General features: G+C 70.5%; 54 protein-coding genes and 4 pseudogenes (2 of these 58 running past the window's edge). 29 read left to right on the top strand and 29 right to left on the bottom strand.

Going from position 1 to position 54610, the window contains the following annotated elements; translation table 11 throughout:
* The 3 genes from ACFYXC_RS19265 to ACFYXC_RS19275 all read left to right on the top strand — a co-directional run.
* A protein-coding gene (locus ACFYXC_RS19265; protein WP_389553082.1) for an RNA polymerase sigma factor crosses the window boundary here: on the top strand, positions 1-281 show its end. 484 nt of this gene lie to the left of the window's left edge; 281 of the gene's 765 nt are visible here — the last part of the coding sequence; its start codon lies off the left edge, out of view; its stop codon occupies positions 279-281.
* Complete coding sequence (locus ACFYXC_RS19270) at positions 269-1144, top strand: NlpC/P60 family protein (RefSeq protein WP_389553084.1); 876 nt, start codon at positions 269-271, stop codon at positions 1142-1144. The genes ACFYXC_RS19265 and ACFYXC_RS19270 overlap by 13 nt, the downstream gene beginning before the upstream one ends.
* 80 nt (positions 1145-1224) lie before the next feature.
* Positions 1225-1989: a peptidoglycan DD-metalloendopeptidase family protein gene (locus tag ACFYXC_RS19275; RefSeq protein WP_389553086.1), complete on the top strand. Its 765-nt coding sequence runs from the start codon at positions 1225-1227 to the stop codon at positions 1987-1989.
* 193 nt (positions 1990-2182) lie between these two features.
* Here ACFYXC_RS19275 and ACFYXC_RS19280 read toward each other — a convergent pair whose 3' ends face one another.
* The gene (locus tag ACFYXC_RS19280) at positions 2183-2563 is read right to left on the bottom strand and encodes a hypothetical protein (RefSeq protein WP_388909358.1); all 381 of its coding nucleotides are present in this window, start codon (positions 2561-2563) and stop codon (positions 2183-2185) included.
* A gap of 239 nt (positions 2564-2802) precedes the next feature.
* Between ACFYXC_RS19280 and ACFYXC_RS19285 the strand changes: the two genes are divergently transcribed.
* Together ACFYXC_RS19285 and ACFYXC_RS19290 are read left to right on the top strand one after the other, a co-directional pair.
* Positions 2803-3327 (top strand): hypothetical protein, encoded by a 525-nt coding sequence (locus ACFYXC_RS19285; RefSeq protein WP_389553089.1) that lies wholly within the window; start codon positions 2803-2805, stop codon positions 3325-3327.
* An 80-nt stretch (positions 3328-3407) separates the two neighbouring features.
* Positions 3408-4709: a hypothetical protein gene (locus ACFYXC_RS19290; protein ID WP_389553091.1), complete on the top strand. Its 1302-nt coding sequence runs from the start codon at positions 3408-3410 to the stop codon at positions 4707-4709.
* Positions 4710-4848: 139 nt separating this feature from the next.
* Here the strand turns inward: ACFYXC_RS19290 and ACFYXC_RS19295 are convergent, their stop codons facing one another.
* Positions 4849-5397, bottom strand: coding sequence for a dihydrofolate reductase family protein (locus ACFYXC_RS19295; RefSeq protein WP_389553093.1), 549 nt, complete (start codon positions 5395-5397; stop codon positions 4849-4851).
* 282 nt (positions 5398-5679) lie between these two features.
* Between ACFYXC_RS19295 and ACFYXC_RS19300 the strand changes: the two genes are divergently transcribed.
* Positions 5680-6249, top strand: a complete 570-nt coding sequence (locus tag ACFYXC_RS19300; RefSeq protein ID WP_389553095.1) for a hypothetical protein — start codon at positions 5680-5682, stop codon at positions 6247-6249.
* On the opposite strand, the gene ACFYXC_RS19305 is transcribed toward ACFYXC_RS19300, so the two are convergent.
* Positions 6239-6709 carry a hypothetical protein gene (locus ACFYXC_RS19305; protein WP_389553097.1) on the bottom strand — a complete coding sequence of 157 codons (471 nt, stop codon included), beginning with the start codon at positions 6707-6709 and terminating at the stop codon, positions 6239-6241. The two genes, ACFYXC_RS19300 and ACFYXC_RS19305, sit on opposite strands and share 11 nt — an antisense overlap.
* Before the next feature lie 163 nt (positions 6710-6872).
* Positions 6873-7037, bottom strand: a pseudogene (locus ACFYXC_RS19310) (alcohol dehydrogenase); the annotation flags it as partial.
* A 332-nt stretch (positions 7038-7369) separates the two neighbouring features.
* On the opposite strand from ACFYXC_RS19310, the gene ACFYXC_RS19315 reads away from it, so the two are divergent.
* The 3 genes from ACFYXC_RS19315 (at position 7370) to ACFYXC_RS19325 (ending at position 9038) form a co-directional block, all read left to right on the top strand.
* The gene (locus tag ACFYXC_RS19315) at positions 7370-7819 is read left to right on the top strand and encodes a spore-associated protein (RefSeq protein ID WP_388909373.1); all 450 of its coding nucleotides are present in this window, start codon (positions 7370-7372) and stop codon (positions 7817-7819) included.
* 5 nt (positions 7820-7824) lie between these two features.
* Complete coding sequence (locus ACFYXC_RS19320) at positions 7825-8559, top strand: class I SAM-dependent methyltransferase (protein WP_389553099.1); 735 nt, start codon at positions 7825-7827, stop codon at positions 8557-8559.
* Between the two features lie 122 nt (positions 8560-8681).
* Positions 8682-9038, top strand: coding sequence for a hypothetical protein (locus tag ACFYXC_RS19325; protein ID WP_389553101.1), 357 nt, complete (start codon positions 8682-8684; stop codon positions 9036-9038).
* A 126-nt stretch (positions 9039-9164) separates the two neighbouring features.
* Here the strand turns inward: ACFYXC_RS19325 and ACFYXC_RS19330 are convergent, their stop codons facing one another.
* Both ACFYXC_RS19330 and ACFYXC_RS19335 read right to left on the bottom strand, forming a co-directional pair.
* On the bottom strand, positions 9165-9548 hold the full coding sequence (locus ACFYXC_RS19330; RefSeq protein ID WP_389553103.1) for a hypothetical protein: 384 nt from the start codon (positions 9546-9548) through the stop codon (positions 9165-9167).
* Positions 9545-9751, bottom strand: coding sequence for a hypothetical protein (locus tag ACFYXC_RS19335; RefSeq protein ID WP_388909384.1), 207 nt, complete (start codon positions 9749-9751; stop codon positions 9545-9547). Before ACFYXC_RS19335 ends, ACFYXC_RS19330 begins: the two co-directional genes overlap by 4 nt.
* A gap of 192 nt (positions 9752-9943) precedes the next feature.
* Here ACFYXC_RS19335 and ACFYXC_RS19340 point away from each other — a divergent pair, with 192 nt between their 5' ends.
* Both ACFYXC_RS19340 and ACFYXC_RS19345 read left to right on the top strand, forming a co-directional pair.
* Positions 9944-10318, top strand: coding sequence for a VOC family protein (locus ACFYXC_RS19340; RefSeq protein WP_389553105.1), 375 nt, complete (start codon positions 9944-9946; stop codon positions 10316-10318).
* A 295-nt stretch (positions 10319-10613) separates the two neighbouring features.
* Positions 10614-12116 (top strand): family 43 glycosylhydrolase, encoded by a 1503-nt coding sequence (locus ACFYXC_RS19345; protein WP_389553107.1) that lies wholly within the window; start codon positions 10614-10616, stop codon positions 12114-12116.
* A 115-nt stretch (positions 12117-12231) separates the two neighbouring features.
* Here the strand turns inward: ACFYXC_RS19345 and ACFYXC_RS19350 are convergent, their stop codons facing one another.
* Both ACFYXC_RS19350 and ACFYXC_RS19355 read right to left on the bottom strand, forming a co-directional pair.
* Entirely contained in the window at positions 12232-13917 is a 1686-nt protein-coding gene (locus tag ACFYXC_RS19350; protein ID WP_389553109.1) for a TlrC/CarA/OleB/SrmB family ABC-F type ribosomal protection protein, read from the bottom strand.
* A 326-nt stretch (positions 13918-14243) separates the two neighbouring features.
* Positions 14244-14696, bottom strand: coding sequence for an NUDIX hydrolase (locus ACFYXC_RS19355; RefSeq protein ID WP_389553111.1), 453 nt, complete (start codon positions 14694-14696; stop codon positions 14244-14246).
* 354 nt (positions 14697-15050) lie between these two features.
* On the opposite strand from ACFYXC_RS19355, the gene ACFYXC_RS19360 reads away from it, so the two are divergent.
* The gene (locus ACFYXC_RS19360) at positions 15051-16430 is read left to right on the top strand and encodes a serine/threonine-protein kinase (RefSeq protein ID WP_389553484.1); all 1380 of its coding nucleotides are present in this window, start codon (positions 15051-15053) and stop codon (positions 16428-16430) included.
* A gap of 61 nt (positions 16431-16491) precedes the next feature.
* Here ACFYXC_RS19360 and ACFYXC_RS19365 read toward each other — a convergent pair whose 3' ends face one another.
* The 10 genes from ACFYXC_RS19365 to ACFYXC_RS19410 form a co-directional block, all read right to left on the bottom strand.
* Positions 16492-17100: a DJ-1/PfpI family protein gene (locus ACFYXC_RS19365; protein WP_388909402.1), complete on the bottom strand. Its 609-nt coding sequence runs from the start codon at positions 17098-17100 to the stop codon at positions 16492-16494.
* A gap of 133 nt (positions 17101-17233) precedes the next feature.
* Complete coding sequence (locus ACFYXC_RS19370) at positions 17234-17953, bottom strand: S1 family peptidase (protein ID WP_389553114.1); 720 nt, start codon at positions 17951-17953, stop codon at positions 17234-17236.
* A gap of 200 nt (positions 17954-18153) precedes the next feature.
* The gene (locus tag ACFYXC_RS19375; protein WP_389553116.1) at positions 18154-18906 is read right to left on the bottom strand and encodes a hypothetical protein; all 753 of its coding nucleotides are present in this window, start codon (positions 18904-18906) and stop codon (positions 18154-18156) included.
* A gap of 16 nt (positions 18907-18922) precedes the next feature.
* Entirely contained in the window at positions 18923-21142 is a 2220-nt protein-coding gene (locus ACFYXC_RS19380; RefSeq protein ID WP_389553118.1) for a glycoside hydrolase domain-containing protein, read from the bottom strand.
* 643 nt (positions 21143-21785) lie between these two features.
* Complete coding sequence (locus ACFYXC_RS19385) at positions 21786-22121, bottom strand: DUF4190 domain-containing protein (protein ID WP_388909418.1); 336 nt, start codon at positions 22119-22121, stop codon at positions 21786-21788.
* 237 nt (positions 22122-22358) lie between these two features.
* Positions 22359-23438, bottom strand: a complete 1080-nt coding sequence (locus tag ACFYXC_RS19390) for a lytic polysaccharide monooxygenase (RefSeq protein WP_389553486.1) — start codon at positions 23436-23438, stop codon at positions 22359-22361.
* 100 nt (positions 23439-23538) lie between these two features.
* A complete protein-coding gene (locus ACFYXC_RS19395; RefSeq protein WP_388909421.1) occupies positions 23539-24681 on the bottom strand; it encodes a cellulose binding domain-containing protein in 1143 nt (380 codons plus the stop codon).
* A 229-nt stretch (positions 24682-24910) separates the two neighbouring features.
* Positions 24911-25933 (bottom strand): LacI family DNA-binding transcriptional regulator, encoded by a 1023-nt coding sequence (locus tag ACFYXC_RS19400; RefSeq protein ID WP_389553121.1) that lies wholly within the window; start codon positions 25931-25933, stop codon positions 24911-24913.
* Between the two features lie 291 nt (positions 25934-26224).
* Positions 26225-26911, bottom strand: a complete 687-nt coding sequence (locus tag ACFYXC_RS19405) for an SDR family NAD(P)-dependent oxidoreductase (RefSeq protein ID WP_389553123.1) — start codon at positions 26909-26911, stop codon at positions 26225-26227.
* Positions 26912-27015: 104 nt separating this feature from the next.
* Positions 27016-27408: an ester cyclase gene (locus ACFYXC_RS19410; RefSeq protein ID WP_389553125.1), complete on the bottom strand. Its 393-nt coding sequence runs from the start codon at positions 27406-27408 to the stop codon at positions 27016-27018.
* A gap of 84 nt (positions 27409-27492) precedes the next feature.
* On the opposite strand from ACFYXC_RS19410, the gene ACFYXC_RS19415 reads away from it, so the two are divergent.
* The gene (locus ACFYXC_RS19415; protein ID WP_389553127.1) at positions 27493-28101 is read left to right on the top strand and encodes a TetR/AcrR family transcriptional regulator; all 609 of its coding nucleotides are present in this window, start codon (positions 27493-27495) and stop codon (positions 28099-28101) included.
* 64 nt (positions 28102-28165) lie between these two features.
* Here the strand turns inward: ACFYXC_RS19415 and ACFYXC_RS19420 are convergent, their stop codons facing one another.
* Positions 28166-29416 (bottom strand): MFS transporter, encoded by a 1251-nt coding sequence (locus tag ACFYXC_RS19420; protein WP_389553129.1) that lies wholly within the window; start codon positions 29414-29416, stop codon positions 28166-28168.
* Positions 29417-29745: 329 nt separating this feature from the next.
* Between ACFYXC_RS19420 and ACFYXC_RS19425 the strand changes: the two genes are divergently transcribed.
* The gene (locus tag ACFYXC_RS19425; RefSeq protein ID WP_389553131.1) at positions 29746-30825 is read left to right on the top strand and encodes a MerR family transcriptional regulator; all 1080 of its coding nucleotides are present in this window, start codon (positions 29746-29748) and stop codon (positions 30823-30825) included.
* Positions 30826-30901: 76 nt separating this feature from the next.
* Here the strand turns inward: ACFYXC_RS19425 and ACFYXC_RS19430 are convergent.
* Positions 30902-31452 (bottom strand): annotated as a pseudogene (locus tag ACFYXC_RS19430) (LuxR C-terminal-related transcriptional regulator); the annotation flags it as partial.
* Here ACFYXC_RS19430 and ACFYXC_RS19435 point away from each other — a divergent pair.
* Positions 31415-31495, top strand: a pseudogene (locus ACFYXC_RS19435) (PPOX class F420-dependent oxidoreductase); the annotation flags it as partial. The pseudogenes ACFYXC_RS19430 and ACFYXC_RS19435 sit on opposite strands and share 38 nt — an antisense overlap.
* Positions 31496-31755: 260 nt before the next feature.
* Here the strand turns inward: ACFYXC_RS19435 and ACFYXC_RS19440 are convergent.
* Positions 31756-32565 carry an SDR family oxidoreductase gene (locus ACFYXC_RS19440; RefSeq protein ID WP_389553133.1) on the bottom strand — a complete coding sequence of 270 codons (810 nt, stop codon included), beginning with the start codon at positions 32563-32565 and terminating at the stop codon, positions 31756-31758.
* A 101-nt stretch (positions 32566-32666) separates the two neighbouring features.
* On the opposite strand from ACFYXC_RS19440, the gene ACFYXC_RS19445 reads away from it, so the two are divergent.
* Both ACFYXC_RS19445 and ACFYXC_RS19450 read left to right on the top strand, forming a co-directional pair.
* On the top strand, positions 32667-33539 hold the full coding sequence (locus ACFYXC_RS19445; RefSeq protein WP_389553135.1) for a helix-turn-helix transcriptional regulator: 873 nt from the start codon (positions 32667-32669) through the stop codon (positions 33537-33539).
* A 73-nt stretch (positions 33540-33612) separates the two neighbouring features.
* On the top strand, positions 33613-34077 hold the full coding sequence (locus ACFYXC_RS19450) for a YybH family protein (RefSeq protein ID WP_389553137.1): 465 nt from the start codon (positions 33613-33615) through the stop codon (positions 34075-34077).
* Between the two features lie 845 nt (positions 34078-34922).
* On the opposite strand, the gene ACFYXC_RS19455 is transcribed toward ACFYXC_RS19450, so the two are convergent.
* On the bottom strand, positions 34923-35375 hold the full coding sequence (locus ACFYXC_RS19455) for a peptidoglycan-binding protein (protein WP_389553139.1): 453 nt from the start codon (positions 35373-35375) through the stop codon (positions 34923-34925).
* Positions 35376-35612: 237 nt separating this feature from the next.
* Between ACFYXC_RS19455 and ACFYXC_RS19460 the strand changes: the two genes are divergently transcribed.
* Positions 35613-36047 carry a VOC family protein gene (locus ACFYXC_RS19460; RefSeq protein WP_389553141.1) on the top strand — a complete coding sequence of 145 codons (435 nt, stop codon included), beginning with the start codon at positions 35613-35615 and terminating at the stop codon, positions 36045-36047.
* Between the two features lie 196 nt (positions 36048-36243).
* On the opposite strand, the gene ACFYXC_RS19465 is transcribed toward ACFYXC_RS19460, so the two are convergent.
* From ACFYXC_RS19465 to ACFYXC_RS19475, 3 genes are all read right to left on the bottom strand, one after another.
* Positions 36244-36990, bottom strand: a complete 747-nt coding sequence (locus tag ACFYXC_RS19465) for an SAM-dependent methyltransferase (RefSeq protein ID WP_389553143.1) — start codon at positions 36988-36990, stop codon at positions 36244-36246.
* Positions 36991-37208: 218 nt separating this feature from the next.
* Positions 37209-37682, bottom strand: a complete 474-nt coding sequence (locus ACFYXC_RS19470) for a hypothetical protein (protein ID WP_388909465.1) — start codon at positions 37680-37682, stop codon at positions 37209-37211.
* A 252-nt stretch (positions 37683-37934) separates the two neighbouring features.
* Positions 37935-38786 carry a helix-turn-helix transcriptional regulator gene (locus tag ACFYXC_RS19475; RefSeq protein ID WP_389553145.1) on the bottom strand — a complete coding sequence of 284 codons (852 nt, stop codon included), beginning with the start codon at positions 38784-38786 and terminating at the stop codon, positions 37935-37937.
* Positions 38787-38979: 193 nt separating this feature from the next.
* On the opposite strand from ACFYXC_RS19475, the gene ACFYXC_RS19480 reads away from it, so the two are divergent.
* On the top strand, positions 38980-39978 hold the full coding sequence (locus tag ACFYXC_RS19480; RefSeq protein ID WP_389553147.1) for an SDR family oxidoreductase: 999 nt from the start codon (positions 38980-38982) through the stop codon (positions 39976-39978).
* Between the two features lie 149 nt (positions 39979-40127).
* On the top strand, positions 40128-40511 hold the full coding sequence (locus ACFYXC_RS19485) for a winged helix-turn-helix transcriptional regulator (protein WP_389553149.1): 384 nt from the start codon (positions 40128-40130) through the stop codon (positions 40509-40511).
* Positions 40512-40699: 188 nt separating this feature from the next.
* On the opposite strand, the pseudogene ACFYXC_RS19490 reads toward ACFYXC_RS19485, so the two are convergent.
* Positions 40700-41167 (bottom strand): annotated as a pseudogene (locus tag ACFYXC_RS19490) (FAD-dependent oxidoreductase); the annotation flags it as partial.
* A 285-nt stretch (positions 41168-41452) separates the two neighbouring features.
* Here ACFYXC_RS19490 and ACFYXC_RS19495 point away from each other — a divergent pair.
* The 4 genes from ACFYXC_RS19495 to ACFYXC_RS19510 all read left to right on the top strand — a co-directional run bounded on the left by ACFYXC_RS19495 (position 41453) and on the right by ACFYXC_RS19510 (position 46077).
* On the top strand, positions 41453-42232 hold the full coding sequence (locus ACFYXC_RS19495) for a dienelactone hydrolase family protein (RefSeq protein WP_389553151.1): 780 nt from the start codon (positions 41453-41455) through the stop codon (positions 42230-42232).
* Between the two features lie 157 nt (positions 42233-42389).
* Positions 42390-43769 (top strand): MFS transporter, encoded by a 1380-nt coding sequence (locus ACFYXC_RS19500; protein ID WP_389553153.1) that lies wholly within the window; start codon positions 42390-42392, stop codon positions 43767-43769.
* The gene (locus ACFYXC_RS19505; RefSeq protein WP_389553155.1) at positions 43766-45031 is read left to right on the top strand and encodes an FAD-dependent monooxygenase; all 1266 of its coding nucleotides are present in this window, start codon (positions 43766-43768) and stop codon (positions 45029-45031) included. Before ACFYXC_RS19500 ends, ACFYXC_RS19505 begins: the two co-directional genes overlap by 4 nt.
* A gap of 47 nt (positions 45032-45078) precedes the next feature.
* Positions 45079-46077: a hypothetical protein gene (locus ACFYXC_RS19510; protein ID WP_389553157.1), complete on the top strand. Its 999-nt coding sequence runs from the start codon at positions 45079-45081 to the stop codon at positions 46075-46077.
* 109 nt (positions 46078-46186) lie between these two features.
* On the opposite strand, the gene ACFYXC_RS19515 is transcribed toward ACFYXC_RS19510, so the two are convergent.
* From ACFYXC_RS19515 to ACFYXC_RS19525, 3 genes are all read right to left on the bottom strand, one after another.
* Positions 46187-47110, bottom strand: coding sequence for a 5-dehydro-4-deoxyglucarate dehydratase (locus ACFYXC_RS19515; protein WP_389553159.1), 924 nt, complete (start codon positions 47108-47110; stop codon positions 46187-46189).
* 144 nt (positions 47111-47254) lie between these two features.
* Complete coding sequence (locus ACFYXC_RS19520) at positions 47255-48232, bottom strand: 2-hydroxyacid dehydrogenase (RefSeq protein WP_389553161.1); 978 nt, start codon at positions 48230-48232, stop codon at positions 47255-47257.
* 16 nt (positions 48233-48248) lie between these two features.
* Entirely contained in the window at positions 48249-49523 is a 1275-nt protein-coding gene (locus ACFYXC_RS19525; protein ID WP_389553163.1) for a glucarate dehydratase family protein, read from the bottom strand.
* 524 nt (positions 49524-50047) lie between these two features.
* Between ACFYXC_RS19525 and ACFYXC_RS19530 the strand changes: the two genes are divergently transcribed.
* The 5 genes in view from ACFYXC_RS19530 to ACFYXC_RS19550 are tightly spaced (at most 14 nt apart) and all read left to right on the top strand, a layout consistent with a single transcriptional unit that may run on beyond the window.
* On the top strand, positions 50048-51583 hold the full coding sequence (locus ACFYXC_RS19530; protein WP_389553165.1) for an ABC transporter substrate-binding protein: 1536 nt from the start codon (positions 50048-50050) through the stop codon (positions 51581-51583).
* Position 51584: 1 nt separating this feature from the next.
* The gene (locus ACFYXC_RS19535; RefSeq protein ID WP_389553167.1) at positions 51585-52514 is read left to right on the top strand and encodes an ABC transporter permease; all 930 of its coding nucleotides are present in this window, start codon (positions 51585-51587) and stop codon (positions 52512-52514) included.
* Between the two features lie 14 nt (positions 52515-52528).
* The gene (locus ACFYXC_RS19540) at positions 52529-53530 is read left to right on the top strand and encodes an ABC transporter permease (RefSeq protein WP_389553169.1); all 1002 of its coding nucleotides are present in this window, start codon (positions 52529-52531) and stop codon (positions 53528-53530) included.
* Positions 53527-54540, top strand: a complete 1014-nt coding sequence (locus ACFYXC_RS19545; protein ID WP_388909513.1) for an ABC transporter ATP-binding protein — start codon at positions 53527-53529, stop codon at positions 54538-54540. Before ACFYXC_RS19540 ends, ACFYXC_RS19545 begins: the two co-directional genes overlap by 4 nt.
* Positions 54533-54610: the 5' portion of an ABC transporter ATP-binding protein gene (locus tag ACFYXC_RS19550; protein ID WP_389553172.1), read on the top strand. Its footprint extends 975 nt past the window's final position; 78 of the gene's 1053 nt are visible here — the first part of the coding sequence; it begins with the start codon at positions 54533-54535; the stop codon falls past the right edge of the window. The genes ACFYXC_RS19545 and ACFYXC_RS19550 overlap by 8 nt, the downstream gene beginning before the upstream one ends.

Consider the following 54610-nt stretch of genomic DNA (forward strand, 5'->3'; position numbering starts at 1 on the left):
TGGACATCGAAGGACTGAGCCACGACCTGGCCGGCGAGCGGCTCGGTGCCCACCGCGGAACCGTGCAGCGCAACCGGATGCGCGGTCTCGCCAAGATCCGTGCGGCGATCGACGCATACGAGACGCCCTCCGGACCCGTCTCCATGACGAAGGACGACGGGCCGGCGCACCACACGCCGACGGGGTCCGGGACGACCGACCGCCATCCTGTCGGCCGAGCAGTCCAGCACGAGCGCACGAACCACGACCGAACCCAGGGGGACACCACATGCGCCGCATGAACCGCAGGCTGGCGACGACCGCCGGCATGCTGCTCGCCGCCTCGATCTGTTGTGCCGGAACGGCGACGGCCCACTCGCCACGGCCGACCGGGGCACCGGCCGCGGCCGCCGACTGCCGTGCCCTGGCGAGCGCCTCCGCCCAGGCGCAGGCCGTCGTCGACGCCGCCTGCTCGCAGATCGGCGTGCCGTACTCCTGGGGCGGGGGCTCCATCAACGGCCCGACGTACGGACAGGACTACCCCGGCGGCGGGCCCGGCGCGCACGACAGCCAGGTGAGGGGATTCGACTGCTCGCACCTGGTGCAGTACGCGGCATGGCAGGGCGCCGGCATCGCGCTGCCCGAGGGCACCTGGAACCAGGCGAAGTGGAGCGGAGCCACCGCCCGCTTCACCCGCGGCCAGGGCCTGGCCCCGCTCCAGCCCGGTGACCTGGTGATGTGGGGCTCGGACCCCGCCAACCTCTCCAGCGTCCACCACATCGCCGTCTACCTCGGCGGCGGCAAGATGGTCGAGGCCCGCGAGTCGGGAACCACCGTGATGGTGAGCGACGTACGGCTCAACGCCCAGTACGCCGGAGCACTGCGCATCACCGGTGGCGAACAACCGCCCGCGAACACCAAGCGGTTCATGTCCTGGGGCACGGACGTCGCGCTGCGCGAGGAACCCAGCACCAGCAGCCGACTCGTGACTCGGCTGCCGGGCCCCACCGCGCTCGACGTGCTGTGCCAGGTACACGCGGAGATGGTCAACGCCGAGGGCTACAGCAACGACGCCTGGTCCTACCTTCCCCGGTACGACGCCTGGATCTCCAACATCTTCATCTCCGACCCCGCAGCCTGGCTGCCCGGCGTCCCCACCTGCTGACCACCGGTCGCCGGTCGTCACGCACACCTGACTCACCCCCACCTCACACCCACGCACCATCGCACGGAGGAGAATCCGTCATGCGCGCACTCAAGCGCACCCGCTCCATCGGCCTGCTCGCCGCCACCATCGTCGCGACGGGTCTGGTCCCGCTCGCGGCCGGGTCCGCGCAGGCCGCGCCCGCCGGTTACGCGGGGTCCTGCCCGACCGCGGGCCAGGTGACCCAGTGGTGGTCGTCGTCCGGTCACGACGGCGTCGACATCGCCAACGCCATCGGCACCCCGATCTACGCGGCCGGTCCCGGCGAGGTCATCGCCGCCGGTCCCGCCAACGGTTACGGCCTGTGGATCCGTATCCGGCACGACGACGGCACCGTGACCGAGTACGGCCACATGGACACGGTCGGGGTGTCGACGGGCCAGCGCGTGAACAGCGGACAGCAGATCGCCACCATGGGCAACAGGGGCCAGTCCACCGGCCCGCACCTGCACTTCGAGGTGCAGTCCTCCACCGCGGGCGGCCGCGGCATCAATCCCGTCCCGTACCTGGCGGAGCGGGGCGTGAGCCTGCCGTGCACCCCCGGCTCCGGCACTCCCGGCACCAACTTCACCACCTGGGGCACCTCCGTCAACGTCCGCACCGACGCCCGGCTGAACGCGGCCGTCGTCCGCACCCTCACCGGGCCCACCCGGGTGTACGTGGAGTGCCAGAAGCGCGGTGACACGGTCAACGCCGAGGGCTACAGCAACAACGCCTGGTCCTACGTCCCGGCGCTCGGCGGCTACATCACCAACATCTACATCGACCACCCGGACGCCTGGCTGCCGGGGGTCCGTGAGTGCTGACCGGCCCCACCCTGCCCGCGCGGGCGGCCGACGACGGCCTGCCGGTCCACCGACCGGCAGGCCGGCGTCGGCGGGCGGTACACGGCGGACAACAGCGGCGTACGGCAGACAACGGCTGACAGTCGCGCACGACGCCCTCGCCCCCGGAACCCGATCGGTTCCGGGGGCGAGGGCGTCGCCGGGTGACGGACCGTCAGCAGGGGTCGACGGAGTCGGAGGGGTCCGCACCGATGTTGACATTGCCGCCCCAGACGTAGGCGGGGCTGTACCGCGTGGAGCTCATGCCGTCGAAGACGTCACCGTAGTACCAGACGTCGGTGGTGTATCCGCCGGCCGTCACGGTCTCGCCCCGCTCGTAGCAGACGCCGTTCTGGTAGTAACGGTCGACGGTGGGGCCGGTGTTGCCCAGGGCCGGGCCGTGCGTGTTCGGCGCGCTGCGGATGTTGCTGTTGGGCTGCAGCGAGACATAGAACCCGTCGGGCCGGGCCTCGGCCGCACCGGCCGACGCGAACAGGGTGAGGGCGGCGCCGGCGGCGACACCGGCGGCGGCGAAACGGGTGCTGAGCAGGGACATCGTCAGACCTCCGTACAACGAGGGACCAAAGGGGCGCGATCGGCGGGCGGCCCGAAGCCGCCCTGACGGGGAGACGGGGACCGCGGCATCGCCGTATGAGCGCCGGTCCGAGCAGTTTTCCCGCCACCCGCCCTCATACGGGGCGGGTCACGATCACGTCCGGACAGTGAGGTGAGCACATCACCCCGTCGGCCGGATCCCGGGCGGCGCACACCCGAACTGTCCGGAGGGACACCACCATGACTACGGCACTTCGGCGCATCGCCCGCCTGGGCGGGGCCGCGGCCCTGCTGGGGGCGCTGACCCTCGGCGCCGGCACCGCCGCGGCCCAGTCGGCCGCCTCCGCCCCGTCGGTCGCCTCCGCTTCATCGATCGTCTCCGTCCAGCCGGCCGCTGACGACCGGTCGTCCGACGACGCCAGGCGGAGTGCGCACGTGGCCGTCGGCGAGCGGGCCGTCGCCGGGGCGTTCTTCACCACCTGGGCCACCGACGTCAACATGCGGCACGACCTGAACCACGTGAACGGCTACGCCTGCCCCGAGTCCCCTTCCCCCGGCAACTGCCCGGACGTCATCGGCCGGGCGCAGCCGGGCGACCGGCTGGAGGTCATGTGCCAGGCGCGGGGTGAGACGGTCGGCGGCAACCCGTACTGGGTCTTCGCGCACAACCACACCCGCGGCATCCACGGCTGGTTGGCCAGCTACTTCATCGCCCATCCGGACAACCAGCTGCCCGGTGTCCCCACGCCGTGTGCCGGGCCGTGACCCGACCGGTCCCCGCACACCGCGCCGGTTCCGCCCGCCCCGGTGTCCGCCGGGGCGTCACCTCCCTGAGAGAGGCCGTCATGACCGAACTGGGCACTGCCCCGTCCACCCTCACCGCACCCCGGCCGCCCGCCCCCGCCGACGGCACGGACCGGTCCCCGTCCCGGCGGCCCGGGCGCCTGCGGCGCGCGAGCGTCCTGTGCACGGCGGCGACAGCCCTGCTGCTGGCCGCCTTCAGCAGCACCGCGGGCGCCGCCGTGGCGGAGGAGAAGCCGTCGCCGTCCGTGGCACAGGCCGAGATCCCCGCCGGGGTGACCGCCGGCGTCGCCGTCTTCGACCGGCAGACCGGTACGTTCACCGAGCAGGTCAACAGCGCCGGGCAGTTCCGGTCGGCATCCGTGGTCAAGCTGCTCATCGCCCTGGACCTGCTGTGGAACCGCACCCCCGCCGACCTCCCGGCCGCGGACAGAGCCCGGGTGGAGGCCATGCTGCGCAGCAGCGACGACGCGGCGGCCAGCCACTTCTGGGCCAACTACGGCTCCGGGGCCATCATCGACCGGATGGTTCCGCGGCTCGGCCTGACGGACACGGCCAGGCCCCCGGCCACCCACCCCGGCTACTGGGGATACACGGCCCTGTCAGCACGTGACACGGTGAAGATCTACCGCTACCTGCTGGACTCCGCTCCCGCCGCCGTGCGCGACTACGTCCTCGGCGCCCTGCGGCAGTCGACCCGCTGCGCCACCGACGGCTATGACCAGCACTTCGGCATCGCGGGCTCGTTCGACCGCCCCTGGGCCGTCAAGCAGGGCTGGTCGGGCTTCAGCTCCGGCGGATGCACCGCGACGACCGGCGCCGCCACCCGGAACGCGGACGGGGCCGACGGAGCCGACGCGCGGGCGGCCGCGCCCGGTGAGAAGGCGTCCGCGTCCGGTGAGAGGGCGGAGGAGGGCGCCGAGGCCGTGGACCTCGCGCGTCCGGCCCTGCACACGACCGGGGTGGTGGGCGCCGGCGACCGCTCCATCGTCTCGGTCTTCACGCTCCACCCGACCGGCACCACGTACGGCAAGGCGTACACGGACCTGGGCCGGCTGACCCGCTCGCTGAACGTCCCCGGCGCCACCCGCCCGGCGGGCACCTGGATCGGCACCTGGGGCAGCGGGATACGGATCCGGGGCGAGGCGACGACCGCGGCGACCGCGCTCACGACCCTGCCCGCCGGCGTGGAGGTCCTGGTGAGGTGCCAGAAGCGCGGCCAGCAGGTCAGCGTGCCGCCCTACGTCAACGAATGGTGGGCCTATCTCCCCCAGTACGGCGGCTACATGAGCAACATCTACCTGAGCTCACCGGACAACCAGGTGCCCGGGGTGCCGGAGTGCTGACACCCCACACACCCGAGGCGGCCGCGGCCCTCTCCGCAACGCCGGCCGCCGTCGCAGCCCCGTAACCAGGCACGCGCCGTGACCCGGGACGGATCGCCCACCGAGCGATGGTCCCGGGCCGGTGCCGGCCACGGCGCGGTTACTTACGCACGCGGAAGCGGAGCATCGTGACCGCGCCGGACTGGGTGTTGTCGAAGGGTTCCAGGTCGATCCTGCCGAGGGTCGGGGGCGAGAAGCGGACACCGTCGCCGAGCAGCACGGGGAGGACGTACACCAGGATCTCGTCGACGAGCCCGCCCCTCAGGCACTGGGCGGCCACGTCGGCACCGAGGATCTCCAGGTTCTTGCCACCCGCGGCGCCGCGTGCCGTGGCAACGGCTTCCTCGAGTCCACAGGTGAGGAACGTGACGGCAGGGTCCGGCTCAGCGGGAGGCTCGTGGGTGAGGACGAACTGTGTTCCCCCGTCGTAGGCGGAGTCCTGGCCGGTCATCCGCTTGGCGACCTCGTACGTGCCACGGCCGACGAGCATGGCGCCCGTGGCCGCCATGACCTCCGGAAACGCATCAGCGGTCAGGGACTCGAAGATCCAGTCCATCGCGTGGCCAGGACCGGCGATGAACCCGTCCAGCGACATCGCCCTGTTCACGACCACTTTGCCGGTGCCGGTGCCGGTGCTCACATCACTCATGCGTCTTCTCCAAAGTCTTCAAGGCCCGAGACCCCCGCGTGCGTTGGTCGCGCAGTGCCAGGAACGTGCCCGCGTACGGCGTGGACGACACGGCCGGCGGGACGACCCGGTCGCGGACTGCGCGACCGGTCCGGTCACCGTGCGTCATCGCCGCACCGGCTGGTGATGACTGACTGCCCCGTCCGGGTCAGCCGCGATGGCGGTGCTCGGGGAGTGCGGCGAGGGTGAGTAATGCTCGGCGTTCCTGCCGACCGCCCGCCCCCTTCCGCGAGGAGCACCGCCATGTCCGAACGCCACACTCTCATCCGCAGCCTGCACGACGTGGGGCTGGCCGCCTGGTTCGGCGGTTCGCTGATGGGCGCGGTCGGCCTCAACGGCGCGGCGCAGGACGAGGGCGGAACGGCGGCGAGCGCGGACCGGATCTCCTCGTCCGGATGGGCGAAGTGGGTGCCGGTCAACGCCGCCGCCATCGGCGCGCACCTGTACGGCGGCGGTGGACTGCTCGCCGTCAACGCCCACCGTGTCGCCACGCAGAAGGGGGTGGCCGCCTCCACCACGGCCAAGACCGTCGTCACCGCCGCGGCGCTGGCCGCCACCGCGTACGCCCGTGTCCTGGGCAAGAAGGTCGAGCTCGCCTCCTCCTCCGACATCGAGGCCGCCGAGGAGGCGCAGCAGCACCCCATCGATCTCGACAAGGCCCGGCGGCAGCTGGCCTGCGTCCAGTGGGCGGTACCGGCCCTGACCGGCTGCCTGGTCGTCCTCAACGCCCTGCACGGCGAACAGCAACGCCCCTCCGAGCAAGTGCCCGGCATGTGGCAGGGCCTCCGCTCGGCCGTCCCGTTCACGCAGTAGGGCTGCGGTCGGGCGGCCGAGGCGGTCCGCCATGCAGGGGGCCGGTTCGACCGGGTGTCGGCCGACGACGGCCAAGCCGTAGCGCTCCCAGCGCTCCGAGGAGTGTCCCGGCCGCCAGGCCGGGCCCGGTCCACCACCAGTAGGCGCCCGCCGGTGCGGACGTGGACGCCGGCACCGACGCCGACGAGGCCCCGGACCCGGTGCCGGAGCCGGAGCCCGACCGGGCGTCTGCCGCGACTCCCGGCGTGGGCCGGGCGGCTGCCGGCCGGGGATGCGCACGCTCGTCGTACAACCCGAGCCGATCCAGGAACGGCAGCAGTGCCGGCTCGGCGGGGAACCACCGGCCCCGCGGCGTGCCGACGAGCAGGTTGTCCTCCTTGCGCACCCAGGCGGACGTGCCGTCGTAGAGCGGCAGGACGGCGTCCACCGAGAAGACGGTGTCGTGGCCACCGCGCCACATCACCGTTGTCTGCCGACCGGTATCCGGGGCGGCAGCCTTTTCCGTCGGTGGTGGTTCGAGCGCATTCCCGTCTCGCCACGGCGGCAGCAGGGCCGCCGGAGTCCGGACGTCCGCTTCGCGCTCGGTCAGAACCACTGTCTTGTCGGTCGCCGCCGAGATGAGCGTGCGCCTCGCCGATCGGCTCCAGACCGCGCCAGGGCCACAGGTCTGAGCCGCACACACACGAGACGGCCGTACGGATGACCGCATCGGTCGGGTGGAGGATCTTGGGGTCGTCCATGGTCTCGTGACGGACGTCGCCGGGGGCGTGGATCACTGCGCCGCGCATGAGGGACTTCCCTACGTACTGGAGGCCGGACCGCCGCAACGGCCCGCGAGCGGGGCGGCCGCCTCCCCTGCCGCCGAGGACGGGGGAGAGGCCCACGTCATCCACGTAACCGCTCTTCGCTCCGGCCGGCCAGTCACCTTTGACGGGTGTACCGGCTCGGAGACCGCACGCTCGCCTTCGCGGGCCTGGAAACGGCGGCCGCCACCGGGGGCCGGAGCTCCCGCCTCCGACGGCGCGAATCCGACCGTCGACCGATGACGCACAACCGTTTGGCAGCCCCGTGTGTCACACCAGGCAGGAGCAACCGATCGCAAAGACCACACGGGGGAAACATGCGAATGAACCGCTCTGTCCTGACCGCTGCCGCGTTCGCCGCGCTGGCGGTGGGGGCCACGACCGCGCTGGCGGCGCCCGCCTCCGCCGCGCCCAACACCACGCCGCAGAAGGTCTGCGGAAGCGCCTACAAGACGGTGAACTCAGCACCCGTCGGCTCGCTGGGCACCGTCTACCTGACGTACAACTCCGCGAACGGTGAGAACTGCGTCGCGACCATCCGCAACAACCCGGGTACGGCCGTGGACATGGCCCTGTGGATCGAGGTTCCCGACACCTCGGAGCGGGGCGAGGACTACGGCCGGTACACGTCGTACGCGGGCCCGGCCTACGTGTACGGCAAGGGCCACTGCGTCGACTGGGGCGGGGGCATCAGCAACGTGCACGTGCAGGTGTACAACTCCAACTGTGACGCGCGCAAGGAGCACCGGGTCACCGAGGTCCGCTGACCCGCATGGCTGACGAGTGCTTCGGGCATCCACGGCTCGCCGCGATCTATGACCCGCTCGACCCCGATCGCAGTGATCTCGACGCGTACGTCCGGATGGCCGAAGAGGTGGAAGCTCGTCGCGTGCTGGACATCGGCTGCGGAACAGGAGTGTTCGCGCTGCTCCTGGCCGATCGTGGGATCGAGGTCGTCGGGGTCGACCCCGCCGAAGCCTCGATCGACGTGGCCAGGAGCAAGCCGGGCGGTGAACGGGTGCGGTGGATCCTGGGTGACGTGACGGCACTCCCACCGCTGCGGGTCGACCTGGCGACCATGACGGCGAACGTGGCCCAGGCCATCGTGGACCCGCGGACCTGGCGGGAGACGCTGAAGCGGGCGTACGCGTCACTACGGCCGGGCGGGCTCCTCATGTTCGAGACCCGGGATCCGGCCAGGCGCGCCTGGGATAAGTGGAACCGCGAGCATTCGTACAGCGTGGTGGAGATCCCGGGCGTCGGCGCGGTCGAGAGCTGGGTCGAGGTGACCGACACGGCCTTCCCCCTGGTGACGTTCCGGGGGACCTACGTGTTCGCCGCGGACGGGCACGTGCTCACCTCGCACTCGACGTTGCGTTTCCGGGAGCGCCAGGAGGTCGAGGCGGACCTGCTCGCCCAGGGGTATGCCGTCGATGACGTGCGAGAAGCTCCTGACCGTCCGGGCCGGGAGTTCGTCTTCCTCGCGCGGCGCCCGGAGACAGACTGAGTGTGCTGCGGCTGATCGGCGGTGGGGAGTGCTGGTCGTGCCGGTCGTCGTGGCCACCGCACGGCTCTTGTCCCGGCGGCTGAGCTGTGGCTGACTGGCCGCGGTGGCGAGGGGGAGTGGGCATGGGCAACTGGGCCGTGATCGCGCAGTACTTCACCGGCGAGTCGTACAGGACCGAGTTCATCTGCCGTGGGCGGGAGACGAAGGACCAGGCACTGGAGGAGCTCCGTGCTGTCCTGCACACGTACGTACCGAGCAAGAACATCATCGAGAAGCGGCGCCGCGTATACCGCTTCGCCGACCAGGAGTCATACCTGGTGGTGATCAAGGGCAGGCTGACGGAATGGGAGTGCACCCTGCGCATCGTGGAGCTGCTCTCGGACTCGGCCGACCCGGCCGTGGCCGAGCGGGCGCAGAGGGAGGAAGACGCAGCGGAGGTGGCCGACGGGCCGCAGGACCGGATCCCGCCCGGCTACTGAGCGGCGGACGAGCACACCGCCCACCGCCGCCGGCCGCATGCCACGGCCGTGGACCCGACCGGGAGCATGCGGCAAGACGCCAGCGCTCGCCCCCTTCCGGTGAGCTACTCCGGGTGCGCCACCACCTCACCGCGTGCGCCAGGACTCCAGACTCTGCGCGATGGTACGCAGATCGGCCTCGTGGGCACGGACCGCGCGAGCGAGTTCGTACAGCTCGTCGTCCTTGGCCCGCAGGGGCTGGCCGGAGACGTGCATGTACTGGCTGGTGCAGGCCCATCCGACAACGAGGTTGTAGTCGGTGAACGGGCGCAGCAGCAGCGCGGTGTGCAGGAAGGTCGCAGCCCGGGAGGCCGGCTCCTCGTAGTACAGGACCCCGCGTTCCCGTTCGAACTTGTGCCGGTCGGCCATGAACCCCAGGACGCCCCAGTCCGCTATGGGCACGTTCAGCGGGGAGATCGCCGACTGGATCTGCAGGACCCAGCCGACATCGACGCGGATGACCGAGCTCACCGCTGTCCTTCAGGGAAGCGGGCCTCCACGCCGGGCAGCACCCGGGCGGCCTCCGCGACCGCCCCCTCCACGAAGGCCAGCCGGTCCGCCTCCTCCACCGTCACGTCGTGCACGTGCTGCTTCAGGCTCCGGCCGGTCAGAGCCGCCCGGTCCCGCAGCCGCGCCATTTCCTCTTCGCTGAATTCCACATTGAGTGCGGGCATGGACCCACGGTACCCTGTCTGGTACCGAACGAGGTACCGGACGCCTCGCCCCTGCAGCGGAGGGGCGAGAACCCGCTCAAATCCCCCGAGTGGCCGGCGGCCACGAGTACCGCACTCTCCGACTTCAGGGCGATCACGGGACGGCGCGGCCCTCAGATGTGTGACGTCGGCCGCCGGGGCAAGGTGGGGAACATGACCGCAACCCTCGGAGCCTTCGTTCTCGGTACCCCCGACCCTCCCGCGCTGGCCGACTTCTACCGCGCCCTCCTCGGCTGGCAGGAGGTGGACCGGCAGCCGGAGTGGGTCCGCCTGCAGGCCCCGGACCAGGAACGCCCCAGCCTCAGCTTCCAGTTGGAGACCGACCACACGGCCCCGACGTGGCCGCAGCGCCCAGGCACACAGCAGATGCAGGCGCACCTGGACCTCCAGGTCGACGACCTGGAAGCGGAGACCGAACGGGCTTGCGCCCTGGGCGCGACGCTGGAGGAGTACCAGCCCCAGAAGGACGTGCGGGTCCTGCGTGACCCGCACGGTCATCCGTTCTGCTTCTTCCTCCCGGACGCCTGACGAGGGCGGTCGGCGAAACGCCGGCCATGGCATCGGCTCCGCGGCGGACAGCGGCCGCGGGGCGGCACACCGCCGTGCCCCGGCTGTCCTCGGCCGCCAACACCGCACCGCGACAAGCCCGGTTGAGCCACCGTGCGGAGACGCTCCGGCCGTCGGAGGTCCGTGCGCGAGGGGTTTACAGCTCTCTTGCAACGATGTAAACACCTGTTGCAGCTATCCCCTGAGCACGTTCTCGGCACCCAGTTCTCGACAACGTTGTCTGCCATCGGCAGCCTCACCCCCCACGGAGGTTCTCGTGACTGTCCGATCGACCGGGTTCGTCGCCAAGTCCCTGGCCGCGCTGCTCGTCGGTGGCCTCGTGGCGATGTCCTCGCCGTCCGCAGCCGCCTCGGCGCCCGACTACTCGACCGCCGAGGCGGGCAACCCCTTCGTCGACGGCTGGTACGCGGATCCCGACATCGCGGTGTACGACGGCAAGTTCTGGGTCTATCCCACGGCGTCGAAGGCTTATGCCGAGCAGACCTACCTCGACGCGTTCTCCTCGACCGACCTGGTCCACTGGACCAAGCACAGCAACGTCCTGAAGGCGGCCGACGTCCCCTGGGCCAAGTACGCGGTGTGGGCCCCGGCGCCTGTCGAACGGAACGGCAAGTACTACCTGTACTTCGCCGCGAACGACATCCAGAACAACTCCCAGCTCGGCGGCATCGGCGTGGCCGTCGCCGACCGTCCCGAGGGTCCCTACAAGGACGCTCTCGGCAAGCCGCTCATCTCGCAGTTCCACAACGGGGCCCAGCCGATCGACCAGGACGTGTTCATCGACGACGACGGCCAGGCGTACATGTACTACGGCGGCTGGCACCACGCCAACGTCGTCAAGCTCAACCCGGACATGACCAGCCTGGACACGTTCGACGACGGATCCACCTACAAGGAGATCACCCCCGAGAACTACACCGAGGGCTCCTACATGTTCAAGCGGAACGGCAAGTACTACCTGATGTGGTCGGAGGGCGGCTGGACCGGCCCCGACTACTCGGTGTCGTACGCCATGTCCGACTCGCCGACCGGCCCGTTCAAGAAGATCGACAAAGTGCTCGCCCAGGATCCGGCGGTCGCCAAGGGTTCCGGCCACAATTCCGTGGTCAACGTGCCGGGAACCGACATCTGGTACATCGTCTACCACCGGCGCCCGCTGAGTGAAACCGACGGCAACCACCGTCAACTGGCCTACGACCGCCTGTACTTCAACCCGGACGGCACGATCCGCCGTATCGCGATGCAGGTGAAGGACAACTTCGCCGACGACAACGCGCTGGGCTGGAAGACGTACGGCGGGACATGGTCCGCCGGCGACGGGCGCTACCGGGTGGGGCGCGACCTGGGAGCAAAGGCGCTGCTCGACACCAACTTCGCCGACTTCACGTACGACGCCGACGTCACCGTCACCTCGGGTGGCGGCGACGCGGGCCTGACGTTCAGGGTGAGCGGGCCGGCCGTCGGCTGGGACAGCTACGCGGGCTACTACGCGGGCATCAGCCCGAGCGGCAAGGTGGTCCTGGGCCGGGCCAACGGCTCCTGGACCGAGTTGGGGACCGCCCGCACGGCCGTCGGGACCGGCTCGGCGCACCGGATGCGCGTCACCGCAGTCGGTTCTTCGATCAAGGTGTTCGTCGACGACATGACGACACCGAAGATCTCCGTCAGTGACGGCACCTACCGCAGCGGCGCGAACGGTGTCCGGGTCTTCGACACCGCCGCCTCCTTCGACAACGTGGCCGTCACGCCCGCCGGGTGACGGCGTCCGGACAGCACGCATCGGGCGTATCGGGCGCATCGGAACGAGACCCCACCGCACGTGTGGGAGCGTGCGTGCGGACGCGTACGTGCGGAGGCGTACAAGCGGGCGTGGCTCACCTTGCGCCGAACCCGGTGATCCGGCCGTGGTCCATGGTGAGCCGGGCACCGCTGAACCGGGACCGCATCCGGCGGTCGTGGGTCACGACGACCACGGCGCCCCGGTACTCCACGAGTGCCTGCTCCAGTTCCTCGACCAGTACCGGGGTGAGGTGGTTGGTGGGCTCGTCCAGCAACAGCAGGTCCATCGGGTCGCTCACCAGCCGGGCGATCTCGATCCGACGGCGCTGCCCGTACGACAGGTCCTGCACCCGTCGACCCAGGTCGGACGGGCTGAACAGGCCCAACGACAGCAGTTTCTCCGTGTGGTCCTGCAGATAGCCCTCCCGGCCGTGGGCGAAAGCCTGCAGTACGGTCAGCCCCGACGGCCAGGGCACCTCGTCCTGGCGCAGGTGTCCGACCCGGCCGCCGACGCGCACCGAGCCGCTGTCAGGCACCAGCTCCCCGGAGAGCACCCGCAGCAGGGTGGACTTGCCCGCGCCGTTGGGGCCGGTGATCAGCAGCCGCTCGCCGGACCGGATCGTCAGGGAGTCCACGCCGAGCCGGCCGGTGACGCGCACGTCGGTGAGTTCGGCCACCGCCGGTACCGAAGCCTCCGCCTCCGGGCCCGGCTCGGGGCCCGTCCCGGGACCCGCCGTGTCGATGCGGGCGGCGAAGGACAGCGGGTCCGCGGGTGCCGTGACCGGGTTCTCGGTCAGGTGTGCCACGCGCTGCTTGGCATTGCGGATCCGCACCATCGCGCCATGGTCGCGCCCGCGCCTGCGGTAGGCGCCGTGCCCGAACACGGACAGGGGCGCCTTGCGCGGGATCCCGTCCATCCGCGCCACGTTGGAGACGATCAGCCCCCGGTTGCGGTCGAGTTCGGCGCGCCACTCCTCGTACTCGCGCAGCCGCCGCTCCCGTTCCACGGCCTTGGCGGTCAGATAGCCCTCGTAGCCGTTGCCGTAGCGGGTGACGCGGCCGGCGCCGACCTCCAGGATCGTGGTGGTGAGCCGGTCGAGGAACACCCGGTCGTGGGTGACCGCGACGACCGTGCCGCGGTGGCTCCGCAGGTGGTCCTCCAGCCATTCCGTCGCCTGGTCGTCGAGGTCGTTGGTCGGCTCGTCGAGCAGCAGCAGTTCCGGCGCCGAGGCCAGGGTGGCCGCGAGTGCGAGACGGGAGCGCTCGCCGCCGGAGAGGGTCCCGAGCTTCCGGTCGCGGTCCAGACTCGGCAGGCCCAGTCCGTGCAGCGCGACCTCCACCCGTACGTCGGCCTCGTACCCGCCACGGGCCTGGTACTGCTCGGTGATTGCGGAGTAGCGCCTGAGGAGGGCGGACAGCTCCCGCTCACCACCGTCCTCGTCGCTCCGGGCGAGTTCCGCCTCGGCCTCGCGGATCGACGCTTCGAGCGCGCGCAGGTCGGACAGCGCCAGGTCGACGGCGTCCTGGACGGTGGCGTCGAGGGGCAGTTCCAGCGTCTGCGGCAGGTAGCCGGTGCCGCCGGGGGCGACCACGGTGAGCATGCCGTTGTCGGGCTCCTCGCGCCCTGCCAAAATTCTGAGCAGCGTGGACTTGCCGGAACCGTTGTCGCCGATGACACCCACCTTCTCGCCGGGCCTGATGCTGAAGCCGACCCGGTCGAGCACGACACAGTCGTGGTAGCGCTTGACGACGTCTTGCAGTGCGAATTGGGCAATCGACACGCGTGTGTCTCCTGATTCACGATGAGGACGAGTGCAGGCGTGAGCGCGCCCGGCGAAGCAGCCGGAAGGAAGCGACACGGACGTCACCGCGGCCGACAAGATCGGCGCGGTGCGGTGTCAGCGGGGCACGCTGCTGGATGCGTCAGCGGAGTCCAGCTCGACGCCGCGCATCCTCATCCATCACAGAGATCCCATGCGAGAAACGATAGACGGGCTCCCGACGCCCGGCAACCGAATTCGGGTCCCTGAGCCGGTCTCCGGTCTCCCGTCTACGGTCTCGGGTCTCCCGTCTCCGGTCCTGGGACCCGGGTCGCGGGTCTGCGGTCTCAGGGGATCGTCTCGCCGCGTACCAGGGGGTCGCACACGGGCTGGATGCCTTCGGGCAGGTCGTCGGGGCGGCACCAGCGGGCTTCCAGGATCTCCAGGGGGTCGGGGCGCAGTTCACCGCCGACGAGACGGGCCTCGTAAGCCACTTCCAGGCGGGTGTGGAAGCCGCTGTTCAGCATGACCAGACGGTCCACCTCCACATCGAGGTTGGTCTCCTCCTTGACCTCGCGGACCACGGTGCGGCGCAGATCCTCACCCTTGTGCGCGAAGCCGCTCGGCAGACCCCACTGGCGATCCGGTGGCCACATACGGTGCCGGAGCATCAGGACCCGGCCCTCGTCGTCACGCACGACACCGATCACGCCCACCACGAACTTGGCGTTCAGCAACCACATGATGCGGTTCTGGACGGGGCGCAGCAGTCGCCAGAGACGGGCAAGGAGTCGTCGCACGAGGGCCTCGGAGGGTGGGAACGGACGGGGCGTCACCGGTGAAAACGGTACCGTCCCGGCTGGGTCCCCCGAGACGGCGCCTTTCCACCTGCCGCGCCGCCCGGGTTCGAAGTGCGGCCTCCGCGCCACGGGAGGACCGTGCCGGAACTCCGAGAGCGGCCGACCGGTACCGCGCCCGCAGGGGGTATGTGACCAGGTCGTAGGCTGATCCCACTGCGGATCGCCCTGTCTGCGCTTCTGCGTGGAGCGACGCGTCGTACGCAGTCGCCGTGATGGCTCGTTGGACGTGAGGATGATGCGCAGGTGCTGGTGGCGGAGCGGTATCGACTGGGCGCGTCCCTGGGCCGGGGCGGTATGGGTGAGGTCTGGCGGGCCACCGACGAGGTGCTCGGCCGGTCCGTGGCGGTCAAGCTGCTGTTGGGCGACGACGCCGACTCCGCGGCGGCCGCGCGGTTCCGGCTGGAGGCGCAGACAGCTGCCCGGCTGAGCCACCCGAACGTCGTGGCCGTGTTCGACTTCGGCTCCTGGGACAACCGCTTCTACCTGGTCATGGAGCTGGTCGAGGGCCAGAGCCTGGCGCAGGAGCTGGCCGCGGCGGGCAGCCTGACACCCGAGCGGGTCGCGCAGATCGCCGCGCAGGCCGCGGCCGGCCTCGCTGCCGCGCACCGGCAGGGCATCGTGCACCGGGACATCAAGCCCGGGAACCTGATGTCGGACGCCGAGGGCACGGTGAAGATCGGCGACTTCGGCATCGCCCGGTTCGTCGACGACCCCGCCTCCGCGCTCACCACGGCCGGGCAGATCGTCGGCACCAGCCTCTACCTCGCACCCGAGCGCGCGCTGGGCAGCCCGGCGAGCGCCGCCTCCGACGTGTACTCGCTGGGCTGCGTGCTGTATCAGCTGCTGACCGGCGAGCCACCGTTCCGGGCCGAGTCCGCGACGATCACCCTGCACCAGCACATCGACATGGCGCCGGTGCCGCCGAGGGAACGGGGCGTCCGGCTGCCGCCCGCCTTCGAGAACTACCTCCTCGACCTGCTCGCCAAGCAGCCCGAGGACCGGCCCACGGCCCAGCAGGTCGCGGACTGGTTCGGCGGCGGGGCCTGGCGCGGTCCTGCGGAGCCGCTGCCGCTGCCCGCGCCCGGCGCCGGACTCTCGTACGGGTCGGGGACGGCGTCCGGACCGTCGTACGGGGCCGGGGCCGGGGCCGGGGCCGAGGCCGGCGCTGGCACGCCGCGCACCCGTGCGGAGAACGGCCCCGCGACGACGTACCACCTCCCGGTTGCAGACGGTGGCGGTGACGGCGTACGCGAGCGGTCGAGCCGGCGGCCGCGCGTTCTCGGGGCGGTCGCCGCGGCGGTGCTCTTCGTGGCGGCGCTGTTCGTCGGCGTGGCTCTCTTCTCGCCCGATGACACATCACCCGAGCCGGGCGGACCTGACAGCCCGTCATCGTCCGCCAAACCCTCCGGTTCCGACTCCTCCGGTTCGGGCTCCGAGGAGTCCGGCTCCGGGTCGGATTCTTCCGGCTCGGGCTCCTCAGCGGGGTCGTCGGGGGCGTCGCAGTCGCCGGACACGCCCGGAGGATCGGCCACGGCACCGACGCCGACCGCCTCGCAGGACGGCGGTGTCCCGCCGTCCGCGTCGGCCCCCGCGGGCGAGACCACGTCCGCTCCTCAGCCGGACGAGAACGAACCCGACGAGAACGAACCCGACGAGGAGGAGCCCGAGGAGTAGGCGGACGGCGCGGGGCAGGCGGCCGTCGCCCGCGTCCGAGACGGCGACACCCGTGGCCGGTTCACACCGGCGGCCGCGGGTCGTACTGGATGCCGCGCCGCACCTCACGTGCCCGTTCCGGTGAGGCCAGCCGGGCGACCAGGTGCAGAGCCATGTCGATGCCCGCCGAGATGCCTGCCGAGGTGATCACGTCACCGTCGTCGACGAACCGCTCGTCGGCCCGCACGCCGATCGTCGGATCGAGTTCCGCGAGCCGTTCCAGCGACGCCCAGTGCGTGGTCGCGGGCCGTCCGGTGAGCAGTCCGGCCGCGGCGAAGACCAGCGACCCGGTGCACACACTCGTCATCAGCGGCACTGAGCGCCGTTGCGACCGCACCCACTCCAGGTGCTGGTCGTCGTGGAGCTGCGGACGGGTCCCGCGGCCGCCGGGATGCAGCAGTACGTCGAGCGGGGGCATGTCGGCCATCGAGTGATGCGCTCCGACAGTGAGCCCCTTCGCACACGTCACGGGCTTGCCGTCGGCTGAGAAGCAGAACGCCTGCCACCCGTCATCGGCGAAGGTGCGCGTCCAGTACGACAGGACCTCCCAGGGCCCGACGGCATCCAGCTCCTCGACATCCGGGAACAGCAGGATCCCGATCTTCCTCGTATCTCTGACGGTGTCGGTCATGCCGCGATCCAAGCAGACCGCGCCTGACCGGGCTACGAGGTTCGGGTGTCACGGAGGCGTCACGGAGGAACCGGTCCAGCACCCCGGAGCGGCCGGCGCCCCGCCCGCCGAGAGCGGGCCGCGCCCACCCGCCTCAGTAGACGCTCAGCCCGTACGCCGACAGCGGCTCGACCACAGGCTGGTAGTAGGTGACGCCCCCCGAGCTGCAGTTCCCGCTGCTGCCGACGATGGTGCCGAGAGCCGTACCGCCCGAGAAGGCGGGGCCTCCGGTGTCTCCGGGTTCGGCACAGACGGTGGAGCGGAACAGCCCGTACACGATGTTGCCTCCCCCGTGATTGACGGTGACGTTCACGGCTTGGACTGTTCCGCAGCGGTATCCGCTGGTCCGTCCGACGTGGCAGACCGACTGCCCGACGACGGGATGCGCGGAGTTGGTGATGTCGCGGGTACCGGCGCCGGCGCCGAGGGAGACCTCGCCCGGGTACGCGACCGCCGTGTTGGTGTACCGGATACTCGCGTAGTCGTTGCCCGGGAAGCTCACTCCGGCGGTGACGCCGACGACGACGGTCAGGGCGGCGTCGGCGTACCAGGTCTGGGCGCCCTGGGCGCACCGGCCCGAGACCAGTGCGTAGAAGGTGGCGCCGGAACGGGCGTTGAAGCCCACGGTGCAGCGGCCTCCGGTGCTGTGGAGGGTGTCGCCGCCGCGCACCTCCACGGCTGCCGCCCGTCGTCCCGCTCGCTCAGCGGCGTGGGCGGCCGGTCCGACGGTGGCGGACCAGCCGACGAGCAGCGCCAGGACCACGACGGCCCTGCCGACGCATCGCAGCGGCCTCTCGCAACGCACGGGACTCACGGCGGCCTCCTACGGTGGGTGGCTGCCAGTGTCTGCCTCCCGGCCGCGGATGGTCAGACCGAAAGCCGCCAACTGCACACCGCCTGCCGCGGGTTGCCGCCGCCGCCCGTGGCACGGGCCTCGCCGCGGGAGAACCACATCTCGTCAACTCGGCCGATCCGCCGGGAGCGCCGGGGGCCAAGGGCCCCCGGCCCCCGGGGTCAGCCGCGCTGTCGCCGTTCCAGCGTCTTCGCCGCGTCGCGGCGGTCGCGCGCCAGTACGTCGACGGGTGCGCCGGCGCCCAGGCCCGGTGTGTCCCGCCAGCCCTGGAGCCGTCTCGCGACCGAGGTGAGGCGGGAGTCCCCGGGTCTCACGTCCAGGTAGTACAGGGATTCGTCCGGGGTGGTGTCGTCACCGCCCCAGCGCACCACTCCGCCGAGTTCGGCGAGGATGTCCCGTACGACGGTGACCTGCAGCGGGAAGTAGCCGCCGCGGGTGCCGGAGGGATAGTGGCCGGGGCGGATCTGCACGGCGGTGCCGGACGCCTGGTTGGACTCCGGCAGGCGCGTCCGAATCCTGTCCGGGGCGCGCCAGCCGATGACGTCACCCTCGCGCAGGGTGTCGATCTCGTAGTGGAAGCGGCGGACCAGATGGACGAGGACCGTCTCGACCTCGCCCAGGCGCACCTGGATCCCCTCCAGCGGAGTGCCCGGTACCGGGCGGGTGTAGATGCTCCCGTGGGTGTCGGCCGCGTTCTCCATCTCCCACCCGTTGCGGGACGGTCTGCCGGTGAGCACCCGGGCGTTGCGCTCACGCAGTCGCTCCACCGCCTGTTCCACCGAGGTCCGGTACGGCTTCTGCGCCGCGTACCCGGGCGTGGACAGCAGTACGGAGCCGGGGAGCGCCACGGCGGTACCGATCGCCGCCGCGCGGGTCAGCAGGGCCCGGCGGCTGATGCGTGCTGGGTTCGTCATCTCGAAGTCCCCTCTCTCACATGTTCCGGGCGATGCTGTTGTACTTCTCGCACACGTAGTAGAGACCCAGGCGCTGCCTGGCGTGCGCCTCGGCCTCGTCCCCGAATCCCTGGTAGCGGCGCAGGACCTGGAAGATCTCGCGGTCGTTGTAGTCCAGTGCCATGGGGCGCAGGACCGTCTCCCCGCCCTCCGGGTTGTTCCCGCCGGGTTTGCCCTCGGCGTCCCACAGGTGGATCAGCGCCACGGTCCGCAGGGCGAAGGCCGCGTCCTGCACCTGGTTCCAGATGGTGTAGAGATCCGGGTCGTGATCGGGGTTGCGGACGGTGCCCGACACGTATCCCTTGCCGATGCAGTGGTTCCAGGCGCGCAGTCCGGCGTTGCCGGTGATCTGGGCGATGCCGGTGGAGGAGTCCCTGATGCCGCCGGGCAGACCGTTGTGGTACAGCCGCACCCGGTCGTCCTGGACCTGGTCCTCGGGACCGATGTGCCGCATCTCCCAGTAAGCACTCGTCTGGATCAGCGCCTTGCGCATGCTGTGGCGGTTCGACACCTCGGTGATCACGTCGTCGCCGATGGACATGATCTGCTCGAAGCACTGTTGGTGGCTGAAGAACCGCAAGGGGGAGCTGTCGGAGAACCCGATGGACTGCATGTACTTGCCGATGTCCACCAGCATCGAGGTGAGGAGCGAGTTGTGCAGCCGGGTGTCGGCCCTCGGCGGCCGGGGCGGGTTGAAGGTGTTCTGCCCGCGGTCGCGGCCCGAAACGATGTTGTTGTCGATCTCTATACGGCCGTCCCCGGCGCCGACCCAGCGGGTGACGAACTGGTCGTACGCCCAGTCGGGCGGCAGCGAGTATCCGTAGTTGCCGGAGAACCCGGAGGACATGTCCGACACGAAACTCGCTGTCGAGTGGCCGGCCGCGCCGACCCGGGTGCAGACGTTGCGCGGCCCGTACACGCCGATCTGATACGGGTCTCCGGCGTCGGCCATCGAGTCCTGGATGCCCTTGAAGTGGGGGAGGATGCTGGAGGTGACCTCGTGGTCGAGGGCGTCGAAGTCGACGGCGAAGAAGATCCGCGTGCCGTTCTGGAAACCGTGGTCCATGGCCGCGTTCATCGCCGCGTAGCCGGCGGCCCGGCCCAGGGGGTAGCTGTACTGGGAGGCGTCCCGGCCGACGGTCTGGTAGATCGGGAAGCAGCGCAGCCCGTTCTCGGCGATGGTCCGCAGTTCCCCCTCCTGGATGACCTTCTCCGGAGGGGTGCTGCTGACGCTGGTGAGGTAGCGGCCGACGATGCTGATGCCCTCCGCCTTCAGTGCCGCGGCACGCGCCGGGGTGATCCGGGTGACGCCGTCGCACGCCTCGCCCTTGCGGGACTGGTCCCCGTAGGAGACGAGCAGTGAGGCCCAGGTGGAGAAGTCGCCGCCGCCGGAGACGGGGAGCTTCACGAAGGACTGGAAGGCCCGGACCTCGTCGGCGAGCGCGCTGCCGAAGGAACTCGTGAAGGCCGTCTGGCGCTTGTTGAGGATCATGGCGGCCGAGAAGAGGGACACCCAGACGCCCTGGGACCCCGTGGAGACGGGGTGTGAGCGAAGGCCGGCCTGGGTGCCGGGGCCGAACACCCCGTTCGCGGTGCCGTCGGCCATGCCGAGCTCGTACTGGATGGAGAACAGGAGGGACTTGGCCACGTCCCGGGAGTTGTGGCCGTCGCACGGGACGACGAAGAAGTCGCGGCGGTTGACGTACCGCGAGTTGAGCCACTGCTGGACGGTGCGGATCGCGTCGGATCCGTCGTTCACGGTGATGTAGGCGTCCATGGTGAGCAGGCCCTTGAACACCTTCGGTGTCAGGTCGCTGCCGGGAAAGGCGCCGTCCACTCCCATGTCCCGTTTGAGCCGCGACATCGCCGCCTCGACCCGGGCGTTGTAGACGCCGTCGATCTCACCTCCGTCGTAGCCCTTGCAGTACAGGGCGGACTGGATGATCCGTGCGAAGTTGGCACTGGGCACGGTGACGGCGTTCAGCTGCGGGAACTTCGACTGCAGGGTCGACAGCGTCGTCGGGCCGAAGCTGTCGGACAGGGTCGTGATGCCCAGTTCGTACTGCAGGGCGCGGGTGAGGGCGTACATCACCTCCCAGCGCGTCCTGCCGTCCTCCGCGACCGTCATGCCTATGAGGCGTTCGCCGTATGCGGAGTTCACGAATCTCTGAGCGAGTCTGACCATCTCGTCGGCCATGGCTGTTCCCCCTAGCGCCACCCATCGGTGGGCTCACGACGTGGATGTCATGGAATGCGCATGACAAAGTTACCCGACGGACGTCACACCGGGTTCTCCGTACAGGCGTGCACCCAGCGGTGGGCGGAGATGTTGTTCTCCAGCTTCTGGGTGCCGCCGGCGCCGTAGCGGGCGAAAGGGCCCGCGCGTACCTCTTGTCGGGGTCGGAGACGAGGGCCTGCTTGGCGTCGTACAGCAGCGATCTCTCGGCGGCGGTCACCGGCCCGGTGCGTCCCGGCTCCGCACGGGGAGGGCCGGCCGTGTCCGCCGTGCAGGCCGACAGGGCGCAGCACAGGGCCACAGACAGGGCTGTTGCGCAGGTGCGGAGCATGCCGTCCCTCCCCGAGTTCCGGACCGACGTGCCCGACCGGCGTCCCCGACCGGTGTGACCACGTACCGGGGCTCAGGTGTAGCGGCTCCGCGTTGTTCGCGTTCGGGGCTGCCTGCCCGAACAAACAATGTCCGAAAAACTGAGGGTGCCGTGCCGGCTGTGACATGGGGAAACGGTGAGGGCGGCTGATGCCGGGTGGTGAGCTTCGGTCCTGCCCGTGGGGCGACGGTCGCGTGGCCCGTCGCCCCGGGGCGTGCCGGACGGGCGGAGGGATCAGTTGTTCTCGACGTCGCGCTCGAAGTCCTCGGCGCACTGATCGCGGTCGGACTGGTTGTCGGCGTGCTTGATGCAGTCGTTGTAGTCCTTGAACGAGTCCGAGGTGAGGAACGAGACGCCGATCACGACGATCACGGTGGACGCGATCAGCGCGAGGGCGCTGAGCACCGCGCCCACGATGGCCATGGCCCGGTGCGGTGCCCGACCGCCACGGGCGCGGCGGGCGGCGACGATCCCGAGTACCAGACCGACGAGGCCGAGGAGGATGCCGCCGAAGACCGTCCAGAAGAACACGCAGGCCGCGATACCGAGGACCAGTGCGGCGATCGCCATGCCGTTGCTCGTCCGGGGTGCGGGAAAGTCGTTGGATCCGGGGTAGGGGTGAGCCGTTTGGCCGTGGAGTGCCATGGGAGGTCCTCACTTTCTGTCACCGTGACGAGTACATGCCTTGCTCGTGCTGAGGCGTGTTCCCCGTGAGCGGTGTCACATTCCCGTGGCGCGACGGGCCGGGAGGTGTCGCAATCCCGCGGCGCAGCGGGCCGGGCGGTCGCCGACCGCCCGGCCCGTGCGTCACGGATTCACACAACCGATGGTGCCGGCGGGGAAGTTGTTGCCCGTCGACGAGGCCGTGAAGCCCAGTGTGGTACTGCCGTCGGCAGCCACGGTGCGGTTGTGGTCGGCGTTGCGGACCGTGACCGTGCCGTCCGAGGCCGTGGTCATCGAACCGTTCCACACACTGTTGATCTTCGTGCCGGTGCCGGGTTTCCACCGGACCGCCCAGCCGTCGAGCGGTTGCGTCCCGTGGTTCATGACCTGGACGGAACCCTGGAAGCCGCCGCTCCAGGAGTTGACCACCTCGTAGGCGGCCATGCAGGAGCCGGTGTGCGTCGGGTCAGGGGTCGGAGACGTCGGGTCGGGAGTCGGCGTGCCGCCCCCGCCCCGGATGCCGGTGACTTCGCCGTTGCCGCCGTCGAACACCACGTCGGAGCAGGAGAAGAAGTTCTCCTGACTGTCCGACCGGACCCACTGTATGAAGATCATCGCGTTACCGGAACGCCCCGAGGGCAGCTTGAGGTCCCAGTAGTAATGACCGCCGTTCGTACCCACCGAGCCCTGCTGGGGCGGGTTGGTGACCGTCTGGACCAGATCCAGGTCGCCCCAGCCCAGCGAAGAGGTCGGTGACCAGCCGGGCTTGGAGACGTAGACCCGGAAGTCGCCCGGATGCGCGGCCCAGTTGCTGTACTTGACCCGCATCGTGGCCCCGGACGTCAGATGCGTCCGCGGCCAGTCCGCACGGGCCAGGTTGTAGCCGGAGAAGTCGTACGGCGACCGGTCGCCGGCGCTGCACAGCTTGCCGTCCGGTACGTAACCCGCGCCGCGCCCGCCCGCGTTGGAGTCCAGCACGGCGAACCAGTTGTACAGCGCCGTGGCACCGCTCTGGTTGAGGGCGGCCCGGCACGCCGGGTTGGTCGGGTCGAGGGCGCCGGTGCCGGTGATGGCGTCCAGCTGGCAGAGGTAGGTACGCGACCCCGGCATCATGGCCACGCCGTGCGCCTCGGCCTTGCCCTGGCCGAGCAGGGTCAGGCCGAGGGCGCCCAGGAGGGTCGCCATCACTGCCCCGAGGGAGATGAGTCTGGTGCGTAGCGACATGCGTAATGACATGGATTCTCCTGTCCCTGATCGAACGGTGTGGGCGCCCGAGCCGGTCCGCACGAGACGGTCGACGACGGCTGGGGGCACCCTCTGGGCGTCACGCGGTGGCGCAGGCCGTGCCGTTGAGCGTGAACCCGGCCGGTGCCGCGAAGGCGCCGGTGTACGTGCCCTGGAAGCCGAAGGACTGGCTGGCCCCGGCGGCGATCCGCTTCGTGTGGGCGAGCGGGCGAGCGGTCACCGCCCCCGAGTCCGGGCTGACGGTGGCGTTCCAGGCGCTGGTGATCCGCTGTCCTGAGGGCTGTGTGAAGTCCAGCCGCCAGTCCTCGACCGGAGCCGGGCCGTTGTTGCCGACAGTGACGTTCGCCGTGAAGCCGCCGGTCCAGACGTTGGTGGCGTAGGACACCGTGCACGCCGCCGGATCGGTGGGGTTGCCCGTGCCGCCGCCGGTGGAGACGGTGGAGGAGAAGGAGTTCACGGCCAGGCCCGCGCCGCCCTGCCAGGGCTCGAAGCCGGCCTGGACGCTCGTCAGGTACCAGTCGGGCCGGGCGAGTCCACGGGCGACGGCCTGGTCGACGAAGTCCATGACGTCGAAGCTCCAGCTGCTGATCGCCGACGGCGCGACGAAGGACAGCACGTCGTTGCCGCCGTTGTTGCCGCTCCACACCTCCCAGGTACGACCGCCCACGGAGGCCGTACCGACCGGCGAACCGATCGGCTGGATCGGGCCCACCCGGTTGAACCAGATCATGATCTCGGTCTGGTTCACGCCGTCGGTGCGGGGCGTCGGGTCCAGCCAGATGTCGTACGAGGCGTTGTAGACGGCGTTGTCGACGTAGCCGTACGAGATGCTGCTGGGGGCGGTCGAGACGGTGTCGATCCTCGCCGGCAGGTTGGTGCCGGTCGAACACCTGGTGTAGTGGCAGCCGTTGAAGACCGAGGGGTACGACTTCGGGGCGCCGTTGGTCGGCACCGAACCGTCGGCCTGGGTGATCCGGAAGCCGGAGTCGCTCACGCTCAGGCACTGGGTGGCGCTGGTGCCCCAGCGGTTGTTCTGGACGACATAGCGGTTCTGGATCGTGGCCGTTCCGTACTGCTCGCAGATCGTGGTGTCCGCGTGCGCCGGTGCGGTCGCGGACAGCAGCGCCACGACGGAGGCGAGAGCCGTCAGGAGGGCTGCCAACAGGCGGTGTGGAGCGCGGGTTGCACGCGGTGTCGGTGCCAGACGCGGTATCGGTCGCATGGGGGACCTCTCGGGGGAGGGTGCGAATGACCGGGCCGAGGGGAGCGCGGTGTGTCCATCCGTGAATGGGAGCGCTCCCAATTCCTTGTTGGCACGGGACTGTAGGAGTAGTGCATGTCCCTGACAACCCCGCGCGCGCCGATGACTCGGAACAATCTCGGAACCACCAGCTCAACCAGGGTGATCCACAAGGGCCGACAGCTACTGGGAGCGCTCCCGAAACATTCGCTCAGGTCGAGGCGCGCTCCACCAGTTCCGTACGCAGGATCACGTGGCGCCATGCGCCGGAGGAGTCCCGCATCACGTCGAACAGCAACTGGACCATGGTGCGGCCCATCTCCTCCATGGGCTGGCGCACGGTCGTCAGCCGGGGCTCGGTGTGCTGGGCCAGCGGGAAGTCGTCGAAGCCGATCACGGCGACGTCCTCCGGCACCCGGCGCCCCGCCGCGCGCAGCGCCTCCAGCGCGCCCGCGGCCATCGTGTCCGACGCGGCGAGCACGGCGTCCACCTCCGGCGCCCGGGCGAGGAGTTCGGCGGTCGCGCGGCGCCCGCTCTCCTGCGTGAAGTCCCCCTCGACGATCCAGGACGGCCTGATCTCGACGCCCGCGCGCTCAAGACCCTCGCGGTAACCACGCAGCCGGCTCTGGGCGACGTACATGTCCGGCGGCCCGGTGACCGTCCCGATGGCCGTGCGACCGGTACGTACCAGATGGGCGACCGCTTCACGGGCCCCGCCCACGTTGTCCGCGTCGACGTAGGTCACGGCTTCGTCGCCGGAGCGGCGCCCCAGCAGGACGGTGGGCAGGCCCGCCGCGGAGAGCATGTCGGGCAACGGGTCCTTGGCGTGGACGGACATGAGCAGGACACCGTCGACGCGGCCGCCTCGCGCGTACTCGACGAAGTGCTGCCGCTCGACGTCCGTACGGACCAGGGTGAGCAGGAGCTGCACGCCGGTGTCGGTCAGCGCGTCGCCGACGGCGCCGACGACCGCCGAGAAGAAGGGCTCCCCGAACTGCCGCCAGTCCGGTTCCGTCATGACCAGTGCGACGGCGTCGGCACGCCGTCCGGCCAGGGAACGGGCGGCCAGGTTGGGTACGTACCCCAGTTCCGCGATGGCGCGTTCCACCGCCCTGCGGGTCGAATGCCGTACGCCGGCCGCGTTGTTGATGACCCGCGAGACGGTCCCCCGCCCGACTCCGGCGAGCGCTGCGACCTCCTCCAGCGTCGGCGTGCCGGGGCGCTGTCTGCCCATGTCGACCTCCCCCACGAGATCACCCGATAGTACGGCCACAGCCGCACCGACCGATGGGTCTCGGCAGAGCGGTCCGGCCATGACGCACTCGGGCCGACCCCGACCGGTTCGGTCGGAGGGCCGCCAGCTGGTCCGGTGAGGGGCGTTCGGCCGATCCGGCGGGGGCCGGGCGGGCCGCTCTGGCGGGGGCCGGCCGACTGCTCTGGTGGGGGCAGTTGCGCCGGGCCGTCCCTCGCTCGTGTCCGCCCCTGCACCCCTTGCACTCCACTTACACCCCAGGCACCTCCACGGCTACCAGGGCACTTCCCCGTTCTCGTCCTGGAAGGTTCCCGTCGGACCGTCCGCGTCGAGAGTCGCCCACCGCACGACGACCCTGGCGCTCTCCTCCGGTGCCCGCCCGATTCCGAACGCCGCCGTCAGGTCGGTCGCGGTGGTGCCGGGCTCGACCGCGTTGAACTTGATGCCCGGCTGGGACTTGGCGTACTGGACCGTCAGCATGGTGGCCGCGGACTTGGAGGCGGAGTAGAGCGCCAGTGGCAAGGAGTATTCGGGCCGGTCCGGATTGGTGACGGCCCAGAACGATCCGGCACTGCTCGACACGGTGACCACGGTCGGGTTCGTGGACTTGCGCAGCAGGGGGAGCGCCGCCTCCGTGACGCGCACGATTCCCACCGCGTTGGTGTCGAAGGCCCGAAGAGCGGTAGGTCCGTCGGTGACTCCGTCGGCCAGGACGCCCGCGTTGTTCACCAGGACGTCGAGCCGGCCCTCGGCCGCGTCGATCGCCGCCAGTGCGCTGCTCACCGACGCGTCGTCGGTCACGTCGAGCCGCACGAATCGCGCGCCGAGCGCGGCCGCCGCCTTCTCGCCCCGTTCGGCATCGCGCGCGCCGATGTAGACGACGTGCCCCAGGGCCAGAAGCTGTCTGGCCGTCTCGAAACCGATGCCCTTGTTGGCGCCGGTGATCAGTGTGATGGTCATGGTGGGTCCTCGGGAATCATGTGACCCGGGTGACTTGGGTGACCCGGGGGGCGTGGGCGGTGTGTGTCGCACGGGGATGAGCCGGCGACTCCGAACAGCGGGTATCAGGCGCTCAGTTGCCGGAGGAGTGCGTCGGCGTCGTGCAGGGCGGTCATGTGCACGAAGCGCCCGTCGCGGACCTGATAGATGGCGTACTCGACGATCTCGAAGGAGGCGCCGGTGGGGGCCACGCCGAGCCACTCCTTCACCGGCGTGCCGGTGTTTACCAGACGCGCGGCCAGTCGGTCACCGTCGAAGAGGAGCTCCTTGAGCTCCCAGCGGAGGTCCGGAACCGCGTCCACGTCGTGCTTCTGGACCGCGATGAGATCGTCCCGGGTGGCCGGCTCGCCGTTCAGGGTGGTCCGGTCGTCGATGAACTCGTCCATACCGTTGAACTCGTGGGCGTTGAGCGCCTCGATGTAGCGCAGGTAGAACGCGCGCAGATCACTGTCTGGCATGGAGTACTCCTTCTGTAGCGATCGTTGCGGAAGTCGAACGGTAGCACTTCTGCAGCGATCGCTGCAGAAGGGTAGGCTGGGGGAGTGGAGACAAAACGGAGCGGCCCTGTCGGCCGACCGCGAGGATTCGACGCGGACGAAGCTCTCGAGCGCGCCATGCTGGTCTTCTGGAGGCATGGCTACGAGGGCGCCAGCACCGCCAACCTGACGAACGCCATGGGCATCTCCACCACCAGCATGTACGCGGCCTTCGGCAACAAGGAGAAGCTGTTCCGCAGGGTCCTGGAGCGGTACACCGAAGGCCCGAGCGCCTACCTGGTCCGGGCCATGGAGGAGCCGACCGCCCGTGACGTCGCCGCCGCGGTCCTGGCCGGCACCGTGCGTACCACCACCCGCCCGGCCAATCCGCAAGGGTGTCTGGGCGTCCACGGCGCCCTGACCGCCAGTGACTCCGGGCAGGAGGTCCGCGACCTCCTCGTCGCCTGGCGCAACGAGGGCTACTCGTCCGTCCGCGAGCGGTTCCAGCGGGCCGTCGATGACGGCGACCTGCCCGTGGACACCGATCCGGGGCTACTGGCCCGCTACCTCACCACCTTCGCCCACGGCATCGCCGTACAGGCCGCGAGCGGTGTCGACCGCGAGGAACTGCAGGAGCTGGCCGACGCGGCCCTGCGCAACTGGCCGCCCTTCTGAGACCGCCGCCCGGTTGAGCCGGCGGATGCGGAAAACCGGCCCCGGCGCTCGGTCGCGAGACCGGTCAGCCCGTCCGACGATCGACGGTCGAGTCCTCCGGGCGCACCGTGCCGGAGGACGGGGACGGGGACAGGGACGATCGCGTGGCCGAGGCGATCGTCTCGGAGCGGGAGCCGCCCCGGTCCATGAGCCCTCCTGTGAAGGCGAGGCCGAGGCCCGCCACGGCGAGGGCCGCGCCGACCAGGTTGGGTGCGGCCCAGCCCCAGCCCGCCGAGATGACCAGGCCGCCGAGCCAGGCGCCGCCGGCGTTGGCCAGATTGAAGGCGGAGTGGTTGGAGGCCGCGGCCATGGTGGGAGCGTTCTTCGCCTTGGCCATGAGGAGCATCTGAACGGGCGTGGTGATGAGGGAGCCCATCGCACCGATGAAGGTGATGGTGAGCAGGGCGGGCACGGTGGCGTGGACGGTGAAGTAGAACGTCACCAGCGCCGCCGCGAGCAGGACGAGTCCCCCGTACAGGGTCGGCCGCAGGGCACGGTCGGTGAGTGGGCCGGCGAGCAGGGTGCCGGCGGTCATTCCGACGCCGTAGAGCGCGAGGACCAGCGTGGTCGAGGCGTCGGAGACACCCGTCAGGTGCGTGAGCATGGGCACCAGGTAGCTGTAGACGGCGAAGAATCCGCCGAACCCGACGACGGCCGTGGCCAGACCGATCGCGACCTGCTTGTTGCCCATCGCCCGCAGCTCGTGCCGGATGCCGGACTGCTGCCCGCGGGGCTGGTGAGGGACGAAGAGGGCCAGTGCGACGAGGGCGACGAGACCGATGACGGCGACCGTCCAGTAGGCGGAGCGCCAGCCGAGCTGCTGGCCCAGAGCCGTGCTGGCCGGCACGCCGACGATGTTCGCGACGGTCAGCCCGAGGAACATCTTGGAGACGGCGCGTGCCGCCCGCTCGGGAGCGACCAGCCGGGAGGCGACAACCGCGCCCACACCGAACAGCGCTCCGTGCGGCAGGCCCGCCAGGAAGCGCGCGGCGAAGAGCAGACCGAAGTCGGGGGCGATCGCGGAGGCGGCGTTGCTGACCACGAACAGCCCCGTCAGGAGCAGCAGCAGTCGCTTGTGGGGTATGCGCGCGCCGATACCGGTCAGGACGGGGGCGCCGACGACGACTCCGAGTGCGTAGGCGGAGACGAGGTTGCCGGCCTGCGGCACGGACACTCCGACCCCGTCGGCGATCTGGGGGAGCAGCCCCATGGTCGCGAACTCGGTGGTGCCGATGCCGAACGCGACGACGGCGAGGGCGAGCAGGGCCAGGGGCATGGTGCGGGGGACCTTTCGGGGGCGGCGGCCGGTGTGGGGAGACGAGAGCGGGCCCGAGAGCACTTTCCGTCCCCCGTAACCTGTCGCAGCCATGGAACAGGGCAGGCCCCTTGAGCCAGCAGGAGGGGCCGGCCGAGCATTCCAAGATCGGACCCCGACTTCCCGTGACGTCCATCACGCCCGCCGGGACCGCGGACCGCGGACCGCGGACCGCGGACGGGGGACCTCGGACCGGAGCTTCGGCTGATGTCCTTGGTTGACCTTCACCTTGGGGGAGCCCACAGCATCGGAGGTGCCGGGTGAGGTGCCCGGTATGAGGAGGAACGAGCATGGGGTTGCTGACCATCGGGACGTTCGCGAAGGCGTCCCGGCTGTCACCGAAGGCGCTGCGCCTCTACGACGAGCTCGGCCTGCTGACCCCCGCGCGGGTCGACCCGGTGACCGGTTACCGCCTCTACGCACCCGAGCAACTGGATCAGGCCCGGCTCGTCGCCTGGCTGCGAAGGCTGGGGATGCCGCTGGCCCGCATCCGGCAGGTCTGCACGCTGGACGCAGGTCAGGCGGCCCAGGAGATCCGAGCGTTCTGGGTGCAGGCCGAAGCCGACACCGCCGCACGGCGGGACCTGGCCACCTTCCTCATCGACCACCTGTCCCGGAAGGACCGTGCCTTGTCCCCGACCGCCAAGCCCCTTGCCATCCGTTACGCCGCCCTCTCCGACACCGGCCTCGTCCGCGAGAGCAACCAGGACACCGTGTACGCCGGGTCCCGGCTGCTCGCCGTCGCCGACGGCTTCGGTGCCCAGGGAGCTCTCGCCAGCGCCGCCGCCGTCGACGCGCTCAAGCGCCTCGAAACCGACAGCAGCCCGGCCGGTGATCTCCTCCACCTGCTCGAAGACGCCGTCGAACAGGCCGAACGGGCAGTGAACGGTGTCGCCGGGCCCGCTTCGTCGTCCGACGAGGCCGGCACCACACTCACCGCGATGCTATGGACCGGCTCACAGCTCGCCCTTGTCCACATCGGCGACTCCCGCGTCTACCTTCTGCGCGGTGGAGAGCTGTTCCAGATCACCCACGACCACACCATGGTGCAGTCGATGGTCGACGAGGGACGCCTCAGCTCTGCGGAGGCCGCCTCCCACCCTCGGCGGTCCCTGCTGATCCGCGCCCTGGGCCCCGGGGCCGATGGCACCCCGGACATGCGCCTGCACGACGTCGAGCGGGGGGACCGCTACCTGCTCTGTTCCGACGGTCTGTCGACCGTCGTGCGGACCGAGGAGATCGACCGGGTGCTCTCCGAGATCGATGAGCCCGAGGCGGTCGTACGCGAACTCGTCGCCCTGGCCAACGGCTGCGGCGGCCCCGACAACGTCAGCTGCGCGGTCGCCGACGTCATGGAGCTCCAGCAGTAGGAGCGAGCGCCCCGCATGTCGGGTCGCAAGGGTGATACGAGGCCGGGGCAGCGGTCCACGTCCCCAGTCGCTGTCGGCCGGGGACGACGAGGCCCGATTCGTACGCGATCACCACAGCCTGTGCCCGGCTGGCGAGGTCGAGTTTGGTCATCGTGCGGTTCAGGTGGGTCTTGACGGTGGCTTCGCTGATGTAGAGGCGGTCGGCGATCTCCAGGTTGGACAGGCCATGGGCGATGCGTTTCAGGACCCCCAGTTCGCGGGAGGTCAGAGCGTTCAGGTCCGTGGGCCGTTCGCCGGTGCTCTGGCGCGCGTATGCCTCCACCAGGCGTCGGGTGACGCTGGGTGCGAAGAGCGCGTCACCGCCGCCGACCGCGGCCACCGCGGCGAGCAGCCGTTCCGGGGTGGGATGCCCGAGGCTTGGGCGAGGATGCGCCGGGTGGCCTCGATGCCGTTCATTCCGGGCATCCGGATGTCCATCAGGATCACGTCCGGCGTGGTCTCGGCGGCCAACACCACGGCCTCCGCGCCGTCGCCGGCCTCGCCGACCACCTCGACGCCGGGTGCGGCGCGCAGCAGCCCGACCAGGCCCGCCCGTACCGTGCGGTTCTCGACGACGGCCGACCGCATCAGGGTCGGACACTTGCGACGCGACCCGCGAGCGGCGCTGCATGAACCGTGGTGATCTCGGAGACCTCGGCCTCGCCCTCAGCAACGGCGAACGACCACATGTCACCGACCTGCACAGGTGGACCGTCTGTACGGAACCGCACTCGACATCAACGGTTAGGTCGATTCGGGTCCGTGCTCCGAGCGCCGGGGACACCGGCACCGGGGAAGACGCCGGCCAAGCACTTCGAGGCTCACGCGCCCCCCCGCTGGTCGGCGCCTTCCGCACCGCGGACGTCGTTGTCAGCCCCCGATAGCGGGGTGTCAGCCGAGCTCGGTGGGAACGACCGTCAGCTCGGCGATGTTGACCCGGGCCGGTGCCGCCACCGAGTACGTGATGGCGTCGGCCACGTCTTCCGCGGTGATGGTCGTGATGGCCGACCGCATCTTGTCCAGCCCGGCCCGAGTGGCCTCGTGCCCCATGTCGGCGCCGAGCTCCGTGACGGCGAAGGCGGGGTCGACGGACCGCACCCGTACGCCGCGAGGCCCGAGAGAGGCGCGCAGGTTGCGGGTCAGCTGGGCGACCGCCGCCTTGGTCGCCCCGTAGACCGGGTAGTCGGCGAAGATCACCTCGGCCGCGATCGAACCCAGGTTCACCAGGTCCGCGGGCCGTCCGGCTGCTGCCGCGTCGAGCAGGTCCTCGATGAAGACCCGGCCGGTCGTCAGCAGCCCTCGCAGGTTCACGTCGATCATCTGGTCCCACTCGGCTGTGTCCGCCTCCTCGAACGGCGCTCCGAGCATCACCCCCGCGTTGGCGACCACCAGGTCGGGCCGGCCCAGGGCGGCGCGGATCGTCGACGCGGCGGCGGTCAGCGCGGCGGCGTCGGTGACATCGACGGGGACCGCCAGGACGTCCACGGCGTGTTCCTCGCGCAGGGTCGCGGCGAGGTCGTCCAGCGGCCCGGGACGCCGGCCGAGCAGAGCGACCGACGCGCCTTCGGCGGCGAATCGGTGGGCGGTCGCGGCGCCGATCCCGGCGCCGGCGCCTGTGATCACCGCGACCCGGCCGGCCAGCGGACCAGCGGGCACATCGGCGACGGGCAGGGAGGAGTCGTGCGAAACGTTGTCTGTCATGACACCGAGCATGTTCGGCGGACCGCAGGCCAGCCAGGGTGGTCTTGTCCAGGGTGTGCCACACCCAGGTAGCGGATCGCGTGTGCGCCTACCGTTGAGGCATGGACCATGACAACTCCTTGGGAGAGTTCCTCCGTGCGCGGCGAGAAACGACGAGCCCGGACCAGGTCGGACTGGTCTGGTCGGGCCGGCGCAGGACGCCTGGCCTGCGCCGAGAGGAGGTCGCCCAGTCGTCCGGGGTCAGCACCGACTACTACGCCCGCCTGGAACAGGGACGGGAGAAGCATCCTTCCGCACAGGTGGTGCACGCCCTGGCCCGCACCCTCGGACTGAATCCCGAGGAAACGGCGCACCTGCACCAGCTGGCGCGGACGGCCCGTGGCCGTGTCCGGCGGGGCGACGGTCTGTCCGTCAGCCCGAGTCTGCTCCGCCTGATGGACGGCTGGCTGCACACCCCCGCGCTGATCCTCGACCGCCGGCTGGATGTGCTGGCCGGCAACCGCCTCGGGCGCGCCCTCTTCGCCGGCATGCTGGAACAGGGTGAGACGAACCTGGTCCGGTTCACCTTCCTGAACCCGGACGCCCGGGACTTCTACCCCGACTGGGAAGGCGTCGCCAGGTCCGGGCTGGCGGCCCTGCGCGCGGGCAGCGGCGACTTGGTGAACGATCGTCGGCTGACCGAGCTGGTCGGTGAACTGTCCCTGCGGAGCCCGGAGTTCCGCCGTCTGTGGTCCCGGCACGATGTACGGGGCAAGGCTCATGAGGCCAAGTCCTTCAACCACCGGCAGGTCGGCGAGCTGACCCTGACCTACGACTCGTTCACCGTCGACAGCGCGACGGACCAGCAGCTCATCGTGTACCAGGCCGAGCCCGGCAGCGCTTCACAGCAGGCCCTCGCGCTGCTCGGCACGGTGGCCGCCGACCTGCCCGCCTTGCCGCCTGTGCCACTCGGTGACCACCTACAGGAGCACTGAGCCCTGGCTGTCCCACGATGGTGGGTGCGACGGACCCTGCCTAGGTCCCGCCCGCGGCTCTAGCGTCGAGGTCATGAACGATGAACAAGTGATCGCGGACCTGCACAGCCGATGGGTGTTCGGATGGGAGCGCAACGAGGGGGACCCGCCGTTCGACTTCCGGCGCACCTTCGGCGAGCTGTACGACTTCAGCTCCCCGGACGTCCGCCTCTACGACGACTTCGACCCCGAGCAGCGCGTGGCGAGCACAGCCGCCGGATACGGTGCGATCTGGGAACCCAACTTCCGCAGGATGGTCGCCGCACGTCATGCCGTCGACGACGGCCCGTACGTCATCGCCGACCATGACCTGGCCGCGTCCACGCTCACCTTCGTAGCGCGGATCACCCTGCCCGACGTCACCACGGACATCCGTACCACGACGTCCCTGGTCTGGCGCCGGACGCCGGCCGGCTGGCGGATCGTCCGCGAACACAACTCGACCAAGGTGCTGCCCGAGGGCCACCTCGACGACCTGCTGCCGACACACAGCGGGTGAACGTGCAGGGACGCCCGACCGACGACGTGACGGTCCTCGCCGGTGGTCAGCGGAGCCGTCCTGGCAACGCGGCGCGGCTTTCCGGGACTTGACCGTTCGGTGCCGATGCGCGAACACGAACAACGCACGGGCCCTTACACAGGAAGTCCACGGAGCCATGCCCGTCGGACGGCTCCCCATGACAAGGAGGACCGCGGGTCCGGACGTCGCCGCGTACCGGTACACGCAGTCGCCCCGCTGAGCCGTGCCGACCCACTGGCCGCCCGGTGTCGCCCGCATGTTGACGTTCGTGCCGGTGATCTCGGAGATGGCCGGACGCGAGGAGCGCTCACCTGTCCCAACGGTCAGGTCAGCGGGGTGTGGCACGACGTCTACAACTACCGAATCGGCTCGGCTTCGCCGAGTCCTCCGTACGCCGTTCGGACGTATCCGCGGCACTCGACCGCGCGCGGTCGGGAGACGGGCGTTTCCCCTCGGGGCGTGCGGTCGTTGAGTCGGCATGATCAAGAAACTCGCGTTCATGTCCGCTGTCGCCGCCGCCCTGCTGGTGTCCGCTCCTGCCGCACAGGCGGCGACTGCCCCGGGCCCGTCCACTGAAGTCCCCGGTGGCGACCTCCTGCGCAGTGTCCTGGGGTCACTGGAAGTGGGTCACCCGGTCGCCTCCGCCAGTTCGCTTCTGCCCGGTGGCGTTCTCGGTCGGTGAAAGACCCTGCTACGGGTTGCGGGGAAATTCCCGCAACAGAGCGGAAGCGGGCCGGGGTACGCGGGCGACCTGCCCGCGTACCCCGGTCTCCATGAGGCGGTCGGCCTCACGTCGGTCCAGTGGACCTGCGCACCGGCAGGCGTTACCAGATCCGCAGGCAGGGCCAGGTCTTCGGGCCCACCTCGCCGTCCCAGTCATTGGGGTCGGTGAAGCAGACCTTCTGCGCGTTGATCACCGCTGCCCTGGTGTTGTTGCCGAACTCGCCGTCGATCCCCTTGGGATCGAACCTGCTGTCTCCGACGCGGTTGGCCCAGTAGGTCAGCAGGCACTGGACCTCGACCACCCGGTTACCGGTCTGACCGAACTCGGTGTTGGTCGTGTTGGTGGAGCTGTAGCCGGCGTACAGGTACGACCCCTGCCAGGAGAAGTGACAGGTGTAGGCCGAGGCGGCGGCGGGTGCCGCCGCGGGCACCGATGACGCCGAAGCGGCGGGAGCGAGGGCCATGAGTGCCGTGCCGACGACTCCGGCCGTCGCGAACGTCGCCAGCCTCAGCGCGGTCTTCCTGGTTCTGCTGTCGGTCGTGTTCCTGGTCATGAACGCTTCCTCCCTGGAACCGGTGTTGTCCGGCGAGGCCACGATGCCAACGCCGCGCACCGCGGGCCAGGTCTTTCGAAGGAGCTGAAAAGACGCAGGTCAGGCGGTTGGGAGGCGGGCAGGTGCGGAGAGTGCAAGGCTGACGAACGGACAGGTCTACCCCAGGTGCGGTCCTGCCGACAGACTGCGGATCTGTTCGGGGGACGAGCGGCAGAATCTCCCTGCTATGGTGCGCCGATGTCATCGATCAGGCAGTTCCAAGTCACCTTCGACTGCGCGGAACCTGAGCGTGTCGCGCGCTTCTGGTGCGAGGTGATGGGGTACGTCGTACCGCCGCCGCCCGAGGGGTTCACCACCTGGGAGGACTACCACCGTGCGCAGCCCCCTGAGAAGCGAGGCGCATGGTTTGTGTGCAAGGACCCCGCGGACGTCGGCCCGCGCATGTACTTCCAGCGCGTTCCCGAAGGGAAGGTCGCCAAGAACCGGATGCATCTCGACGTACGGGTCGGCACCGGACTCGTGGGCGAAGAGCGACTGGCCACGCTCAAGGCCGAATGCGCACGACTGGTCGCGCTCGGCGCGGTACATGTGCAAACGCTGGTCGCCGACGAGGAGAACGAGTCGTGCATCGTGATGCAGGACATCGAGGGCAACGAGTTCTGTCTCGACTGAGCGTCCTCGACGTCGGCACGGCCCCCGCCCGTCCCGCTGAAGCGTCGACGACCCGGGTCTGCGTCATGAAGGCGCGCAGGGCCGGGACCCCGACAGACCGGGACCCCGACAGACCGGGACCCCGACAGGCCGGGTCCGGGCAAGAACGCTGCCCGGACCCGGCCTGTCGGACCGCCGACGGCCCATCAATGACCCATCAGCGCCCCATGAGTGCGAAGACCCCCCAGCCGAGGTGATCACGCTGGTACCTCGCGTACCGGGCGGGGCCGGTGGTGAGCTCGGTCCGTACCTCCGCTGCCAGCTCGTCGTCCGGATGCCCGTCGAGCCAACGGCGGAGGTTGAGCCACTGGGCTGCCTGGTACCGGTCCCAGCTGTCCTGATCGGCCAGCACCATCTCCACGACGTCGTACCCGAGTTCGCCGAACCGTTCGATCAGTTCCGGCAGGAGCAAGAAGTCGTCCTTGCCGCCCGCCAGGCAGGCTTCGGCTGTTTCCTGGTCCGGTACTTCCTGACGCCAGTACGGCTCGCCGATCAGCATCAGGCCGCCGGGACGGAGACTGTCGCCCAACTGCTCGACGGTGCCGGCCACGCCGCCCCCGATCCAGGTGGCACCGACGCACGCGGCGACGTCGACCGGCTCGTCCGCCACGTAACCGGAGGCGTCGCCGTGCACGAAGGCGACCTGGTCGGCGACGCCGAGTTCGGCGGCGCGGGCGCGGGCCTTCTCCGTGAACACCGTGCTGATGTCCACCCCGGTCCCGGTGACGCCGTGGTCACGGGCCCAGGTGCACAGCATCTCGCCCGATCCACTGGCGAGATCCAGTACGCGGGTCCCGGGAGCCAGCTGTAGTGCCTCGCCCAGGATGACGAGCTTGTCAGGGGTGAACGGGTTGTGGAGGCGGTGACTGCTTTCGCGAATGGTGAAGATGCGTGGCAGATCCACGAGAGGTGGTCCTTCGGTTCGATGCGGTCATGGCGTTCGCGGAGGACAGCCGACCGGAGCCGGCTGCCGTTGCTTGGACCGTCATCAAGTCACCTCGTGTGGAACGTATGGATCGCGAACCCGCTGAACATAGACCCTTCGCGTCGACGACTCCACCGGTTATCGACTCTTCCCGTGCCTTGCCGGCGTGCTGCCCCCGCCGCCTTCGGACGGCGGGCTCAGAAGTGCGGGGTCAGAGTGCTCGACCAGGTGTACGTACCGGTGGAAGGAATGCTGCTCCACTGATACGCGCTGTCCGGAGCCGGCAAGTAGATGTAGGGAGCCCCCGCAGGCAGGGGATCGAGTATGCAGTTGCCCCTGTAATAAGGGTTGTCCGGGCTCAGGTAGCAGCGCCAGTTGTACCAGAGGTACGTGCCGGCGGGCAGCGTGAGCGTCCCGGATCCAGTGGAGCCGTTGAGCGTGACGCTCCAGGTGTAGGTGCCCCCGAGAAGGCGGATCTGATGAGGGCCCGCAGCGGGAAGGTGAGCTTGAGGGGAACCGTTCGGTGGCGGCACCACGAGGTAGATGGAGCGGGAGATGGTGACGGGTGGGTAGGCGGCGGCTTCGGCCGACGGCGCGCCCAGGACGGTGACTCCGAGCATCATGAGGCACGCGACCACCATGGACGACGCACGTCTCTTCAAGGAATGCATGTCTTCCTCCGTGTCCTCAGGTCGCCCCAGGTGTAGCAGCTCCGCATTGTTCGCCTTCGGGACGCCGGCGCCGAACAAACAACTCCCGGAAATAGACCCCGTCACTACGTCGAGCACGACCAGGGAGGCGCCGGGCCGGGCACAGCACCCACCGCCGAGCCGACCCCCGCCGAGCCCACCACCGCTCCGGCGACCCGCTGGATCCGCCGGGTCTGCCCGGTCCGCTGCGTCCGCCGGACCGGGTCGTCCGGTTCAGGTTGTCCGCGCGACAACCTGCTGGGATCCGATGACGGACAGAAGCTGCAGTTTCTCGTAACTCTCGCTGCCGGGGGCGGCGGTGTAGACGAGGAGGATGTGTGACTGGTCAGGGTCGAGAAGCGTCTGGCAGCTCAGTTCCAGGTCGCCGACCTCGGGGTGTCTGTAGCGTTTGACGCCGTTGTAGTGGATGCCGATCTCGTGGTCGTCCCAGACGGTGCGGAATTCCTCGCTGTGGGCCATGAGGAGGTCCATGAGGTGCGCCGCCCGCGACCCGGGGCCGCGGAGCGTGACCATCTTGCGCAGTCCGGCCGCGAAGACGCGGGAGTGCAGCGCGTGGTCGTCGGGGTGGTACCTGGCCCGGGTGGCCGGGTCGGTGAACCACCGGTAGCCGATGCTGCGGGCCGGACCGGTGTACCGGGTGGTGTCGCCGGTGAGCGCCACGCCGAGCGGGGTCTGCCGGAGTGTCTCGCCGAGCTCGGTGACGATCTCGGCGGGGGTGTCGGTGAGCCGGTCGAAGATACGCAGCAGGCCGGGACTGACGTGTTCACTGGTCGCACCTCGCGCCGGCGGGTTGTGCCCGGCGAGGCGGAACAGATGGTCGCGTTCGTCGAGGGACAGACGCAGACCCTGCGCGATGGAGGCGATCATCTGCTCGGACGGGTGGGGTCCGCGCTCCCGCTCGAGCCGGCTGTAGTAGTCGGCGGAGATGTGGCAGAGCGTGGCGACCTCCTCGCGGCGCAGACCGGCGGTCCTGCGCCGTTGCCCGCGCGGGAGGCCGACGTCTTCAGGCTGTAGCGACTCCCGGTGGTGGCGCAGGAACCCGGCGAGCCCAGCTCGATCGATCACGACGGCGTCCTCCTTGATTTTCCCGCCTGTCCATCCTGCCACCGGTGCCGGACGGCTGCCTCGGACTGTCGATCCCCCCTTGAGGCCGGGGCCGCCCGGGGCTGTCTGCCTGGGATCGAGAGGCCGTGGATAACCCCTCGGGCCGGGCGCAACCTGAGAGCACATCCGCTTTCGGGAAGACCAGGAGCAGCACATGGCACGCACACAGCCGGACATCACCGTTCCCGACCTCTCAGGGAAACTCGCCGTCGTCACCGGCGCCAGCGACGGTGTCGGACTGGGCCTGGCAGCCCGCCTCGCCGCCGCCGGTGCCGAGGTCGTCATGCCCGTCCGCAACCCCCGTAAGGGCGGAGCCGCCGTCGCGAAGATCAAGGAGCAGCACCCGCGAGCGGCCCTGTCCCTGCGGGAGCTCGACCTGTCGTCGCTGGACTCGGTCGCCGCACTGGGAGCCACACTGCGCGGCGAGAACCGTCCGGTCCACATCCTCGTCAACAACGCCGGCGTGATGACCCCGCCGCAGCGGCAGACCACCGCCGACGGCTTCGAGTTGCAGTTCGGCAGCAACCACCTGGGGCATTTCGCCCTGGTCGCCCACCTGTTGCCCCTGCTGCGCGCCGGACGCGCGCGCGTGACCTCACAACTCAGTGTCAGCGCGAACGCGAACGCCATCAACTGGGACGACCTGAACTGGGAACGGTCCTACCACGGCGGCCGCGCGTACAGTCAGTCCAAGATCGCCCTCGGCCTGTTCGGACGCGAACTGGACCGGCGCAGTCGGGCCGGAGGCTGGGGGATCACCAGCAACCTCGCCCACCCCGGCATCGCCCCCACCAGTCTCCTGGCCGCGCGCCCCGAAGTCGGCCGGGCACGGGACACCGCCGGCGTACGCGTCATCCGCGCTCTCAGCCGCCGCGGCATCTTCGTCGGGACGGTCGGGACCGCGCTGCTGCCGGCCCTGCTGGCCGCCACCTCACCGGACGCGCGCGGCGCCCGCCTGTACGGTCCCAGCGGACCGGGGCACCTGTCCGGCGCGCCCGCCGAACAGGCCCTGTACTCCCGCCTCCGCGGCGACGACGAGGCCGTACGCGTCTGGGAGATCTCCGAGAGGCTCACCCACACCTCCTTCCCGCCCGACGAGGACACCCGGTCCGGCTCGGGAGCGGCAGGCCCCGGCAACCATCGGCCGCGGTGAAGGGGGAGAGGAACACCTGCCACCGGCCGACCGTGCCGACGCCCTCACCCGTGCTCGCCCTCTCCGCCTGCTCTCTTGTCGTTACTCAGGAACTGTAGGAGAGTGAGAGTTGACCTGGAAGAACGCATTTTCGGTGACTGGGGAGCCTGATGGGGACCAAGCAGCTGCTCAAGGGCCTGCCCGAGGACGCCGACCTGCGGCGCGCGGACTCCCTGGCGCGGGAGATCTTCTCGGACGTGGCCAACAAATGGGCGCTCCTGATCATCGAGGCGATCGGTGAAGGCACCCGGCGCTTCAGCGAGTTGCGCAACGAGGTGGAGGGCATCAGCCACAAGATGCTCACCCAGAACCTGCGCATGCTGGAGCGCTACGGCCTGGTCGAGCGAAAGGTGCACCCCACCGTGCCGCCACGGGTCGAGTACACCCTCACCGAGCCGGGCAGGGCACTGCGCACCACGGTGGACGCCATGTGCGACTGGACCCACCAGTACCTCAGTCACATCGAGGACGCGCGCCACCGCTTCGACGCCTGACGGCCGTCGCCGCCAGGTCGCTGAAGGGCGGCGACTGTGGTCACCCGTCACCCGTCAGCCGTCACCGGTCACCGGTCACCGGTCACCGGTCACCGGTCACCACGAGTGGGCGACCGGCGCGTCGGGTGCGTACTGCCGCCAGGCACCGTTGAGGCGCGTCAGCCGTTCCGTGGCGGCGATGCCGTGCAGGTCAGCCCTTCGCCGACGACCAGCACAGTGCCGCCCTCACGCAGGCCCGCGAGGCGCTCGCGCAGCCGCAGTGCCGAGGACCGGCCGGCCACATCGAAGGCGTACTCGGCCACGCCGGGGACACCGTTGTGGGCTACGGAGCTGCCGAGCGCGTAGAGGAGCGTGTCGTACGCGAGCTCGCCGTCGCCGTCCTCGGTACGCACGGCGACGGTCCGGCGCTCGGGGTCGATGCCGGTGACGCGCGCCAGGCGCAGCCGCACCCCGGTGCCCGCGAACACGTCGGCGAGCGGGCGGAACGCGATGTCCTGGCCGATCGCGAGCTGGTGGAGCCGCATCCGCTCGACGAAGTCGGGCACGGCATTGACGACGGTGATCTCGGTGTCGGCGGGGGAGAGCCGCCGGGCCAGGTTGCCGGCGGCGAAGGCCCCGGCGTATCCGGCGCCGAGTACGACGATGCGGTGCTTCATGGCGGTGCTCCTGTCTCGTTCGCGTGCCCTTCGAACGAGACGGCACCCCTGTTGCTGACAGGAGCCGCGTGTGACGCGGGTCACGCCTGCCGGCCGAGAGGGCTTCCGCCGCGGAACTCGCTGGCGGGCCACGGTGACCGTTGCTAACCTCCGGGAGGCCGTGCGAGAGAACGAGGAGGTGGTACCCGTGAACGCAGTATCGACATGGGTGCTTCCCTCCGGGGTCACGGTCGGGCGATAGGTCGTCCGGGAGCGCCGTCAGGTGTACTCCCGAAAGGCACGACCATGCAGTTCACTTCCTCGACGCGCCTCGACGACGGCGTCCTCGAACGCGAATTCACCCTCGGCGAGATCCCCGGCACCCTCTGGTCACCCGGATCCTGGACACCCGGATCCGCATCGGTCCCGCTGGTCCTGATGGCCCACAACAACGGCCTGCCCAAAGCCGATCCCCGGCTGGTGGCCCGGGCCCGGTACACCGCGGCGCGCGGCTACGCGGTGGCCACCATCGACGCCGCCGGGTGCGGGGACCGCCCCCGTTCCGCCGCCGACGAGCAGGTCCGGGCCGACCTCCGGCGGGCGGTGCGGGCCGGTGAGCCGGTCGACGAGATCATGGAGTCCCTCGTCGGTCCCCTGGTCGACAACGCGGTCCCGGAGTGGCGGACCACGCTGGACGCCCTCCTCGAACTGCCCGGTCTCTGCGGCCCGGTCGGGTACTCCGGGGGGTGGGCCGCCCTCGGCATCCGGCTGGCGGTGGCCGAGCCACGCATCGCCGCCGCGGGCTTCTTCGCCGGGGGATACGTGCCCCGTGCCCAGCGCGAGGAGGCCCGGCAGCTCACCGTTCCGCTGCTGTTCCTGTTGCAGTGGGACGACGAAGGGAACCCCCGGCAACGGGCCCTGGAGCTGTTCGAGGCTTTCGGCAGCAAGGAGAAGACGCTGCACGCCAATCCGGGAGGACACACCGGCACCCCGTGGTTCGAGCTGGAGGACGGGTGCCGGTTCCTGGACCGGCACTTGAAGCAGCGCGGGCCGTCCCACCCCGTCGCGGCCCGCGCCGGCTCGTAGTGCGCAGGCACCAGGACAGGTAGCTGGACGGTCCGGGCGCACCAGGTCGAGACGGCTGCGGGGGACGATGCCCGGCAGGGCGCCGCGGGGGGAGTGTGGGAGGCGCGCGGGATCTCGCGCATTCCTCTTGCCCAATGGCGTCTGGAGTGATCAGCAGGTGGCGACTGTTCTCGGGAGGCTGTCGATCAGTGCCCTCGGCGTACTGGCCCTCGCTCTCGGCACCCTGCAGTCAGTGGTGGAGCCGGCGCTCCCGCTGCTGCAGCAGGAGTTGAGGGTCAGCCCCGCCGAAGGGGCGCTGATCGGCAACACACTGCTCATCACCGGCGCGGTCATCACCCCTGTCGCAGGGAAACTTGGCGACCGCTACGGCGGAAAGCGGGTACTGGTATGGCTGATGGCGGTGGTCTCGGCCGGTGGTCTGTCGGCCAGTCTGGCGCCGAACCTGCCGGTGTTGCTGCTCGGCCAGGTGTTGCAGGGCGTCATGGTGGGTGCGCTGCCCCTTTCGTTCATCCTGGTGCGCAAACACCTCACGCCGAAGGAGTCACAGGCGGCCATCGGGCTCGTCGTCGCGCTGTTCACGAGCGGCAGCATGGTGGGAACGCTGTGTGCCGGGCCGATCGCGGAAGGACTGTCCTGGCAGTGGATGTTCGCCCTGCCGACGATCGCGGTCGTCGCGGCCACGGCGGTCGTGACATGGCTGATGCCGCATGATCCACCGGTCCACTCGGACGACGGGATCGACTGGCCCGGCACGGTACTCCTGAGTGCCGCCTTGCTCGCTTTCATGCTCGGACTCGTGACGGTGACGAGGGACGGTGGCGTGCCGCCGCTCGCGGTCGGTGCCATCGTCGTGGTCGTGGTCGCCCTCGCCGCCGGGTGGGTTGTCGTCGAGCGCCGGGCGGCCTCGCCCATGGTGGATCTGCGCATGCTGGCGCAGCCGGCGATGTGGCACGCGTGCGTGCTCACTCTCGTCATCACCAGCAGTTCCGGCATGGTGCTGTTCCTGCTCCCGCAGTTGTTCGCGGTGTCGGGCGACGGGTACGGCTTCGGAGCCGGCACCACCGACATCGGACTGTTCCTGCTGCCCGGCGCGATCGCCGGGGCGGTCAGCGATTCCGTCGGCGGGATCGCGGCGCGGCGTCTTGGTCCGCGTGTCGTGGTCGTGGCGGGCGCCGTCGTCACGGCGGCCACGATGATCGCGCTGGCGTCGCTGCACACCGCGCACTGGCAGCTCGTCGTCGCGAAGGCGCTGACCGCGTTCGCCGCGGGAGTGGGCACCACGGCGCTGCTCGCCGGAACCGCCACCGCTGTCGGGACGAAGGACATCGGTATCGCCACCGGCCTGCTCGTGGTCACGCGCGTGATCGGCGTCGCCGTGGGCGCCCAGGTCGCCGGCGCGATCCTCGATGCCGGGGCCGAACCCATGACGGGCCTGCCGGCGGAGTCGGCCTTCGTCACAGGGTTCACCGTCGCCGGCCTGGTCGCCGCGTTGTCACTGCTCGTCGTCCGACTCACGAAGAAAGGAGTCCAGGCATGACACCGTCCGGACTGTCGAGGGATGTGCGTACTGCCGCACGGCGCAGGGTCCTGATCTCCGGGGCGGGCATCTGCGGACCCGCACTGGCGTACTGGCTGCACCGCTCCGGATTCGAGGTCACCGTGGTGGAGAAGGCGGGCGGAGTGCGCGACGGCGGGTACCCCGTCGACGTCCGCGGGACCGCGGCGGAAGTGGTCCGGCGGATGGGCCTGCTGCCACGACTGCGGGACGCGCACATCGACTCGCTTCGCTGCACCTTCCTCACCGCCGACGGCCGTGAGATCGCCTCGGTCAGACCGAGCACGGTCGCAGGCAGTGTCGAGGAACGGGACCTCGAAGTACGCCGCGGAGATCTCGCCACGGCCCTCCACGAGCTGGTCCGTGACGACGTGGAATTCCTGTTCGACGACTCCGTCGCCACCCTCGACCAGTCCGATGAAGGGGTTGATGTCACGTTCCGCAGCGGGCACGGTCGCACGTTCGACCTGGTGGTGGGCGCTGACGGTATGCACTCACAGACCCGGGAGCTGCTGTTCGGTCCCGAGGAACGGTTCCACCGCTACCTCGGCCACTGCTTCGCCCTCTTCACCATGCCGAACTCCCTCGGGCTCTCCCGCGAGGTCATGCTGTGGAACAGCCCGGGAAGGGCCGCAGCCCTCTACGCCGTCGGGGACCACCACGAGCTGCACGCCCTGCTGACCTTCCACCGGCCGGTGCCGCCGTCCGACGCCCTGCGGAACCCGGGCACCCAACGGGAGTTGGTCGCGTCGACGTTCGCCGGCGCGGGATGGGAGATCTCCGGCATGGTCGACGCCATGCGCGAAGCGGACGACCTCTTCTTCGACATGGCCGGGCAGATCCGCATGCCCCACTGGTCCAGCGGCCGTGTCGCGCTCGTCGGCGACGCCGCGTACGCACCCTCGTTCCTCACCGGACAGGGGTCGAGCCTCGCGCTGGTCGGCGCCTACATGCTCGCCCACGCCCTGGCCACGAACCCGGACCACACCGCGGCCTTCGCCGCCTACGAAAGCGGTCTTCGCGAGTTCGTCACCATGAATCAGGCACTGGCCGACAACGGGGCGGCCACCCTCCTCCCCACCACGGCGCGGGCTCTGGAGCGGCGCGACGCCCGGCTGCGTCACCTCGTCACCCTGCCCTCCGCGACGGCACGACCGGCCTACTCGGCGCTCACACTCCCCGACCCGCGACGCGCAGCGCCGAGGGTCAGTGCTCCGCACCCTTTACACACTACGAGTGAATGAGCGGATTGTTCGGTTCGCGCAGGTGACGGGTCTTCTACGGTCGCACAATGGATCCGAGGGCTGCGGGAAAACCCCTGCGGGCGAGCGCGTGGGTCTGGGGCGCGGTGGCCATGGCCTGTCTGGTGGGAGCGGTACTGACCTTCAGCGGCCCGCGGGGGGCCGGGAACGTGGCGGTGCGGACGATGGCGTTCGGGCCCTCCACCGGGTGCTGGGGGCTGGCCGTCTCCCTGTGCCTCCGCGCGTTCGGGGCGGGTGGACGGATGCGGAGACGTCTGCTGATGCTGGGGGGTTCGGCGGTGGCCGGGGGTGTGTACCGCGGGGCGGTCGAGGTGCTGTCGGTCCACCCTCCGGGCTCGGGACCCGACGAGCGATCACTGCTCGGTTCCGTGGTGATCACCGCGGTGACGCTGGCGGTCGGCCTGGGTATGGCAGGTCTCGTGGTCGCGGCCGACGCCGGGAAAGGCCGGCACGCGTTGCTGCGGCGCGTGCTGGACGGGGTCATCACCGCCGGGGCCGTGTTCATGTCGGGGTGGGTCCTGCTGCGCGGGACCGTCGACGGCTGGCGGCTGGGGATGATCGGTGGCCTCTGGACCACGGAGGTCGTGATCCTCAGCGTTCTGTTCACCCTGCGCCGCCTCGTGCCCGGCCATCAGCGGGCCGCCGTGGGGGTGGGGATCCTCGGGCTGTCCCTCATGCTGACCGGGGACACCCTGCGACTGTGGACGGCCGGCCCCCATGACCCCGCGGCGATGTCCTGTCTGCTGGCCGACAGCTGCGCCACCGCGGGCCTGCTGGTGCTGGCTGTCGGCGCCTGGCTGCCGGGCGGGGCGAGCGTCCTCGGCACTGCCCAGCCGACGTTGCGATGGGGGACGGAGGGGGTGGCCGCGTTCCTTCCCCTGACGGTCTGCACGGTCACCGCGCTGGGCTATGTGGTGGCTCCTCCTGACCGTGACCCGGTGCCGCTGCTGGTCGGCGGGACGGCGCTGCTCAGTCTCTGGGCACGCCAGACGTTCCTGCGGAACGAGAACAGGAGAAGCGACGACTGAGTCTCCTGTGACCGTCCTCGCCGTCGCGACCGCCCGCCATGCTCACCCTTGTCCAGCTTTGTTCACGGGGCCTTGTCCAGCCTTGTTCACGGGTCGTGTCCAGCTTTGCTCATGGGGCGAGTACGGCACGCCCCGCCGCGATGATGGCCGACAGTTCCTCGACCTCCTGTGCGTCGAGGGACGTGAGCGGTGGGCGGACCGGACCGGCCTTGAGCCCTTCGAGGGTGACACCCGCCTTCACCAGGGCCACCGCGTAGCCGGGAACCCGCTTGCGCAGCCTGACCATGGGGTGGAAGAAGGTTCGCTGCAGCGCGTCGACCCGTTGGTGGTCGCCCTCCTCCAAGGCCCGGTGGAAGGCGAGGGAGATGTCGGGGGCGAAGGCGAACGCGGCGGAGGAGTACAGCTTCACGCCCAGGGCCCGGTAGGCCGGTTGGCTCGCCTCCGCGGTGGGCATGCCGTTGAAGAACTGGAAGTCCTTGCCGGACGGGCTGAGCGCCTCACGCACGGCGGGGATGACGCGAGCCACGAGATCGAGGTCGCCGGTGCCGTCCTTGAGGCCGGTGACCGTGGGGAGTTGCGCCACCTCCGCGGCCGTCCGCTCGTCGAATCGCGCGTTCGCCCGGTTGTAGACGATCACGGGCAGGGCGGTCTCCCGGGCCACCTCCCGGGTGTACGCGACGAGTCCGTCGGCAGGCGACTCGACCAGATAGGGCGGCATGAGCAGCAGGCCGTCCGCGCCGGCCGCCGCCGCGGCCCGGGCGAACCGCCGGGCCAGCCCGAGCGCGCCGCCGGCCCCCGCGTACACCGGGACCCGTCCGGCCGCCGCGTCGACGGCGGTCCGTACCACCGCGGTGAACTCCTCGACGTCCAGGGCGTGGAACTCGCCGGTGCCGCAGGCGACGAACACGCCGCCGGGGCCTGCCTCGACTCCGGTCGCCACGTGCTGGCGCAGAGCGTCGAGGTCGACCTCGCCGATGTCGGTGAAGGGGGTGACGGGAAAGAAGAGGACGCCTTCGAGCATGAGTGTCTCCAACTCCTGGAACAGCGGAACGGCGGAAGGGCAGGACCGGCGGATGAGGCCGGGTGGGCGGGCGCGACGGACCCGGGCCGACCGGGGCCGCCGTGGGACGGAGCATCCGACGGTCCGGGGCCCGGGGTGCGGGGTGCGGGCGCCGGGTCAGGTCGCCGCGGGGACGGCGGCGCGGACCACGTTGGCGAGCGGCCGGCCCTGTTGCAGTCGGTTGATGTTGTCGGCGATCTCCGCCGCGCGGGCGGCGAAGGTGTCACCGGTGTGGCCCGAGTGGTGCGGGGTCATCACCACGTTGGGCAGGCGGTGGAACGGCAGCCGACTGGGTGCCTGCGGCGGACCGGACCACCACACGTCGAGCGCGGCTCCCGCGATGACACCGGAGTCGAGTGCCTCGTAGAGCGCCTCCTCCTGGACCACCGGGCCGCGGGCCACGTTGACGAGCAGGGCCGTGGGTCCCATGGCCGCCAGTTCCGGGCGGCCGATCAGCCCGCGGGTCGAGGGGCCGAGGGGGACCGTGACCACCACGACGTCGGACTCGGCCAGCAGCTCGGGCAGCCGTTCGTTGCCGCCGATCCAGTCGGTACGCAGGTCCTCGGGGACCGGCGCGGCCGGGTCGCGGCGCACGGCACGCACCCGCAGACCCACCGCCTGGCACAGCCTGGCGACCTCGGTGCCGGTCTCGCCGAACCCGATGATGCCCACCCGGCGGCCCTGGAGCGTCCTGCCGAACGGCAGGTCAGGATCGACGGCCACGTTGCGCCAGTGGCCGGCCCGCAGCGCCCGGTCGGCGCCGAGGACGTCGCGGGACAGCATCATGACGGACATGAGCACGTGCTCGGCGATGGAACGGCCGTGATGGTGGGTGGTCGTGACGGACACGTCCGGACCGAGCGCGTCCAGCGGGATGCCGTCGTAGCCCGCGCCGACGACGTGGACGAGCCGGAGCCGTCCGGCGCGCCGCGCGTCCTCGGCGCGCAGCTGCGAACCGACGTACACCTCGACGTCCTCGATGGCCTCGGAGAGACGTGCCGCGCTCCAGTCGAAGGACTCCAGCCAGGTGTGCGCGCCCTCCGTGCGGGCTTTGAGGGGTTCGTGGAAGCGGCTCAGGATGCGGTGGTTGAGCATGATGCGCACGGTCGGGTCACCACCGGGGGGTCTCGGTCGAGAAGGACGGGTCGACGCGGCGCATGTAGCCGGTGTCGTCGCGGTCGCGCAGCCCGCAGTCGAGGTACTGCTGGTGCAGCCGGGCGAGCGCGTCCCGGTCCAGTTCCACGCCGAGGCCCGGCGCGGTCGGCACGGTGACGCGGCCCTCCTTGAACCGCAGTACCCCGGTGTCCACGACGTCCTCGTCCGGCTGCTTCCACGGTGTGTGCGTGTCGCAGGCGTAGGTGAGGCGCGGGGTGGCGGCGGCCAGGTGTGTCATCGCCGCGAGGCTGATGCCCAGATGGGAGTTGGAGTGCATCGACAGGCCCAGTCCGAAGGTGTCGCAGATCGCGGCGAGCTGCGCGCAGCGCCGCAGGCCGCCCCAGAAGTGGTGGTCGGACAGGACGATGCCCACGGACCCCCGCGCCACGGCCGGGGCGAGGTCGTCGAAGGAGACGACGCACATGTTGGTCGCCAGGGGCGTCGGTGTCCCCGCGGCCACGGCGGCCATGGCGTCGAGGCCCTCGGTCGGGTCCTCCAGGTACTGCAGGACCCCGTCCAGTTCGCGCGCGACACGCAGTGACGTCCGCGTACTCCAGCCGGCGTTCGGGTCGAGGCGCAGCGGCAGGTCGGGGAAGGCCGTGCGGAGGGCCCTGACCGCCGCGATCTCCTCGTCCGGAGGGAAGACACCGCCCTTGAGCTTGATGGAGGAGAAGCCGTACGTGTCGATCATGCGTCGGGCCTGTTCGACGAGGCCCGCCGGGTCGAGGGCGGCGCCCCAGTCGTCGTCGTCCTGCCCGGGGTGTCCGGCCCATTTGTAGAAGAGGTAGGCGCTGTACGGGACCGAGGGGCGCACCGCGCCGCCCAGCAGGTCGCTGACCGGCCTGCCGATCAGCTTGCCCTGGATGTCCAGACAGGCGACGTCGAACGGCGACATCACCCGGTCCACGGCGCTGCTGCCGGTGACCATCCCGGACATGCCGTCACCGCCGGTGGTGTCCGCCCCCAGCGCGCGCGTGGTGCGGGCGACGAGGTCGTTGAGGCTCCAGACGTCCAGGCCCGTCAGCTCCCCGGCGGCACGGCGCAGCCGTTCCAGATGGAGTGTGCCGCCGTAGGTCTCGCCGACGCCGGTGACACCGGACTCCGTGGTGATCTCCACGATCGTCCGCAGCGCGTAGGGCTCGTGCACCCCGACCGTGTTGAGCAGGGGAGGGTCCCGGAAGGCTACGGGGGTCACGGTGACGTCGGCGATGCGTGCTGCGTTCCCTGCCATCAAGCCATCCTCATATGTAGTCGGCGTTCTCATTTGTAGACAGCCGCCGGTGGAACTGTCAATGGCCGAGCCCCGCCGTCCCTCCGGAGGGGCGCCGCAGGCTACGGGACGGGAGCGAGCGGGACCCCTTCCGTGAGGGACCTCTTGAGGTTGTTCAGGGCAGGTCGCCCGCGAGGTGTCCGTGACGTTCTCGGTGTCCGCATGGGGCCGGAGGGTGGTGGGGTGGCGACGGGCGGTGACGGTTGCGCCGCCACCGCGGGACCATTCCGGGAGATCCCCGCCACGTCCGTGGGCCGGCACGGTGACTTCCGCAGGAGATCCACCCCCGCGCATGTCTTGACGCTGCCACGGTGCCGGTTTAGCTTCGGCGTTCACAGATGCGGACCGAGTGCGTCAGTGTAAACAGCTCAGGAGGCCCGGCCCGAACTCGGATCGCGACACATCAGCACTCCCCCGGAGATACGCCGACGATGAAGTCCCCCGTTTCCTCCCCTCCGCCCGGACGACGGCGGTCCCGAACGACGATGACGATGCTGTTGGCGGGCACGGTGCTGGTGTCCAGTGGCTGCGCCGTGGCCAACAGCGCCGGTGGCGATGCCGGGCGGGCCGACGGCCGCACCCTGCGCGTGGTGCTTACCCAGGAACCGCCGACGCTGGAGCCCTGTGAGGCGTCGCTGACCGATACCGGCGTCGTCGTCCGCTCCAACATCACCGAGCCCCTGGTCGAACGTGATCCCGCCTCGGGCGACCTGCACCCTCTGCTCGCGACCGCCTGGAAGCAGACCGGGCCCCGCACCTGGAGCTTCGACACCCGCAGCGGGGTGACCTTCCAGAACGGCAGGCCGTTCACCGCCGAGGACGCCGCCTTCTCCATCGACCGGGCGGTCAACTCCGACCTCGCCTGCAACGTCGAGGGGTATGTCTTCGGCGACGACGACCTGAAGGTGGAGGCGGTCGACGACAACCGGCTGACCGTCACCACGGCCGAGCCCGACCCCATCCTGCCGCTGCGCCTGAGCTTCGTGGAGATCGTGCCGCGCTCCACCGGCACCGGGGCGAAGGTGCGCGTACCGATCGGCACCGGCCCCTATGCCGTGCGCTCCTGGCAGGCCGGAGCCGCGATCGATCTCACCCGCTACGACGACTACTGGGGCGAAGCCGCCGACTTCCCCCGGGCCCGCTATGTCTGGCGCAGTGACGCCAGCGTCCGGGCCGCCATGATCGACAAGGACGAGGCGGAGATCGCCGTCGCGCTCGACTCGATGGAGGCGGACAAGGAGACGACCGCCGCCTATCCCAACAACGAGACGACGGCGCTGCGGCTCGACGGCCGGGAGGCGCCGCTCGACGACCCGCGGGTGCGCCGGGCGATCGACCTGGCCGTCGACCGGCAGGGCATCGTCGACGCCCTGCTCGGCGGACTGGCCGAACCGGCCGGACAGCTCGTGCCGCCGGGAGTGGTCGGACACAGTGAGGAGATCGAACCGACCCGGCAGGACGTGGCCAGGGCAAGGGCCCTGGTGAAGGAGGCGAAGGCCGACGGCGTACCCACCGGCCGCACCATCACCCTCGTCGCCCGCAACGGCATGTTCTCCGGAGTGTCCGAGACCGCGGAGGCCCTCCAGTACCAGATGGAGCAGATCGGGTTGACCGTACGGGTGCGCATGGCCGACACCGCCACCCAGCTCCAGTACCAGCTCAGGCCACTGCCGAAGGACGTCGGCCCCATCGCCCTGCTGATCATGCACGGCAACCAGGCCGGTGACGCGGCCTTCACCGCCAGCCAGTACCTGCTCAGCGACGGCCCGCAGTCCACCTTCGGCAGCAAGGACCTCGACCGGCGCATCGCCGCAGCGGGCCTGCTGTCGGGTGAGAAGCGGCAGAGGGCATTCGCCGGTCTCCTCGCCCGCCAGAACGAGACGGTGGTCCAGTACACCCACATCGCCCACATGAGCGGCCTGCTCGGACTGTCACCGTCGATCCGGTACGAGCCGAACTCCGCCACCGGTGACGAACTGCGGCTGGCCGAGGTCGGCCAGGCCGAGGCGGCGAAGGACTGACATGATCCCCTTCCTGCGCAAACGCATCCTCTCCAGCGCCATACCCCTGTTCTGCGTGGTGCTCGGCGTCTTCTTCCTGGCCCGGATGACCGGCAGCCCGGTCGACCTCTACCTCCCGCTGAGCGCCACCGCCGAGCAGCGCGCGGAGTTCTCCGCCGCCCAGGGCTTCGACCTGTCGATCCCGGCGCAACTGTGGAACTACCTCGCCGACGCCGCGCACCTGGACTTCGGCACCTCGCTGCGGACCGGGCAGCCGGCGACCGAGATGGTGCTCGACGCCTTCCCGGTCACTCTGCAACTGGCCGGCGTGACGATGCTGCTCGCGATCACCGGAGCGGTACTGGTGGGCAGCCTGGCCGCCTACCGGCCCAACTCCCTGGCCGACCGCTTCGCCAGCCTGCTGTCGATGACGGCCGCCAGCATCCCGGACTTCTGGTTCGCCATCATGGGCGTGCTGGTCTTCGGCGTGAGCCTCGGCTGGCTGCCGACCTCCGGCACGCTCGGCGGACCCGAGATCTGGGTCCTGCCCATCGCCACCCTGCTGATCCGGCCCTTCGGAGTGCTGGTCCAGGTGGTGCGCGGCAGCATGGTCGCCGCGCTCTCCGCGCCCTACGTCAAGATCGCCCGCAGCAAGGGCGCCACGCCCCGGCGGGTGATCTTCGGTCACGCCCTGCGCAACGCGGTGACGCCGGTACTGACCGTGGCGGGCGACCTGGCGGTGGGCCTGGTCAACGGCGCGGTGATCGTCGAGACGATCTTCGGCTGGCCCGGCATCGGCAAACTCATGATCGACTCCATTCTCCAGCGCGACTTCGCGGTCCTCCAGGCGGCCGTGCTCCTGACCGCGGTGACGATCTTCGCGCTCAACATCCTCGTCGACGTCTGCCACGCGCTGGTCGACCCCCGTGTACGACAGGCGGTACCGGCGTGAGTGAGGGAAGCACCGTGACCAGTGAAGAGCGGCCCACCGGGGACGCCACCACCACCGAAGACCCCGCCCCCGCCGCTTCCCCCGCGGACGCCACCTCCCGCACGCCCCGTCGGGCGAGCTGGTGGCGCATGCTGGGCCGCGACCGCGCGGCGGCCGTAGGCGCCGTCATCCTCGCCGTGGTCGCCCTCGTGGCGCTCTTCGGCCGGCTCGTCATCGGTGACCGCGCGCAGCGACAGGACCTGGACGCCTCCCTGCGGCCACCGTCCCTGAGCGACGGGGTGTACGGACTCCTCGGCACCGACGTCCTGGGCCGCAGCGTGCTGGCCCGCCTGATCGACGCCGCCGCGACGACCCTGTCCGTGGCCGTCCCGGCCGTCCTGTGCTCCCTGCTCGTCGGCGCCGCCCTCGGCCTGTGGGCCGGCTATCACGGGGGCCGCCGGGAGAGCGTCGCCATGCGCGTCGCCGACGTGATCCTCAGCTTCCCCTCCCTGCTGATCGCGGTGGTCGTCCTGTACGTGTTCTCGCCCAGCGCGCTGAACCTCGTACTCATCCTCGCGGTGGCCCGTATCCCGGTGTACCTGCGCACCGCGCGGGCGGAGGCCGCCGAACTGCGCAGCCGCCTGTTCGTCGACGCCGCCCGGACCTTCGGCACACCCAGCCGCAGCATCATCCGCCGGCACATCCTCCCGATCGCGCTGCCGACGCTGCTGACGGTCGCCACCCTCGACTTCTGCTTCGTCATGCTCACCGAGTCCTCCCTGAGTTTCCTCGGCATCGGCATCCAGCCGCCGGACGTCAGCTGGGGGCTGATGGTCGCCCAGGGACGGCAGTACCTCCAGACCGCCTGGTGGATCACCGTGCTCCCGGGGCTCGCCATCGTGCTCACCACGGTGTCCGCCACCGTCCTCGCCGCCTGGGCCCGCATCGCCACCGACCCCGCACAGCGCTGGCGGCTGACGCTGCCCGCCAAACGCCGCGGTGCCTCCGCCGCCGTACCCCCGGAGCTGATCCCGTGACGACCACCGCCGTGCCCTCGCCGCCCTCCGCGGACACCCCGGCCCTCGACGTCGAGGGACTCTGCGTCGATCTGAGCACACCCTCCGGGCGGGTACGCGCCGTCGACGGCGTCAGCTTCAGCGTCCGCCGCGGCCGCACCCTGGCCCTCCTCGGCGAGTCGGGCTGCGGCAAGTCGATGACGGCGCTGTCGGTCGTGGGACTGCTCGACCCCGCGGCCGACGTGACCGGCGGCGCCGTCCGGGTCAGGGGCAGTGACCTGCTGCGGATGAGCCCGGCGGAACGACGCCGGCTCGCCGGGCCGGTGCTGTCGATCGTGTTCCAGGACGCCCTGACCGCCCTCAACCCGGTACAGCCCGTCGGCCGGCAGATCGGCGAACCGTTCCGTATCCACCGCGGACTCTCCCGGCGCCAGGCCCACGAGAAGGCGATCGAGCTCATGACCCGGGTGGGCATCCCCGAACCCCGGCAGCGGGCCCGCTCCTACCCGCACCAGTTCTCCGGCGGCATGCGGCAGCGGCTGCTCATCGCGATGGCCGTGGCCCTCGACCCCGACGTGCTCATCGCCGACGAACCCACCACCGCGCTGGACGTCACCGTGCAGGCGCAGATCATGCGGCTGCTGCGGGACCTCCAGGACGAGCGGGAGATGGCGGTCGTCCTCATCACGCACGACCTGGCCGTGGTCGCCCAGCGCGCGGACGACGTCGTCGTGATGTACGCGGGCACCGTCGTCGAGAACGGGCCCGTGCGCGAGGTCTTCGCCGGCCCTCGCCACCCCTACACACGGGGACTGCTCGACTCGGTTCCGGAACACGCCGTACGCGGACGCCCGTTGCCAGCCGTACCCGGCAGCCCGCCCGAACTGAGCGCGGTGCCGTCCGGATGCGTCTTCCAGGACCGCTGCCCGATGGTGCGCGAACGCTGCGTGCGGGAACGGCCGCCGCTGCGCACGACGGGCGACGGACGCTCGGCCGCCTGCCATTTCTCCGAGGAGCTCATCCGTGCCTGAGACCAGCGCCAGCACCGCCACCGAAGGACCCCGCGCCGGCGGACCCGCGGAGTCCCCGCCCCTGCTGGAG

It is taken from the genome of Streptomyces sp. NPDC002701, from assembly GCF_042889045.1.
Taxonomy (GTDB): domain Bacteria; phylum Actinomycetota; class Actinomycetes; order Streptomycetales; family Streptomycetaceae; genus Streptomyces.

What these genes read in the sequence shown, in the direction of transcription:
- ACFYXC_RS19445 (WP_389553135.1), top strand. Translation starts at nt 32,667, where the DNA reads ATGGACCATGACAACTCCTTGGGAGAGTTCCTCCGTGCGCGGCGAGAA.
- ACFYXC_RS19455 (WP_389553139.1), bottom strand. Translation starts at nt 35,375, where the DNA reads ATGACCAGGAACACGACCGACAGCAGAACCAGGAAGACCGCGCTGAGG.
- ACFYXC_RS19275 (WP_389553086.1), top strand. Translation starts at nt 1,225, where the DNA reads ATGCGCGCACTCAAGCGCACCCGCTCCATCGGCCTGCTCGCCGCCACC.
- ACFYXC_RS19325 (WP_389553101.1), top strand. Translation starts at nt 8,682, where the DNA reads ATGGGCAACTGGGCCGTGATCGCGCAGTACTTCACCGGCGAGTCGTAC.
- ACFYXC_RS19280 (WP_388909358.1), bottom strand. Translation starts at nt 2,563, where the DNA reads ATGTCCCTGCTCAGCACCCGTTTCGCCGCCGCCGGTGTCGCCGCCGGC.
- ACFYXC_RS19425 (WP_389553131.1), top strand. Translation starts at nt 29,746, where the DNA reads ATGGGGTTGCTGACCATCGGGACGTTCGCGAAGGCGTCCCGGCTGTCA.
- ACFYXC_RS19510 (WP_389553157.1), top strand. Translation starts at nt 45,079, where the DNA reads ATGGATCCGAGGGCTGCGGGAAAACCCCTGCGGGCGAGCGCGTGGGTC.
- ACFYXC_RS19290 (WP_389553091.1), top strand. Translation starts at nt 3,408, where the DNA reads ATGACCGAACTGGGCACTGCCCCGTCCACCCTCACCGCACCCCGGCCG.
- ACFYXC_RS19450 (WP_389553137.1), top strand. Translation starts at nt 33,613, where the DNA reads ATGAACGATGAACAAGTGATCGCGGACCTGCACAGCCGATGGGTGTTC.
- ACFYXC_RS19320 (WP_389553099.1), top strand. Translation starts at nt 7,825, where the DNA reads ATGGCTGACGAGTGCTTCGGGCATCCACGGCTCGCCGCGATCTATGAC.
- ACFYXC_RS19440 (WP_389553133.1), bottom strand. Translation starts at nt 32,565, where the DNA reads ATGACAGACAACGTTTCGCACGACTCCTCCCTGCCCGTCGCCGATGTG.
- ACFYXC_RS19480 (WP_389553147.1), top strand. Translation starts at nt 38,980, where the DNA reads ATGGCACGCACACAGCCGGACATCACCGTTCCCGACCTCTCAGGGAAA.
- ACFYXC_RS19300 (WP_389553095.1), top strand. Translation starts at nt 5,680, where the DNA reads ATGTCCGAACGCCACACTCTCATCCGCAGCCTGCACGACGTGGGGCTG.
- ACFYXC_RS19340 (WP_389553105.1), top strand. Translation starts at nt 9,944, where the DNA reads ATGACCGCAACCCTCGGAGCCTTCGTTCTCGGTACCCCCGACCCTCCC.
- ACFYXC_RS19535 (WP_389553167.1), top strand. Translation starts at nt 51,585, where the DNA reads ATGATCCCCTTCCTGCGCAAACGCATCCTCTCCAGCGCCATACCCCTG.
- ACFYXC_RS19295 (WP_389553093.1), bottom strand. Translation starts at nt 5,397, where the DNA reads ATGAGTGATGTGAGCACCGGCACCGGCACCGGCAAAGTGGTCGTGAAC.
- ACFYXC_RS19525 (WP_389553163.1), bottom strand. Translation starts at nt 49,523, where the DNA reads ATGGCAGGGAACGCAGCACGCATCGCCGACGTCACCGTGACCCCCGTA.
- ACFYXC_RS19365 (WP_388909402.1), bottom strand. Translation starts at nt 17,100, where the DNA reads ATGACCGACACCGTCAGAGATACGAGGAAGATCGGGATCCTGCTGTTC.
- ACFYXC_RS19360 (WP_389553484.1), top strand. Translation starts at nt 15,051, where the DNA reads ATGGGTGAGGTCTGGCGGGCCACCGACGAGGTGCTCGGCCGGTCCGTG.
- ACFYXC_RS19315 (WP_388909373.1), top strand. Translation starts at nt 7,370, where the DNA reads ATGCGAATGAACCGCTCTGTCCTGACCGCTGCCGCGTTCGCCGCGCTG.
- ACFYXC_RS19305 (WP_389553097.1), bottom strand. Translation starts at nt 6,709, where the DNA reads ATGTGGCGCGGTGGCCACGACACCGTCTTCTCGGTGGACGCCGTCCTG.
- ACFYXC_RS19460 (WP_389553141.1), top strand. Translation starts at nt 35,613, where the DNA reads ATGTCATCGATCAGGCAGTTCCAAGTCACCTTCGACTGCGCGGAACCT.
- ACFYXC_RS19335 (WP_388909384.1), bottom strand. Translation starts at nt 9,751, where the DNA reads ATGCCCGCACTCAATGTGGAATTCAGCGAAGAGGAAATGGCGCGGCTG.
- ACFYXC_RS19530 (WP_389553165.1), top strand. Translation starts at nt 50,048, where the DNA reads ATGACGATGCTGTTGGCGGGCACGGTGCTGGTGTCCAGTGGCTGCGCC.
- ACFYXC_RS19495 (WP_389553151.1), top strand. Translation starts at nt 41,453, where the DNA reads ATGCAGTTCACTTCCTCGACGCGCCTCGACGACGGCGTCCTCGAACGC.
- ACFYXC_RS19410 (WP_389553125.1), bottom strand. Translation starts at nt 27,408, where the DNA reads ATGCCAGACAGTGATCTGCGCGCGTTCTACCTGCGCTACATCGAGGCG.
- ACFYXC_RS19375 (WP_389553116.1), bottom strand. Translation starts at nt 18,906, where the DNA reads ATGACGAACCCAGCACGCATCAGCCGCCGGGCCCTGCTGACCCGCGCG.
- ACFYXC_RS19270 (WP_389553084.1), top strand. Translation starts at nt 269, where the DNA reads ATGCGCCGCATGAACCGCAGGCTGGCGACGACCGCCGGCATGCTGCTC.
- ACFYXC_RS19520 (WP_389553161.1), bottom strand. Translation starts at nt 48,232, where the DNA reads ATGCTCAACCACCGCATCCTGAGCCGCTTCCACGAACCCCTCAAAGCC.
- ACFYXC_RS19285 (WP_389553089.1), top strand. Translation starts at nt 2,803, where the DNA reads ATGACTACGGCACTTCGGCGCATCGCCCGCCTGGGCGGGGCCGCGGCC.
- ACFYXC_RS19390 (WP_389553486.1), bottom strand. Translation starts at nt 23,438, where the DNA reads ATGTCGCTACGCACCAGACTCATCTCCCTCGGGGCAGTGATGGCGACC.
- ACFYXC_RS19380 (WP_389553118.1), bottom strand. Translation starts at nt 21,142, where the DNA reads ATGGCCGACGAGATGGTCAGACTCGCTCAGAGATTCGTGAACTCCGCA.
- ACFYXC_RS19420 (WP_389553129.1), bottom strand. Translation starts at nt 29,416, where the DNA reads ATGCCCCTGGCCCTGCTCGCCCTCGCCGTCGTCGCGTTCGGCATCGGC.
- ACFYXC_RS19485 (WP_389553149.1), top strand. Translation starts at nt 40,128, where the DNA reads ATGGGGACCAAGCAGCTGCTCAAGGGCCTGCCCGAGGACGCCGACCTG.
- ACFYXC_RS19385 (WP_388909418.1), bottom strand. Translation starts at nt 22,121, where the DNA reads ATGGCGATCGCCGCACTGGTCCTCGGTATCGCGGCCTGCGTGTTCTTC.
- ACFYXC_RS19505 (WP_389553155.1), top strand. Translation starts at nt 43,766, where the DNA reads ATGACACCGTCCGGACTGTCGAGGGATGTGCGTACTGCCGCACGGCGC.
- ACFYXC_RS19405 (WP_389553123.1), bottom strand. Translation starts at nt 26,911, where the DNA reads ATGACCATCACACTGATCACCGGCGCCAACAAGGGCATCGGTTTCGAG.
- ACFYXC_RS19470 (WP_388909465.1), bottom strand. Translation starts at nt 37,682, where the DNA reads ATGCATTCCTTGAAGAGACGTGCGTCGTCCATGGTGGTCGCGTGCCTC.
- ACFYXC_RS19395 (WP_388909421.1), bottom strand. Translation starts at nt 24,681, where the DNA reads ATGCGACCGATACCGCGTCTGGCACCGACACCGCGTGCAACCCGCGCT.
- ACFYXC_RS19400 (WP_389553121.1), bottom strand. Translation starts at nt 25,933, where the DNA reads ATGGGCAGACAGCGCCCCGGCACGCCGACGCTGGAGGAGGTCGCAGCG.